This is a genomic window from Acidovorax sp. NPDC077693, assembly GCF_044542805.1.
GTDB lineage: Bacteria > Pseudomonadota > Gammaproteobacteria > Burkholderiales > Burkholderiaceae_C > Acidovorax.
Genome location: NZ_JBITVD010000013.1, coordinates 55803 through 111755 on the forward strand (window position 1 = coordinate 55803; position 55953 = coordinate 111755).

A 55953-nucleotide genomic window follows, 5' to 3' on the forward strand; every position below is an offset into this window, starting at 1 on the left:
TGCACCAGCTGCTGGGTGTGGCCGTAGCGCCGCCCGCCAGCGCATAGCCTGCGGCCCATGCCCGCCATCATTGGCACGATGCAACGGGCCTGTGGCAAGCGAAGAAAAAAGCACAAAATGTCCAAATGACGGATAGGTGCTCGGCACGATGGCGTCTCCAATCCACCAACAGGAGTACCGCACCATGAGCCAGCCACTTCAATCCATCTGGGACACCTACACCGCGTCGTGGAAAACCGACTCGCCCACCGAGCGCGATGCCCTATTTGCGCAGTCACTCGACCCCGCCTGCACCTACGACGACCCACTGGCCGCCACGCAGGGCTGGGGGCAACTGACGGCCTACATGGACGATTTTCACCGCCAGGTGCCCGGCGGCCATTTCGTGACGCACTACTTCGCCAGCCACCACCAACAAAGCATCGCCAAGTGGAACATGCTGGACGGCAACGGCCAGGTCATCGGCGAGGGCGTGAGCTACGGGCGCTACAACGACGGCAACCGCCTGGTCGCCATGACGGGCTTTTTCGAAACGCCCTGATCCGCAGGCCCGCCCGTGCTGCACCTGCGACAACTACAGGAGGGCATCGACTACGTCGAGGCCCATCTCGAATCCGACATCGAGCTGGCCGACGTGGCACGGGCCGCGGGCCTGAGCCAATGGCACTTTCAGCGCATCTTCAAGGCGCTGACCCACGAGACCTTGAAGACCTACATCCGCTCGCGCCGGTTTGCCAAGGCGCTGGAGCAACTGGCCGGCACCCGCCTGAGCGTGCTGGACATCGCGCTGGCCGCGGGCTACGACACCCAGGAGAGCTTCACCCGCGCCTTCAAGGACTGCTTTCGGCTGACCCCGTCGCAGTACCGCAAGATGGGCAATCGCTCGCTCTTCGTGCGCAAGATCATGCTGGACCCGAGCTACCTGGCGCACCTGCAGCACAACGTCTCGCTGGCACCCGCGATGGAAGCCCGGCCCGCGATGCGCATGGTGGGCCTGCCCACCGACTACTACGGCATCGACTCCGAAAAGAACAACCTGGGCCAGAAGCTGCCACCCCTCTGGGGACAGTTCGTTCCGCGGCTGAAAGAAATTACCAACGCGATACCAGGCGTCTGCTACGGCGTGGTGGCACCGGCCGCGCCCGACAGCGAGCAGCTGCGCTACCTGGCCTGCACCGAGGTCCAAGGCCCCGGCGATGTGCCGCCGGGCATGGCTGCGCTGGAGCTTCCAGCTGCGACCTATGCACGGTTCACCCACCGAGGCCCGGCCCAGAACGTCGATGCCACGGTCAACTACATCTACGGCAGCTGGATGATGTCGTCCGGCCAGGCCCACTCCCTGCGGCCGGACCTGGAGATCTACGATGCGCAGTACCACCCGACGTCCGAGCAGTCGGTGATGCACTACGCGATCCCCGTGAGGCCCCCGGGAGCTTGAACAGCCATCACGGCAGCTATCACGGCAGCTATCACGGCGCAACGCCGTGAGCGCCATGATTGCCCTTATCGCGTTATCGCTGGTCAGGTCGGCGCACCATCTCCAAACCACTGCAGTGCACCTGCCGCGTGGAGCGACTGCAGCACGTCCACCGGATCGACGGCCTGCGCCAGGGCCAGCGCGCCGCGGTGCGGGTACGCAGGGCCGAGCAGGCGCTGCGCCACCTCCACCACGATGGGCGCCGTCACCGCATAGATGTCCTGGCCGCGCACCCCTGCCGTGCGGCTTGAGCCGCCCTGCACCACATGGACGGCCAGCTCGAACCGCTGGGCTGAGCGCCCCGCGCCGTCCGTGGCCGTGGGTGGCGGGGTGGCCGCATCGCGGATGTCCTGCAGCGCAGAGCGGTTGAGCAGCGAACGGATCTCGCCCACCGGCAGGTGGTGGGCCAGGGTGATGACTTCGCTGAACGGAATCTCGACCATGGCCTGGCGGCCCAGCGGCTCGGCAAAGGTCCAGTCCGGCACGTCGGCGGACGGCACCAGGGGCGCCAGTCGGCCCTGCCGGACCACCAGCCGGGGCGCGGTGTTGCGCTCGCCGGTGCGGCGCGTGCCCGCCGTGGGCCACCAGTGGTCGAGCGCGACCGCCACGGTGATCACGTCGATGCGGCCCGGTGCGGCCAGCGCGCTGGCCAGCAGGTCGGCCAGCCCGCCGTAAAAGGCAGCGGCTGGCACCACCACGCGGCCCGCCGCGCGGGCCGGAGCATCCAGACCGTCCAGGGTGGCCAGGGTGCTGGCCTGCTCGGCCGTCACGTCCAGGTAGTGGCACCCTGCCCGCAGGGCGGCCTGCCCCACCGGTGCGGCGGTGTCCATGAACGGCCCGGCGCAGTTGATGACGACGGCGCAGCCGGCAAACGCCGGGTCCAGGCTCGATGGGTCGGCCAGGTCGGCGGTACGGCAGGCCACGCCCGGCGGCATGGTGTCGGCCAGCTTGCGTGCGTCGCGGCCCACGGCGACAACGCCCAGGCCGCGCCGCAGCGCCTCTTGCACCACGAACCGGCCGGTGTGGCCGGCGGCACCGAACACGGCGATGGATGGCTGGGTGGAATTCATGGCAGTCCTTGATGGGTTGGGCTTGAAAAGATACAGACCTGTCTGCTCTTAAAATATTACAGACAGGTCTGTATCATTGTCAACATGCCCACTGCAAAAACTTCTGAACCCGTTGCCGACCGGGGTGTCCCGTCGGTGGACGCCAGCGCCAGCGCCACAGCCGCTCCCACCCGCCCAGCGCCCAGGCGCGCTGCCAAAGCCGCCGCCAGCGACGGCGCCGATGTGCGCAGCCGCATCCTGGACACGGCCTCCCGGCTGTTCTACGAACGCGGCGTGCGCGCCGTGGGGGTGGACCTGGTGGTGCTGGAGGCCGAGGTCGCCAAGACCAGCCTGTACCGCTACTTCCCCACCAAGGACGACCTCATCGTGGCGTTTCTGGAGCGGGAGGATGTGGACTTCTGGGCCACGTGGGACGGAGTGGCCGCGCAGTTCGGCGACGACCCGGCGGGCGAGCTGAACGCCCACATGGGCTGGATCGGCGAGCGCCTGGCGCGCTCGAACTACCGGGGCTGCCCGCAAATCAACGTGGCCGCCGAATTTGCCGAGCAGGACCACCCCGCGCGCCTGGTATCGCAGCGGCACATGCAGGCGCTGCGCCAAAGACTGCGTGCCATCGCCGTGCGGCTCGGGGCGACCGACCCGGACCGGCTGGCCGCCCAGTTGGCGGTGCTGGTCAACGGCGCCTTCGTGAGCGCGGGCTTGCTCAGTGCACAGGAAGGCACGGGCGTGCTGCGTGCCGCACTGCAGGCCCTGCTGGCGGGCGCGCAAGCCCAGGGCTGATGCCATCGCGGGGCTGCTGAGTTCCAAGACTGGGCGTGCGTGGGGAGTTCCTTCACCCGCGCCCACACGCCGCCCCCTTTGCCGCCCCGGTCGTAACCGACCGTTTCCGCGTGGCACAATCGCGCCGCTGCCTTCGGGCGGCAATGCTAGGGGTGTCCCGCCGAGCGCGGGGCTGAGATCACACCCTTTGAACCTGTTGCACACCCGCCGTCTGATCGCCTGACGGCTGTGTGCGTGAGATCATCCTCGCGCAGGGAAGCCAAGTCCGACGACGCCACGCCCTGCAACCCTTGCGCTGCCGGGCGCCAGCCACCCGGGCCGCCCCTGCTCTGTACGCCTGTCTGTCTACGGAGCCCTCCATGCCTGTCCACACCGCCGCGCCCGCTGCCACCAACGAAGCGCTGGCCCCCGTCTCCCCCGACCGCCGCGTCTTCCAGTGGCACGACCACGCCTCGCTCTGGTTCAGCCTGGGCGTAGGCCTGCTGGTCATGCAGGTGGGCGCGTATCTGATGCCCGCGCTGGGCACGCAAGAGGCGCTGATCGCCATCGTCTGCGGCTCCATCGTGGGCGCAGGCCTGCTGGGCTGGGTGGCCAAGCTGGGCTGCGACAGCGGCCTGGCCAGCGCCGGGCTGATGCATGCGGTGTACGGCCGCACGTTCGCCAGCCTGCCGATCATCTTGAACATCGTGCAGCTGGTGGGCTGGGGCACCTTCGAGCTGGTGGTCATGCGCGATGCCACGGTGGCCATCGGCCAGCAGTCCGGCACCCTGGCCGGCGCGCACTGGCCCGTGCTGGCCACGCTGCTGTGGGGCGGCGTGGTGATGCTGCTCATCAGCGGATCGATGGTGCAGCTGGTGCGCAAGGTGATTGCCCGCGTGGCGCTGCCGCTGGTGGTGCTGTCGCTGCTGTGGCTGTCGTGGCAGTTCTTGTCGCTGGCGCAGGCCCAGGGTTTTGAAGCGCTGTGGACGCGCAAGGGCGCAGGCGGCATGGGCGTGCTGCCCGCGCTGGACCTGGTGATCGCGATGCCGATCTCGTGGCTGCCGCTGGTGGCCGACTACGCGCGCCACGGCAAGAGCGGCAGCGCTGCGCTGCGCGGCACCTGGCTGGGCTACGCGCTGGCCAACATGTGGTGCTACACCCTGGGCGTGCTGGTGGCGCTGACGCTGCCCAGCAAGGACCTGGTGCAGGCGCTGCTGCTGGCCCAGGGCGGGCTGATCGCGCTGTCGCTGATCCTCATCGACGAGGTGGACAACGCCTATGGCGACACGTACTCGGGCGCGGTGTCGGCCCACAGCCTGCTGCCGCGCTGGAGCGTGCGCCGCTGGGGCCTGGGCGTGGCCGCCGTGTGCACCGCCCTCGCGCTGGTACTGCCCATGCACAGCCTGGAGCCCTTCCTGCTGCTGCTCAGTTCGGTGTTCGTGCCGCTGTTCGGCGTGATCCTGGGGCGCCTGGCATTCGGCGCCAACGCGCCCGCACTGCTGGCCAATGCGCGCCGCGTGAATGCGGCGCCGGTGGCCATCTGGGTGCTGGGTATCGCGGTGTACCACCTGGCCCCGCAAGTGGTGCCCGGGGCCGGGTCGGCACTGCCGGCGTTGGCGTTCAGCTTCGTGCTGGCGCTGGCCACGCGGCCGCGCGCTGCGTGATCTGCACCCCTGGCAAAGCCTGCAACGGCTTCACCCTGGCGTTGCTACCAAATTCATAGCTGCTACCGCTTGATGGACAAGCGGTAGCAGCCTAAAAGCCATACATCAGTCCCGCACCATCCCCATTGCTGCGGCATCTTTTAACTTGAACAAACCGTTCGGGCTGAGCTTGTCGAAGCCTTGCGCGGCGCTTCGACAAGCTCAGCGTGAACGGTTCAAGTTGAAGAACGCCGAATCAATAAACCACGACCTGCGCCACCGGCGCATAGCCGTGGTTCAGCGGCCCGTGGCCACGGCCCGTGTGCACGTCGGCACCGGCGGCGATGGCGCCCAGGATATAGCTGCGGGCGCGCTCCACCGCCTGCTGCAGCGGCAGGCCCAGCGCCAGGTGCGCGGCAATGGCGGACGACAGCGTACAGCCCGTGCCGTGGCCGTTGTGCGTGGCGATGCGCGCTGATTCGAGCCGCTGCGCCACGCCGCCGCGCGTGCCCAGCAGGTCCACCACCCAGTCGCCGGGCAAGTGCCCGCCCTTGAGCAGCGCGGCGGGCGCGCCCAGCGCCAGCAGGTCGTCCACCGCGCCCTGCAACGCATCCACACCCTCGATCGTGCGGCCCAGCAGCCAGCCGGCCTCGTCCAGGTTGGGGGTGATCACCTCGGCGAGCGGGAACAGCTCTTGGACCAGCACGCCCACCGTCTCCTGCGCGATCAGCCGGTCGCCGCTGGTGGCCACCATGACAGGGTCCAGCACCACGTGCGGCAATTGGTAGGTGCGGATGGCATCGGCCACCACGCGCACCACCTCGGGCGAATGCAGCATGCCGATCTTGACCGCATCCACGCCGATGTCCTGCACCACCGCGTCGATCTGGGCCTTGAGCATCTCGGGCGGAATGCCGTGGATGCCGGTGACGCCGCAGGTGTTCTGCGCGGTGATGGCGGTGATCGCCGTCATGCCGTAGCAGCCCAGGGCGCTGAAGGTCTTGAGGTCGGCCTGGATGCCCGCCCCGCCGCCGCTGTCCGAGCCGGCAATGGAAAGCACGCGTGCGTAGCGCCGCGCCGCGGGGGGCGCCTGAGTCGAAGATGTCATGGCAAAAATTATGGCCTATGCGCCACATCAAAAAGGCGCGGCAGAGGGATGTGCTGTAATTGATTTTTCCGGACGAAACAGGGGTGTCCCGCCCGCCCGGTCATGGATGCATGGCCGGCAAGGGGACTGAGAAATACCCTGGGGCCCCGCATCGCCACCGGCATGCAACCGCCCCGCTACCCGATCCAGGTCATGCTGGCGTGGGGAGTTTCCACCAACGGCACAGCCCCGTTTTGTCCTTGCACCCTGGCTCGCACTGTCGTCGCGCCTGGCCTGCAGCCCACGGACACACGAATCGCCTATGCCCCTGTCACCCTCTTCCTTTGCCATCCTGGGCGCAGGCCTCATGGGCCGTCTTCTGGCCGTGGAGCTGGCCCGCCAGGGGCACCGTGTCGACATCTACGACGCCGGTAGCCCGGCTGCCGAAGGCTCGGCCGCCACCGTGGCCGCGGCCATGCTGGCACCCCTTGCCGAATCGGCCATCACCGAGCCCGGCGTGGTGCGCATGGGCCACCACGCCCTCACCCGCTGGCCGCAGCTGCTGGCGCCGCTGGCCGAGTCGGTGTTCTTCCAGCAGGCGGGCACCCTCATCGTCTGGCACCGGCAGGATGCCGCCGAGGCCCAGCGCCTGACCCGCCAGCTGGAGACCAATCAGCGCACCGTGCCGGAGCTGCCCAGCCTGCAAAAGCTCGATGCCACCGGCCTGGCCCAGGCCGAGCCCACGCTGGCCCACCGGTTTGCGCAGGGCCTGTACCTGCCCGGCGAAGGCCAGCTGGACAACCGCCAGCTGCTCGCCGCCCTGGTGGTGGAGATGCAGCGGCTGGCGGTGCGCACCCACTGGCACGCACCCCGCTCGCCCGACGCCTTTGCCCCCGGCCAGCCGGGCCAGCCCGACTGGGTGCTCGACTGCCGCGGCCTGGGCGCCCGGCCCCAGTGGGCCGCGCTGCGCGGCGTGCGCGGCGAAGTGGCGCGCATCCATGCCCCCGACGTGACGCTGCAGCGCCCCACGCGGCTCGTTCACCCGCGCTACCCCATCTACATCGCGCCCAAGGAAGACCACCTGTTCGTCATCGGCGCCACCGAGATCGAGTCCGACGACCTCTCTCCCGCCAGCGTGCGCTCCACGCTGGAGCTGCTGTCTGCCGCCTACGCCGTGCACCCGGGATTTGGCGAAGGCCGCATTCTCGAATTGGCCACGCAGTGCCGCCCCACCCTGCCCGACAACCTGCCCGCCATCCGCCAGCCGCGCCCCGGCGTGCTGGAGATCAACGGCCTGTACCGCCACGGCTTCATGATCGCGCCCGCCATGCTGGATGTGACGCTGGAGGTGCTGAACGCGGGACAATCGCAGCTTTCGCAACGTTTTGACCTGGCGCTGGACCTGGAGCCCACCCTCCAGGGCCCGGCCCGCGCCACCGATTCAGCAGCCCGCGCCATCGCATGAACATCTCCATCAACCAGACCCCGCACGACCTGCCCGAGGGCGCCACCGTGGCCGACGCCGTGGCCGCCATCGCCGCGCGGCCCCCGTTCGCCGTGGCGGTGAACACCACCTTTGTGCCCAACACACGTTATGCCGCCCACACGCTGCAGCCGGGCGACCGGGTGGAGGTCATCTCGCCCGTGACGGGGGGCTGATCCACCCTCAAATTCGAGCAAAATCGGCCCCTACCGCTGATCCAGCAAGCGCTAAAAGCTATCAAATTCATAGTACAGACATGACCACCCCGACGCCCCACGACCCCCTGGTGCTGTACGGCCAGCAGTTTGCCAGCCGGCTGCTGCTGGGCACCTCCCGCTACCCCTCGCCCGCCGTGCTGGAGGCCGCCGTGCAGCGCGCGCAGCCGGCCATGGTCACCGCGTCGCTGCGCCGCCAGGGCAGCAACCCGGCCGAGAGCGGCAACAGCTTCTGGGAGCTGCTGCGCAAGCTCAACGTGCCGGTGCTGCCGAACACCGCGGGCTGCCACAGCGCGCAAGAGGCGATCACCACCGCGCAGATGGCGCGCGAGGTGTTCGACACGCCGTGGATCAAGCTGGAACTGATCGGCGACGACTACACCCTGCAGCCCGACACGCTCAACCTGGTGGGCGTGGCCGAACACCTCATCAAGGAAGGCTTTCAGGTGCTGCCCTATTGCACCGAAGACCTGGTGCTGTGCCAGCGCCTGGTGGACGTGGGCTGCCAGGCCGTCATGCCCTGGGCAGCGCCCATCGGCACCGGGCGCGGCCCCGTCAACCCGTATGCCCTGCAGACGCTGCGCGAGCGGCTGAACGTGCCCATGCTGGTGGACGCCGGGCTGGGCCTGCCGTCGCACGCCTGCCAGGTGATGGAATGGGGCTACGACGGCGTGCTGCTGAACACCGCCGTCGCCCTGGCGCAAGACCCGGTGGCCATGGCCGGCGCGTTTGCCGACGCGGTGAACGCCGGGCGCACCGCGCGCCGGGCCGGCGCCATGTCGGCGCAGGATGCCGCCCAGCCCAGCACGCCCGTGCTGGGCACCCCTTTTTGGCACCATGCTCAAGATGCTTGATACGAAAGCCCTGGCGCAACAGATCGTTGCGCACCACGCCGCCACCTTTGCGGGCTTTGCGCCCCAGGCGGCGCCTGCCCCCACCCGGCAGGACCCGGCCTATCTGGCGGCACTGCAGGCCTGCAGCACGCTGGGTTTCATCGCCCACGACGCCGAATGCGTGGCGCAGGCCTGGCAGGCCCGCACCGAGCGCACCGGCGCCGTGCAGCCCGACCTGTGGCCCGACGCGTCCGAGGATTTCGGCCTGCAGCCCGTGCCGCGCGCGCAGGCATTCGCCCCCTGCCCGCAGCACCTGGGTCTGTACGCCGTGCTGCCCGACGCCGACTGGGTGGGCCGCATGGCCCGTGCGGGCGTGCCGACGGTGCAGTTGCGCTTCAAGTCCGACGACGCGGCGGCCATCGACCGCGAAGTGCGGGCCGCCGTGCAGGCCGTGCTGGGCACGTCCGCGCTGCTGTTCATCAACGACCACTGGCAGGCGGCCATCGCCGCGGGTGCCTACGGCATCCACCTGGGCCAGGAAGACCTGGATGCCCTCAGCGCGGCCGACCTGCAGGCCCTGCGCGCGTCCGGCCTGCGCCTGGGCGTGAGCACCCATGGCTATGCCGAAATGGTGCGCGCCGATGCCGTGGGCCCGAGCTACATCGCCATGGGCGCCGTGTTCCCCACCACGCTCAAGAAGATGGCCACCGCGCCCCAGGGCGTGGGCCGCCTGGGCGTGTACGCGCGGCTGCTGCGCCACTACCCGCAGGTGGCCATCGGCGGCATTGGCGCCGGTCAGTTCGCGGAGGTCCTGGCGACCGGCGTGGGGTCGATCGCGGTGGTGAGAGCGCTGGTCAATGCGCCCGACCCGGAGGCCGAAGCCGGCGCCCTGATGCGGGCCATGCGGGTCGTGGGCACCACCGCCTGAACCCGCGGCGCCCTGCGGGCCGCGGCTCGCGCCAGCCTTGGTCGCGTCGCCTGCCAGAGCGGCAGCCACCACGGACCCGCTGAACGGCGGCGCTGCCCCGCACCGCAAGACGGGCGTGGGCAGAACCCGAAAGAATGGGAACAAACTCGGAAAGGCCGGCAAGCGCTCGGCCCCTCGCCCATCCGCAACCACCGCTGAGCGACTCAGCGGCTCAGGGACGGCCCTTGTTGCTGTTGTCCTTTTGCTCCAGCTCCAGGCGCAGTTCCATCAGGTCGTTGTCCATGCCAAAGCCCACCGCCCCGCCCGATGCCGGAGGCGGCGTGACCGGCACGGGCGGCAGGTCGCTGAGCGTGAGGTGGGGAGGCTCGGACAGGTCCAGGTCCAGCGGCGCGCCCCGCGTGTCCACAGCGACGCCAGGCGGTGCCATGGGGGGCCGCGTGGCCGCAGGCGGCTCGGGCGCCTGCACGGCGCGCGGCGTGCGCAGCGACTCGTCGAAATCGAACTCCAGGCTGGCCGCCAGCGAGTCGAGCGGCAGGTCGTCTTGCGGCGCGGCAGGCCGGGGCGGCGGGGCCGAGGGCTCGGGCATCACCACCGCGTCAATGCGGTCGGGCGCCAGCGGCGTGGTGCGCTTGCGCGGCCCGTCGTCGCCGCGTGCGGAGGCCGGCGTGGTCTGCGCAATGGCCAGCAACAGCAGCAGCTCGTCGTAGGCCGCCATGTCGAACGGCTCGATGGCGCCGACACCATCGCGCCTGAACAGGTACTTCTCAAGCAGTACCAGCACGGACGGCGACGTCCACTCGGCCTCGATCTCGGCCAGCGCATCGGTGTAGTGGTACAGCATGCGTCCCGTGCGGTGAAAGCCGGTGAACTCCGGCACTTGCGCGTTGAACGACTGCATGAACTGCTTGCGCAGCTGGGCGAACTCTTCCACGCGACTCAGCGTGTGGTACAGCCGCAGCAGCTCCAGGTACGCCAGCGGGGACACATCGCCGCGCTCGTCGATGTGCTTCTTGAGCACTTCGATGGCCTGCTGGTGCTCGCCCACCGAGATGAAGAACTCGGCTTGCTGCTGGATGTCGAACAGCTCTTCCGGGCTGACGATGTGCAGCGCTGCCCGGCTGGCGGAGGCCGATGCGGCGGCGGCTGCCGCTGCGGTGGCCGCGGTGCTCGCAGGCGCCGGCGCCGTGGGGCTGGGCGCAGCCTGGGTATCCGCCATGGAGGGCGCCAGCGGCGCGGCCCCCGAGCTGCGGCCGGCCCCCTGGGCCGCCGGGGCTGCGGCGGGCGCGGCCTGCGGCACTGGGGACGGCGTCGTGTCGGGCGGCAGCCAGGTGTCGCCCGGATGGGGCCTGAGGCCCAGCGCCTCGTCGCGGGCCGCGAGCGCGGGGTCGCGCCCACCCAACGCAGCCACGGAGTCGCGCCAGTCGCGGATGGCCTTCTCGGAGCGGGTGCGCATCCGCACCAGCACCCACGCCACCAGCAGCAGCGCGGCGGCCAGCAGGCCACCGAGCACATACACCACCAGGGCGGGGAAACGTTCTTCCTGGACCTGCTCCAGCTGTTGCTGCGCCTGCGCGGCGCTGGCGCGGTCGCGGCTGGCCTGGGCGCGCAGGGTGGCCATGTCGGCCTCCAGCGCCTTCAGGCGGTCTGCGTCCTGGTTGATGTCTTCGGGCTGCGCGTTCAGGGACTTCCACACCGCAGCAGCCTGGGCACGCTGTGCAGACGGCTGGTCCGACGGCGTGACCAGCAGCTCGGGCGACGCACGCAGGGCCACGGGGCGGTCGAGCCACAGGTCCAGCGGCTCCACGACCAGGCGCGAGCGCTCTGCGGGCTTGGGTGCAGCGGCCGCAGCCGCAGCCGCGGGAGGGCGCTGCGCACTGCGCGCTGGCGCCGCATTGTTGGCTGCAGCGCGTGGCACCGGCCGGCTGGCAGCCGCGGCGGGTGGCCGCGCTGGCGCGGCAGGCGTGTCACCGGGCAATGCGGCGGGCGCGGAACCGGCGGGGGCACGCTGAGCGGTAGTGCCCGTGCCCATGCCAGTTGCGGCGCTGGTGCCGGCCGCGCTGCGGGGCACGTCCGCCGAGCCAGGCGTTGCCGACGACAGCCGTGACACATCGACAGGCGCCGTGGAGCGCGCCACCGAGGCAGGCAGTTCGGACAGAAAGGTATAGGTGCGGCTGATCTTGCTGCTGCAGCCCGCCGACAGCGTGACGGTGAGCACGGGCTCGTCGATGGCCACGTTGGCCTGCACGCGCACACCGGGTGGGCGGCCGCGCATGTCGGGCAGCGGCGTGATGCGCACCCGGGCGTCGCCGATGGGGGTATCTCCGGCCCGGACCTGGGCCGAAACGCAGGACGATGCGACATCGGAGCCGGCATCCGGCTGCACCTCGAACGACACATCCAGGGGCGCGCCCAACACCACCGTGCCTCTGCTGCTGCCGAGCGAGAGTGCACCGGCGCCCGCAGCAACCACCCACAGCCCGGCTCCAAGTACGGTGTTACGGATTTTCACAATAGGTTCTATTTATGGTGCGGCCCATTCTTGCACATAAGTCCCGGTCAAGGCCAGAGCCATAATGGCGCTATGAAAATTCAGTTTCACCACATCGGAATCGTAGGCACCGGCGCCATGGGCCGGGGCATTGCCCAGATCGCAGCCCAGGCCGGAAGCCAGGTGTATCTGCTGGACGCCAATCCCGGCGCCGCCCAGGCCGCGCAGGCCGCGCTGCAAGAGCAGTGGGCCAAGCTGGTCGCCAAGGGGCGCATCGAGGCCGACGAGGCCACGGCCCTGGCAGCGCGGCTGCACCCGGTGCAGGCGGTGGCCGACCTGGCGGGCTGCGACCTGGTGGTGGAAGCCATCGTGGAGCGCCTGGATGTGAAGAAAACGCTGTTCGCCGAGCTCGAAGCCGTGGTGCGCAGCGACGCGGTGCTGGCGACCAACACGTCCTCGCTGTCCGTCACCGCGATTGCGGCGGGCCTGCAGCGGCCCGAGCGCCTGGCGGGCTTTCATTTCTTCAACCCCGTGCCACTCATGAAGGTGGTCGAGGTGATCGCCGGGCTCAAGACCGACGCTGCCGTCTGCACTGCGCTGGCTGCATACGCCCGCCAGATGGGCCACACGCCCGTGCAGGCGCAGGACACGCCGGGCTTCATCGTCAACCACGCAGGGCGCGGCTTCGGCACCGAGGCCCTGCGCATCGTGGGCGAAGGCGTGGCCGACTTCGCCACCATCGACCGCATCCTGCGCGACCAGGTGGGTTTCAAGCTCGGGCCCTTCGAGCTGATGGACCTCACGGCGCTGGACGTGTCGCACCCGGTGATGGAATCCATCTACCGCCAGTACTACGACGAGCCGCGTTTTCGGCCCAGCGTGATCACCGCGCAGCGCCTGGCCGGTGGCGTGGTCGGCAAGAAGGTGGGCGAAGGCTTCTACCGCTACGTGGACGGCGCGGCCCAGGTGCCCGCCGAGCCACCCGTGCCCGTGGTGGGCGACATCCCGCCGGTGTGGGTGTCGCCCCGCGCCGCGCGGCGTGCCGAGCTGTACCAGCTGCTCAAGGACCTGGGCGCCACCATCGAGACCGGGCAATCGCCCTCGCCGCAGGCCATCACGCTGGTCGCGCCGCTGGGCTTTGACGTGACCACCGTGGCGGTGGTCGAGCGGCTGGACCCTGCGCGCACCATCGGCATCGACATGCTGGTGGAGGACGCAGCCACCAAGCGCCGCGTGCTGGCCACCAACCCCGCCACGCGCGTGGACATCCGCAACGCGGCGCACGCCCTGTTCGCCCGCGACGGCAAGGCAGTGAGCGTGATCCGCGACAGCGGCGGCTTCGTCACGCAGCGCGTGGTGGCCACCATCGTCAACATCGCCGCCGACATCTGCCAGCAAGGCATCTGCTCGCCCAAGGACCTGGAGACCGCCGTGACCCTGGGCCTGGGCTACCCGCAGGGCCCGCTGGCCATGGGCGACCGCTGGGGCCCGACCAACATCCTCGAGGTGCTATTCAACATGCAGACCGTGTATGGCGACACCCGCTACCGCCCCAGCCCCTGGCTGCGCCGGCGCGGCGCCATCGGCCTGAGCCTCACCCACGTCGAGGAATGAGGCACTCCGGTTCTGACCGGATGCCTCAGCAGTCGTTACAGCCACCGCCCACACTGTCCACCAGGTCACGCACATGCCCGCAGAACTCAAGAGCACCAGCCAGGGCCAGACCCTGATCCTGACCCTCAGCAACCCCGAACGGCGCAACGCGATCGACCCGTCGATGTACGCGGCGGGCATCGAGGCGCTGAGCGTGGCCGAAGGCAGCGCCGACATCCGCAGCGTGATCATCACCGGCTCGGACGGCATGTTCTGCTCGGGCGGCAACCTGCAGCGCCTGCTGGCCAACCGCCAGCAGCCGCCCGAGGTGCAGGCCCAGAGCATCGAAGGCCTGCACAACTGGATCGAAACCATCCGCACCTACCCCAAGCCCGTGATCGCAGCGGTCGAAGGCGCGGCGGCCGGTGCGGGCTTTTCGCTGGCGCTGGCCTGCGACTTCATCGTGTCGGCACGCAATGCGGTGTTCGTGATGGCGTACAGCAACGTGGCGCTGTCGCCCGATGGCGGCGCGAGCTGGAGCCTGTCGCAGGCCCTGCCCCGGCAGGCGGCCACCGAGATCCTGATGGGCGGCGACCGCATCGGCGCCGAACGCCTGCACGCGCTGGGCGTGGTCAACCGCGTGGCCGAGCCCGGGGCGGCGCTCGATGCGGCGCTGGCGCTGGCCGAGCAGCTCAATGGCAAGGCGCCCAACGCGCTCGCCAGCATCAAGGAGCTGCTCAACGACGCGCCCGGTGCCAGCCTGACCCAGCACCTGGGCCACGAGCGCGACCACTTCGTGAAGACCCTGCACCACCTCAACGGCGGCGAGGGCATCACCGCCTTTTTGGAAAAGCGCGCGCCGCGCTACGAGTGACCGCGCGCCTTGCGCCGCGGCAGTGTCCGCGCCGCTTGCAAAGCGCTCCACAAGCCCCTGCGTGCCCCGTCGGCACCCAGGGGTTTTTTTCTGCGCGCACGCGCAGACGCGCAGGTGACAACCCTGACGCAGCGCGAAGGTCCCTCACGCGACAATGGTCCTGTTTCTAGTCACGCAAAAGACAGGCCATGGACGACCCGATTCTTACTATCGAAGAACGTGAAGCGATCAACTCAGGTCGCTGGTTTTCATCCCTTTCACCCTCGCTACGCCACGACATCCTGCGATGTGCATACGTCAAACGCTTCAAGGACGGCGGCCTCATCGCCGCCCGCGGCGACCCGCCCGAGGAGTGGATTGCCTGCGCGCGCGGTGCGGTGCGGGTGAGCTCCACCTCCATCTCGGGCAAGCAGATCACGCTGACCTATGTGGAGCCGGGCATCTGGTTCGGCGACGTGGCGATCTTCGACGGGGACCGGCGCACGCACGATGCCTATGCGCATGGGGACACCACGATCCTGTGCGTGGCCAAGGCCGACTTCAAGAAGATCCTCGCGGCGCACACCGAGCTGTACGAGGCCATGCTGCGCCTGCATGCACGGCGCATACGGCAGCTGTTCGGGCTGGTGGAAGACCTCAACACCCTGCCCTTGCGCTCGCGCCTGGCCAAGCAGCTGGTGCACCTGGTGCGCAGCTATGGCGTGCCCAGCCTGTCGGACGGCAGCGAGATGCGCATCGGCCTGCAGCTGGCGCAGGAAGAACTGGCGCAGCTGCTGGGCGCATCGCGCCAGCGGGTGAACCAGGAGCTCAAGGCCATGGAGCGCGAGGATGCCATCCGCATCGAGCCGGGCGGCCTGGTGGTGCGCGACCGGGAGGCGCTCATGCGCATTGCCGAAACCGACAACTGAAGAACGACAACACACTCCTCGCCCACCCATGAGCAATTTCGACCATTTCGTGGGCACCCGGCCCGTCTCCGACCAGCACGCGTTCGACATCGACACGCTGACGGCCTGGCTGGCACAGCACATGGAGGGCTTTGCCGGCCCCCTGACGGTGGAGATGTTCAAGGGAGGGCAGTCCAACCCCACCTACAAGCTCATCACCCCCGGCACCAGCTACGTGATGCGGGCCAAGCCCGGCCCGGTGGCCAAGCTGCTGCCCTCGGCCCATGCCATCGAGCGTGAGTTCGCGGTGATGAGCGGCCTGTACGGCACCGACGTGCCCGTGCCCCGCATGTTCGTGCTGTGCGAGGACGAATCGGTCATCGGCCGCGCCTTCTACGTCATGGAATGCATGCAGGGCCGTGTGCTGTGGGACCAGTCCCTGCCCGGCATGGAGCCCGCCGAGCGCGCCGCGATCTATGACGAGATGAACCGCGTGATCTCTGCGCTGCACAGCGTGAAGTTCGCCGACCGGGGGCTGGCCGGCTATGGCAAGCCCGGCAATTATTTCGACCGCCAGATCGGCCGCTGGAGCAAGCAGTACGTCGCGTCGGTCACGCAGCCCATCCCCGAGATGGACAAGCTCATGGAATGGCTGCCCGCCCACATGCCCGCCAGCGCGCGGGACGAGGGGCACGTGTCCATCGTGCACGGCGACTACCGGCTCGACAACCTGATGTTCCACCCCACCGAGGCGCGCGTGATCGCGGTGCTCGACTGGGAGCTGTCCACGCTGGGCCATCCGCTGGCGGACTTCAGCTACCACTGCATGAGCTGGCACATCCCCGCCGCCATGGGCCGCGGCATCGCCGGGCAGGACCTGGCGGCGCTGGGCATCCCCGACGAAGACAGCTACATCCGCCGCTACTGCGAACGCACCGGCATCGCCACGCCCGACGCACTGCGTGCCGACTGGAACTTCTACCTGGCCTACAACATGTTCCGCATCGCCGCCATCCTGCAGGGCATTGCCAAGCGGGTGGAGGCCGGCACCGCGTCGAGCGCGCAGGCCAAGGCCTCGGGCGACACGGCACGGCCCATGGCCGAGCTGGCCTGGTCGTTCGCGCAGCGCGGATGAAGACCACACCCCAGCTGCACCGAAACCCACACGATAGAGCGGCACCGACGCCGCCCTGACGATCCTACGATTACCAACGGAGACGACACCCATGGACTTTGACTACTCGCCCAAAACCAAGGAACTGCAGTCCAGGCTGCTCCAGTTCATGGATGACCACATCTATCCGAACGAGGTGGCGTACAAGAACGAGCTGATCGCCAACACCGCGGCCGGCAAGCGGTGGACGGCCCTGTCCACCATCGAGAACTTGAAGCCCAAGGCCCAGGCCGCCGGTCTGTGGAACCTGTTCCTGCCGGTGGACAGCGCCGCAGCCTCGGGCTACGACGGTGCAGGCCTGACCAACCAGGAATACGCGCCCCTGGCCGAGATCATGGGCCGCGTGCCATGGGCCAGCGAGGTGTTCAACTGCTCCGCGCCCGACACCGGCAACATGGAGACCATCGCCCGCTACGGCGACGAGGCCAACAAGGCCCGCTGGCTCAAGCCGCTGCTCGAAGGCAAGATCCGCTCGGCTTTTGCGATGACCGAACCCGACGTGGCATCGAGCGACGCCACCAACATCGAAACCCGCATCGACCGCGACGGCGACGAGTACGTGATCAACGGCCGCAAGTGGTGGATCTCCGGTGCGGCCGACCCGCGCTGCGCGGTGTTCATCACCATGGGCAAGACCGACCCCGAAGCGCCGCGCCACTCGCAGCAGAGCATGGTGCTGGTGCCCGCCGATGCCAAGGGCATCACCATCATCCGGCCGCTGAACGTGTTCGGCTACGACGACGCGCCGCACGGCCACGTGGAGATGACCTTCGAGAACGTGCGCGTGCCGGTCTCCAACATCCTGCTGGGCGAAGGCCGCGGTTTTGAGATCGCCCAAGGGCGCCTGGGCCCCGGGCGTATTCACCACTGCATGCGCCTCATCGGCCTGGCCGAGCGCGCGCTGGAGCTGATGTGCAGGCGCGCCTCGTCGCGCGTGGCCTTCGGCAAGACCGTGGCGCAGCAGACCGTGACGCAGGAACGCATTGCCGAAGCCCGCTGCAAGATCGACATGGCCCGCCTCTTGACCCTGAAGGCCGCCTGGCTGATGGACGTGGCCGGCAACAAGGTCGCCAAGACCGAGATCGCCATGATCAAGGTGGTGGCCCCGAGCATGGCCTGCCAGGTCATCGACTGGGCCATGCAGGTGCATGGCGGCGGCGGCATGAGCGACGACTTCCCGCTGGCGTACGCCTACGCTGGTGCGCGCACGCTGCGCTTTGCCGACGGCCCGGACGAGGTGCACCGCAACGCGATCGCCAAGTGGGAGCTGGGCAAGTACGGCGCCTATGGCCGCGATGCGGGTGTGCCGATCACTCGCGGAAGTTAAGTAAGCACCCCCTGAGCCGCTTCGCGTCTTCCCCCTCTCTCGCGCTGCGCGCGGGAGGGGGACGCACCCGGTGGCCTGGCGAAGCCAGTTCCACGGGTGCACTGGCCTGGGGCGTGCCAGTTTCGCGGCGCAGCGGCGTATCGCACCAAAAACCACGGGGCCATAGGCCCCGTTTCCGTTTCCGTTTCGGTTTTGAAACGCGCGTGTGCGATGTCAGCGGCCGAACCCCGCCTCGTCATCCGGCCCCGCCACCGACATGGGCGGCAGGTTCTGCAGCGCGGCCTGGCCGGCCACTAGTAGCAGTTGCTTGGCGTGCGCGATCTCGGCCAGGCTGCGCTGGGTGTGTTCCAGGCGCAGGTAGACCTTGCCGCGCGCGAGCATCAGCACCATGGGGGATTTGGCGCGTTCGGCGCCGCCCTCGCCTTCCACCGCGTTGAGCAGTTGCGAGACCACGGGCGCGTGGATCCAGCGCTGGGCCTGCTCGATGCGCTCGGCGACCACGGTGAAATGGTCGCGGAACGACGCGGGCAGGCCGGGCCAGGTCACCTCCTCATACATCGACAGCCATCGCATTTCTTCAGGCAGGCTGGTGCTGATGGCCGTCTGCAGGGTGTCGGTGATCTCGTCGTAGGCGGTGCGCTCCAGCACCTCCTGCAGAGGGCGGTTGATCACCATCACAGCGGCATCGGGGTCGGCGCCCACGTCGGCGCGGCCGCGCAGCTCCAGGCCCTGCACGTAGTCGCGCGTGGGCGTGCTGCACTCGAGCCGCCAGGGGTGGCCGTGGATGTCGCCGCCCAGGTCGAAATGCCCGTCGGTGGCGTGGGCGACGATGGGCAGGCGCTGGTCCGCCGCCCAGCGGGACACGTCCCGGTTGGTCACAGGCCGGCCGGGGGCGCCCAAGGAGCCAGTGGCGCTGAATGCTTTGCGGAGACGGTCAAACATGTTGGGCCGAAGCACAAAGCTTCGCAAGAGTCACAGGTGCAGGCATTATTGAGGGCATTGCAGTGGATAGAAAGCCCCCCTGAGTCGCCTGGCGGCGCCTTCCCCCAGAGGGGGACGCACCCGGTGGACTGGCGAAGCCAGATCCACGGGTGCACTGGCCGGGTGCGCGCCAGTTTCGGCGGTTGTGCGTGTGAGCACGCTTTTTGGATGAAGACATGTTTTTTGTGACTGTGAACCGGCGTTTTGCCGTGACGGCTTTGGTTGCTGGTGGTGTGCTGGCAGCCGTGCCCGCGGCCGCTGCGCCATTGCCCCAGGATGCCTCGCCCACGGCGCGCCGGCTGGTGCGCTGGGCCACCGACACGGCCGACCACCAGGGCCTGCCGTTTGCCGTGATCGACAAGCCTGCCGCGCGCATCCATGTGTTTTCGGCACAGGGGCAGTGGCTGGGCAGCTCGCCGGTGCTGCTGGGCGCGGCGCTGGGCGACCGGTCGGCGCCGGACATCGGCCAGCGCCCGCTGTCGCAGATCCGCCCCGAAGAGCGCACCACGCCCGCTGGGCGCTTCGTCACCGAGCCGGGGCGCAATTTGAAGGGCGACGACATCGTCTGGATCGACTACGACGCCGCCGTGTCGCTGCACCGGGTGCGCAGCGTGAGCGCCGCCGAGCGCCGCCACCAGCGCCTGGCCAGCCAGGGTGCGCAGGACAAGCGCATCAGCTACGGCTGCGTGAATGCGCCCGAGGCGTTCTACAACCAGTTCATCGCACCGCTGTTCGGCCAGTCGCGGGGCGTGATCTATGTGCTGCCCGACACGGAGCCGTTTGCTACTATTTTTGTAGCTGCTAGCGCTTACTAGTCAAGCGGTAAAGGCATTTTTCAATCAAATTCCGGCGCGCGCAGCGCAGTGGCCCGCACGACAGCCCCGGCAGAACCACTGCCAAATTCCCGGCTCAGGCGCTGGCGGGCTCCAGCTTGAACACCGCCCGCCGCTCGCCCACCTGCAAGCCCTTGGCGTTGACGATGCGTGCGGACCGGCGCGGGGCCAGTGCCTCGCGCTGACCGGCATCCAGCCAGCCGAGCTGGTCCATCACCTCCACGGCGGCCGCGACCTGCGCCACCATGCTGCCGTCCATGACCTTGAGCGCAAAGGCCTCGCCCCGGCTGCGGCTTCCCACCACCTGCACGCCGTCGGCGCCGGTCTTGGATACCCAGTCACCCTGCCCGGCCCGCATAAAGTCCAGGTCATGCCGCCCGGTGCCCGAACCCAGTTCGGGCCGCGCGACCATCGCGTCGGCCAGCGTGGTCAGGCTGTGGTGCAACGCAGTATCCGGTGCGCCGCCCGCCAGACGCGCATAGCCGCGCGCCAGGTGGGCCAGCGGCATGGCGTAGTTGGGCGCCGAGCAGCCGTCGATGCCCATGGGCATTTGGTCGGGCGCCAGGCCCACGGCCTGCGCCACATGGTCACGAATGGCCACCTGCAGCGGGTGTGCCGGGTCCAGATGCCCCTCCAGCGGCAACCCCTGCTGCACGCAGTGCGCCACAAAACCCGCGTGCTTGCCGCTGCAGTTGTTGTGGCGCTCGTCGGGCACGAAGCCTGCGGGCAGCGTGCCCAGCCCCAGCTCTGCGAACAGCGGCCGGTGGCAGCCGCACTGCAGCGCGTGATAGTCCTGGCCCACGGTGGCCAGCATGCGCTCGGCCTGCGCCACGTGCATCGGTTCGCCGTTGTGGCTGGCGCACAGCAGGGCCAGCTCGCCCTGGCCCCAGCCCAGTGCGGCTGCGCCGCCGGCCTGCATGAACGGCAGCGCCTGGAAGGCCTTGATGGTGGAGCGGGTGAAGGTGACGGTGTACGGGTCGCCAACGCGGGCCAGCACCTTGCCTTCGCGGTTGGACACCGCCACGGCACCCCAGTGCTGACACTCGGGAAAGCCGCCGCGGCTGACGTCGATCAACGGTACGAAACCCATGGTGTATTCCTTGCAGGCCGCGTCACTTCGCAGCGGTGTCGGGGGTCAGCGTGAGCGTATGCACCCAGCGTGCGGGCTCGCGCTGCAGCCCGCGGTAGCCGGTGGCCGCCCAGGTGGTGCTCATGTCGCGGTAACGCGGCGAGAACACCAGGCCGCTCTGGCCCGTCTGGTAGATGAAGCGCGACTGCTCCAGGTCGGCCAGGTCGTACACCGCGCGCAGCGATGCCGCATGGCGGTTGACGAACGGGCCGCTGGCCTCGCCCGCGTTGTACTGGCCCACGTTCACCGTGTAGCCGTCGCCATGCGAGGGCACGCTCACGTCGAAGAAACGGGCCAGGGCGGGCACGTTGCCAAAAGGCCGGTGCACGCTGAGCGCGGGGTGTGCCGCGCCCCAGCGCCACTGGGCCGGGTCAGCGCCATAGGCGGCCTGCAGGCGGTCGAGCGCACGGCCCAGGGCGGCGGCGGACTGCTCGGCGCAGGTCGCGGGCTGGCACCACCAGGTGTCGTTGCGCTCCAGGATGCCCTCCAGCGCCGCACGGTAGTCGCGCTTGCCGTAGGTGGCGGTGAAGCGGTCCTCGCCGATGCGCGGGACGATGAGGCCGCGGGCCAGCTCGTCCGTCCAGGCGGCAAAGATCAACGGGGCCGGCTTGTTCGCATCCATCACGCCATCGAAGCCCTGCAGCTGTTTCTGCGCTGCGGCTGCCAACGCATGGGACGACTGTGCCTGCTGCAAGTACGGCAGCAGGCGGCGCGCCGCGAGCGATGTGATGTCGCGGTGGATGGCCTGCATGCTGGCCGCATCGTGCTTCGGCGTGGCTTCGATCAATTGTGCGATGCGGTCGTAGCGGTAGGGCAAGGCCCAGTCCTGGGTCAGGAAGTGCGGGTAGTCGGGGGCCGTCACGCGCTGGTTGGCGGTGGCGATCCATCCCTTGCTGCCGTCGTCCTGCGGGGTCTGGTCGTACGGTATCCAGCCCTTCCAGTCGTAGCGCGCATCCCATCCCGGCGACGGGGCCACGCCGCGGATGTCGTTGGCGGCATCGCGCAGCGGCGCGCGGCCTGCGGCCTTGAAGCGGATGGTGCCCTGGTCGTCGGCCGCCACCACGCTCTGCATGGGCGAGTGGTAGTGCGCCAAGCCCGCAAACAGCGCGTCCACGCTCTTGGACTGGTTGGTCTTGAAGCCCGCCACCACGGTCTGGTTGTCGTCGTCCAGCGCGCTCCAGCGCAGCGCCAGCACGTACTTGCCCAGGTCGAGCACCTCGGCGTGCGACTTCTGCGCGTCGCTCAGCACCGGGCCGTGCCGCGTGCTGCGCAGCGGGACCTTCACGTCGGCCTCGCCCTTGACGCGGATGGTCTCGTTGCGCACCGTGAAGGGCGCCCAGCCGTCGGGCGTGCGGTACTGCATAGGGTCGGCGGGGTTGATCTGCTCCAGGTACAGGTCCTGCACATCGGGCCCCGTGTTGGTGAAGCCCCAGGCCACCTTGTCGGTGCGGCCCAGCACCACGAAGGGCAGGCCCGGCAAGGTGGCGCCCACCGCGTCGATGGGCGCGATCGGCGTGCCGTCGGCGGCCTTGCCGGCCGGTGCCTGCAGCCCCGCGAAATACCAGATGGCGGGGGCCGACAGGCCCAGGTGCGGGTCGTTGGCCAGCAGCGGCTTGCCGCTCACGGTGCGCGTGCCAGCGATCACCCAGTTGTTGCTGCCCTTGCCCTCGTTGGTGCCCGCGTTGCGCGTGAGCTCGTCGGCCCAGGCCAGCATGCCGGCGCTGATCTGGCGAGACAGCGGGCCTTGGGCCTGCCGCCCGGCCACACCGGCCACGTCTTCTGCTGCGGAGCCCGGCACGGCCGCGGTGGGGCCCGCCCCGGCCGCGCGGTACACGCCTAGCTGGCGGTACAGCGCCGCCAGGTCGGCCGTTGCGGCGGGCTTCTCGCCAGGGTATGGCGGCATCAGCTGCCACAAGCGGTCGGTGTCGAGCGTGCGGGCCACCGACAGGCGCGCAAACTCGGTGCCCCAGTTGCCGCCCAGGTCCAGCGCCATCATCAGCGCCCAGCCCACGCTGTCTTCGGGCTCCCACACGGCACCCCGGTCGCCTCCGGGCTTGGCGCCCAGCAGCAGGAACTCCGGCGGCAGCGCCTGCGGGCGCTGGTTGTGGAAGGCGTGGATGCCCTGGCTGTAGGCCTGCAGCGCCTCTTTGGCGTATGGCGGCAGCCCCGCATACTGGCGGCGCGCCACGCCCATGATGTCCAGCGCGCGCATGAGCTTGTCGGTCTCCAGCGTGGCGGGGCCGAACAGTTCGGACAGCTCGCCGTGCATCACGCGGCGGTTGAACTCGAGCTGCCAGGTGCGCTCCTGCGCATGCACGTAGCCCATCGCAAACCACGCGTCCTGCGGGGTTTGCGCCCGCACGTGCGTCACGTCGGCCGCATCGCGCTGCACCTGCACCGCCTGGGCCAGGCCCGCCACGCTGAGCTTGCCGTCCAGCGCCGCAAAACTGCGCTGCACATACACCCCTGCGCCGGTCCCGGCGAGCAACGCCACCGCCACCAGGCCGACGGCGGTCCGCTTCATCCATGCCATATTGATCTGTCTCCGATACTGTCTTGAAGGGGCCGGCGCGGCGGGTGCGCGCATGCCAAAAGGGGGGCCCGGCCGTCAGCCCAGGTGGACGTTCGCACCTGCGACCTGGAAGTTCATGACCGGTGCGCTGGGCTCGTTGAACGACACGCCCAGCGCAATCTGCCCGGTGCCGTGCAGGATGCAGGCATCGCGGCGCAGCCGCACCGGCGCGTCGCTGCCGTCAAAGCGCACCCAGGTGCCGAAGCTGCTCATGTCGGTCAGCAGGAACCCGCTGTTGCGCCAGTCGATGCGGGCATGCAGGCGCGACACGCGGGGGTCGTTGATGCACAGCTGGGCGTGGTTGGCGCGCCCCACATGCACCGGTGCGTCCGACGAGCTGAAGGACATGTCCACCCCATGCCACGAGAACTGGATCTGTCCCAGGATGGAATCGGCGGGCGCGAAGCTGCTGACCAGGGCGGCCTGCATGGTGAGCGAGTCGGGCGCTTCGTCCTCGCGCCATTCGACCTGGTAGAGCATGAGCGATTCGGCCTTGCCGCGGATCTCCATCATGCCGAGCTTGCGGTACCAGACGTCGGGCGCGGCACCTGCGAGCAGCACCGTGGTCTCGGTGGCCCAGATCTCGGCCGGGCCGGCACGCTCGCACAGGCGGGACGCGACGTTGACGGCGTCGCCATAGCAGTCGCCATCCACGTCGATCACTTCGCCGCTGGCCACGCCCACCCGGATGTCCATGCGCAGGGGCTGGGGCCAGCGTCCTAGCCGCAGCTTGTGCTGGCGCAGCATGGTGGCCATGGCGGACACGCCGCCGGCCGCATCGCCGAACACGCCCAGCACGCCATCACCCAGCGTCTTGACCACCCGCCCGCCGTGGGTCTCGATGGTGCCGCTGATCCACTGCGTGACCTGCGTCACCGCCTCGGCAGCCCGCTCGTTGCCCAAAGCTTCGTACAGCGCCGCACTGCCCGATATGTCCGCGAAGACCATCGTTGAGAGCACACTCATGAACGCTGGCCTATTAGTAACATCATGTGAATCAGTTTAGACCAAGCTCCCTGGCGGCGCACACACAAAACCGTCAAGAATCGTTGCGCCAGGCGGCCAGGCTTCGTACCGGGCAGGTTTGCCGGCCCGCCAGCAGGACGGCGACCCGAACTGCGTAAAAGTTGGCAACAAATCCGCTTGATTTGTTGTCTTTCTGCAAAAACAGGAGCAACACCCTTGCGCCGATGCGAGCTCCCGCTTAATTTGGCCGGCCCTGTTACAAAAACCCTGCCTCACTTTCCCCACCATGCGCTGGAACAAGCCCAATGTCCGCAACAACCTGCACGACCTGCTCGGCCGTGACAAGCCGTCGTCCACGGCGTGGGTGCGCGACCAGGGCCTGGAGGACGTGCGCCGGGCCATGCTGCAAAGCCTGATGGGCACGACCGGGTGCGAAGTCGCCCGGATGAGCATGCGCCTGCGCTATGCCGCGGACATCGAGGCGCTGTGGTACCTGCGCATCGATCTGTTCAAGACCCTGCTGCTGCTGCGCGGCGACGTCAGCGCGCAGCGGACCATCGACGAGCTCACCCTGCTGTTCCAGGGCCAGCTGCCGCGCTCGCCGCGCCCGCCGCAGGCACCCCATCTGCCCCCGATGCACTGAGCGCCGCGCTGGCACCCAGCCCACCATGGGCAGCGTCAGCTCTGGTGCCCCCAGTAGATGAGCGCGTCGCGCTCTTCCACCGACAACGACACCGTGGCGCCCACGGGCAGCAAGACCTTGGTCTCTACATGGCCGAACGGCAGGTTGGTCAGCACCGGCGCCTTGATCTGCGTGCGCAGCCAGTCCACCACCGACTGCAGCTTGTAGCCCTTGTCGTGGGGCGCGAGCTTGAAGTTGGTGAACTGCCCCAGCACCACGGCCTTTTGCTGGGCCAGCACCCCGGCGTGCAGCAACTGGGTGAGCATGCGCTCGATGCGGTAGGGGTGCTCGTGCACGTCTTCAATGAACAGCACGCCGCCCTTGATGGCCGGCAGGTACGGCGTGCCCACCAGCGAGGCCAGCACGGCCAGGTTGCCGCCCCACAGCGTGGCGCTTTTCACGTACACGTTGGGCACTGCGGGCTTGCCGGTGGTGGCGTTGGGCTTTTCGTTGTTCATGCGCCAGCCCGTGCCTTCGCCGTGGCCGGTGAGCAGGTCGTCGAAACAGGCTTCCATGATGTCGTCCGGCTCGCCCGCCACGCCGAAGTCGGCGCCCAGCGACGGGCCCGCCCACGAGGTAGCGCCTGTCTTGGCCAGCAGCGCCATCTGGAACGCCGTGAAGTCGCTGACGCCCACGAAGCGCATGCCGCCCGCGATGGCCTTGGCCACCGCCTTGTAGCGAATGCCCGGCAGGATGCGCGACAGGCCATAGCCGCCGCGCGAGATCAGCGCCACATCGGCGCCGCTGGCCGCCGCGCGGTGGATGGCGGCCAGGCGCGTGTCGTCGTCGCCCGCAAAGCGGGTGTGCGTGGCCAGCGCGTCCACGTCCACCTCCACCTCGTGGCCCAGGGCCTTCAGGCGGGCGATGCCGCGCTTGAACGCGGCCTTGTCGCGCACCGCGCTGGAGGGCGAGTAGATGTAGATGTGCTGGGGGCCGTGGTCGTGGCTGCACTCGGAATGGTCGTGATCGTGGTGGTGATCGTGTGCGTGGTCGTGCAAAGCGCTCAGGCCGTGAAGGGGCCTGCTCCGTCAAAAAGAGGGGTCGTGCGGGGCCAGGTCAGCCGGCAGAGCGGCCGGCCCCGGGAAACGAGAAGTATTCCACAGCCTGCCGGGCGATCGCGCCGCCCTGCTCCTGCACGAAGTGCCCGGCGTCTGGCAGCACCGTCGGCGCGGGGCAGCCGCGAATGTGGCGGTGCAGCCCGTGCATGGTGGCGGGTCCCAGCACCGGGTCCCGCGCGCCGATGACCATGAAGCTCTGGCCCTGCCACTGGTGCTGCCAGAAGTCACGCGCCTGGCGAGACAGCGCCGCACCGGGCGCATCGGTCCGGTCCGGCACGCGCTCGGGGAACGCGCGCAGCGCGGCGCGATAGCCCTTGTCCGGAAACGGCGCGTCGTACGCCGCGCATTCGGCGGCGGTCAGGTGCGGGTTGCCGCGTGCGAGCAGGCGCCCCACGCCGTACAGCGGCTTGTCGCGGCACATAGCGCGCCAGTCGACAAACCCGTCAGGCAGCGGCGCATCGCCCGTGGCCAGCACCGTGTTCATCACCAGCAGGCCCGCAAAACGGTCCGGGCAGGCCATGGGCAAGGTCAGCCCCAGGATGCCGCCCCAGTCCTGCACCACCAGCACCACGTTGCACAGGTCAAGCCTCTCGACCAGCTCCAGCAGCACCTGGCGGTGCCACTCGAACTGGTGCACGGCCTCTTTCTTGGGCTTGTCGCTCTTGCCGAAGCCGATCAGGTCGGGCGCCACCACGCGGTCGCCCGCGGCCACAAACACCGGCAGCATGTGCCGGTACAGGTAGCTCCAGGCCGGATTGCCGTGCAGGCACAGCCAGGTGCGGGGCGCATCCGCCGGGCCTTCGTCCACGTAGTGCATGCGCAGGCCCGCCAGGGTAGGCAGGTCGCTGACGTACCGGGGTGCCCACGGGTAGCCCGGCAGATCGGCAAAGGCGGCATCGGGCGTGCGCAGCGCATCGTCGCGCAAAGGGTGGCGGGCCCGTGCATCGGCGCGCTGCTGGTTGCGCCGGGCGCCGAAGAAGCCGGTGAGCAGCGCGCTGCATTCGGCCGCCAACACCCCGCCGTGCACGCCGGTCTGGTGGTTGATGGCGGTGTGCGCAAACAGGTCCAGCACCGAGCCTGCCGCGCCGGTGCGGGGCTCGGTGGCGCCGTACACCACGCGCGCCAGGCGCGCATGCAGCATGGCACCGCTGCACATGGCGCAGGGCTCCAGCGTGACGTACAGCGTGCAGCCGTCGAGCCGGTAGTTGCCCAGGCGCTGCGCCGCAGCGCGCAGCGCCACGATCTCGGCATGGGCCGTGGGGTCGTGGGACTGCACGGGGGCATTGCGGCCGGTGGCGATCACCTGGCCGTCCTTGACGACCACGGCGCCCACGGGCACCTCGCCCGCGGCCACAGCGGCCCGCGCCTCGGCCAGCGCCAGGCGCATGCCGTCTTCGTCGCTCGACACCACTGCCACTGTCATGTCCGCATCACTTGTCGGCTTCAGGGAGGCTCTGGGCGCGCTGCTTCATGATGTCGTCGAGCTGCTGCTGGACTTGCTGCTGCACCTGCTGGCTTTGCTCGCGCACATTGCCCGTGGGGTTGATCACGGGCACCGATGCGCCCACGCCCGGGCCAGGCGCCTGCTGCACCGCCGCCGCTGGCGCGCGCGTGGCCGACAGCTGCTTCCTGGCCACGATGCCAACGATGGCCAGCACCACGACCAGCCCCACCAAACCGAACAATCCCCGCATGCCTGTGCTCCCTGTGCTGTGCAGGACTGCACTGTAAACCGGGACGGCCCGCTCCTTGCGCGCAGTGCGTGCGCCTGTGGGCCTCTCGGTACGGTTCAGCGCATGTCAGTGTGTCAGGGGCAGCGCCGCGCCCATCAGCCCGAAGAGCCCGCCGCAGGCACGGTTGAACTTTTTGCCGGTGCGCTGCAGCCAGGGGCGGATGCGGTGCGCGAGGCTCGCCAGGCCGAATTCGACCAGGCACTCGACCACCGCGAAGGTGCCCGCCATCACCACGAACTGCAGCCACAGGTCGCGCCCTGGCGCTATGAACTGCGGCAAGAAGGCGCCGTAGAACAGCAGCACCTTGGGGTTGGAAATGGCGGCCAGCAGGCCCTGGCGCCACAGCCTGGCGCCGGTGGCAGAGCGGGTGCCCGCGGCCGGGTCCATGGCCTCCGCCGCGGGCAGGACCTCCTGCAGTTGCATCGCCGGTGCCCGCCACAGCTGGATGCCCAGCCACACCAGGTAGGCACCACCCACCCACTTCATCGCCGTGAGCGCGTGGGCCGACGACTGCAGCAGCGCGCCGATGCCCAGCATGGACAGCCCGATCAGGCCCACGAACCCCACCGCCCCACCCGCGATGGTCCACAGCGTGCGCACGCGCCCGTGCAGCGCGCCATGGGCCAGCACCAGCAGGCTGTTGGGCCCCGGGGTCAACGACAGCCCGACGACCGCCAACAGGTAGACGAGCCAGATCTTCAAGTCCATCGCCGCACCATTCCATTCCTCTGAAACATGTGCGCAGTCTAGGTGGCGGTGGCCACTGCGGCGAATCCAATCTGGCTATTATCAATACTGAATTGGACACCACCATGCTGCCCGCCGACGCCAGCCCCCTTCCCCGCCCCGACGTGCGCCTGCTGCTGATGCCGCTGCCCGACTTCGCGCTGCTGCCCTTCGGCGCGTTTCTGGACAAGCTGCGCTTTTCGGCCGACGACGAGGACCGCAGCCGCCAGCGCTATTGCGCCTGGACGCTGATGGGCATCGACGGCGCGCCCGTGGTGTCCAGCAGCGGTGTGCAGGTGTCGGTGGACACCGCGGCCGACGCGGTGGACCTGGCGGCCTACGACTACCTGGTGGTGTTTGGCAGCCGCACGGTCCAAGCGTCGCTCGCGCATGTGCACACCCATGGGGCGGTGCTGCGCCGGGCCGCCGCGCGGGGCGTGCCGCTCGTGGCCATCGACAACGCCAGCTTTCTGCTGGCCGGGGCAGGTTTGCTCACAGGCCGCCGGGTGGCGCTGCACTGGCGCCATGTGGCCGAGTTTCGCCATGCCTTTCCGCGCATCGCGGTGGCCAGCGAGCAGATCTATTGCTTTGACCGCGACCGCATCACCTGTGCGGGCGGCACGGCGGCCATCGACATGGCGGCGGAACTGCTGTCACGCCACTGCGGCCGGGAGCGCGCCTTCAAGGGACTGGCCGACATGCTGGTGGACGGGCCCCGCCACCAGGGGCATGCTTTGCAATCGATGGAAGGCGGCGGGCCGGACCTGGGCCGCCACGTGGCGCGCGCGGTGGCGCTGATGCGCAGCTCCATGGCCGACGGCCTGACCGTGGCCGGGATCGCCGAGCGCATCGGCATCGGCCGCCGGCAGCTGGACCGGCTGTTCACGGAGCGTTTCGGCCACAGCGCGCACGACCACTGGACCACGATGCGCATGGAGCATGCCCACTGGCGCGTGACCCATTCGCACCACAGCCTCTCGGCCATCGCCGACGAGGTGGGTTTGGGCAACGCGAGCAGCCTGGCGCGCCTGTTCCGCCGCCACTACGGCACCAGCCCCGGCGCAGTGCGCGCTGGAGCGGGCAGGGAACTGATGCCGAAGGATCAGTTCAGCGCTACGCGGTTGCCGTCCTTGTAGGTGTACAGCGTCACGGCAGGCGTGGTCAGCTCGCCCTTGGCGGTGAAAGCGATGTTGGCGGTCACGCCCTTGTACTCGGTCTTGCCGATGAAGGGGATGTACACCTTGGGGTCCACCGAATTGGCGCGCTTCATCGCGTCGGCCAGCACCATCGCGGCGTCATAGGCGTAGGGGCTGTAGATCTGGAACTGGCCAGGGAACTTGGCGTCGTAGCGCTTCTTCCAGTCGGCGCCACCCTGCATCTTGTCGACGGACGCGCCGCCCGTGGCGCAGGTCACGTTCTTGAGCGCGGGGCTCTTGCCCGACAGCTCGGGCAGCTTTTCGGTGCACAGCGCGTCGCCGCCGAAGAACTTGACCTGCCCCAAGCCCAGTTGCTCCATCTGGCGCAGCATGGGGCCGGCCTGCGCATCCAGGCCGCCGTAGAAGATCGCGTCGGGCTTCTTGTTCTTGATGGAGGTGAGGATGGCCATGAAGTCGGTGGACTTGTCATTGGTGAACTCCTCGCCCACCACCTTCAGGCCCTTTTGCAGCGCCGTGGCCTTGAACACCGAGGCCACGCCCTGGCCGTACGCGGTGCGGTCGTCGATGATGGCCACGCTCTTGAGCTTCAAGTGGTCGGCCGAAAAGATCGCCAGCGCTGCGCCCAGCGCGCTGTCATTGGCGATCAGGCGGTAGGTGGTCTTGTAGCCGGGCTTGGTCAGGTCCGGGTTGGTGGCGGCCGCCGTGATGTGCGGCACGCCGCACTTGTCGTAGATGGCGGCTGCAGGGATGGAGGTGCCCGACTGCAGGTGGCCCACCACGCCCGCCACCTTCTGGTCGCACAGCTTTTGCGCCACGGCGGTGGCCTGGCGCGGGTCGCCCGCGTCGTCTTCGGCCGCCAGCTCGAACTTGATCTTCTTGCCGCCGATGACCAGGTTCTGCGCGTTCAGGTCGTCGATGGCCAGGCGCACGCCGTTTTCGGTGTCCTTGCCGATGTGGGCGATGCCGCCCGACACGGGGCCTGCGTGGGCGATCTTGACGGTCTGGACGTCCTGGGCGAAAGCCGCCTGGGCAGCGGCAGCGCAGACTGCGGCGATGGTCAGTGGCACGAAGAGGCGGGAAGCACGGCGAAACACGTTGGAAGTCTCCGGATACAGATCAGTGGCAAAGGGTCTGGCCCAACGCCATGCACCACCTTGGGGCACAGCGCGGCCCCGCATCCTAGCCACCTGAGCCCCTGTTGACGCGTAAATGCTATGTAAACATAGCAACTTGGCGGGTCATTAAGCGGGCTAATAGTGGCAATACCGCACTCGGACCTGCGCATCCGGATGCCCCACACCGCTGCATGGCTGGGATAATCACGCCCCATGTCCCTCCTGCCCCACCAGCTTGAACTGCTCTCGCCCGCGCGAGACGCCGACATCGGCATCGAAGCCGTCAACCACGGCGCCGACGCCGTCTACATCGGCGGCCCCGCCTTCGGCGCACGGGCCGGTGCGGGCAACGACATCCGGGACATCGAGCGCTTGGTCCAGCACGCGCACCGGTTCAACAGCCGCATCTTCATCACCCTGAACACCATCCTGCGCGACGACGAACTCGAAGCCGCGCGCCGCATGGCCTGGCAGGTGTACGAGGCCGGCGCCGATGCGCTCATCATCCAGGACATGGCCCTGCTCGCAATGGACGACATGCCGCCCATCCAGCTGCACGCCAGCACCCAGACGGACATCCGCACGCCCGAGAAGGCGCGCTTCCTGCAGGACGCGGGCCTGTCGCAGATCGTGCTGGCGCGCGAGCTCACGGTGCAGCAGATCGCCGCAGTGCACAAGGCGCTGGGGCCGGTGGATGCACCGGGGCGCGCCAACATCGAGTTCTTCATCCACGGCGCGCTCTGCGTGGCCTACAGCGGCCAGTGCAACATCAGCCATGCGCAGACCGGCCGCAGCGCCAACCGGGGCGACTGCAGCCAGGCCTGCCGCCTGCCCTACCAGGTGACCGACGCGCAAGGCCGCTTCATCGCGCACGACAAGCACGTGCTCTCCATGAAGGACAACAACCAGAGCGACAACCTGCGCGCGCTCATCGACGCCGGGGTGCGCAGCTTCAAGATCGAGGGGCGCTACAAGGACATGGGCTACGTGAAGAACATCACCGCCCACTACCGCACGCTGATCGACGAGATCCTGCAAGAGCGCGAGAGTGCCGGCCGGCCGCTGTCGCGCTCTTCCAGCGGCGCCACCGCCTTCACCTTCACGCCCGACCCGCTGCAGAACTTCAACCGCGAGTTCACCGACTACTTCGTGACCGGCCGCAAGGAAGACATCGGCGCATTCGACACCCCCAAGAACCCGGGCCAGGCCATCGGCTGGGTGACCAAGGTGGGTCCGGACTTCGTCGAGCTGGAGGTGAGCGACCCCGCCACCGTGCTGCACAACGGCGACGGCCTGTGCTACTACGACCTGCACAAGGAGCTGGTGGGCATGGCCATCAACGTGGCCGAGCCCGTGTCCGCGCGCAGCGTGGGCCAGTGGCGGGTGTACCCCAAGGACCCCATGGACGGCTTCAAGGATCTGCGCAAGGGCACCGAAGTCAACCGCAACCGCGACATGGACTGGGTGCGCACGCTGGAGAAAAAGTCCAGCGACCGCCGCATCGGCCTGTGGGCGCACCTGAGCGAAACGCCGGCCGGCTTCAGCCTGATGCTGACCGACGAAGACGGCAACGTGGGCTGCGCCGATGTAGAGCAGCCCCACCAGAGCGCCACGGACCCCGCCAAAGCCGAAGCCAGCCTGCGCGAGCAACTGGGCCGCTTCGGCGCCACCATCTTCGCGGTGCACGACATCGCGCTGCAGCTGTCCGAGCCCTGGTTCGTGCCCGCCTCCGTGCTCAACGCGCTGCGCCGCGATGCGCTGGCCGACCTGGAAGACTGCCGCGCGCGCAACTTTGCGCGCCTGCAGCGCGCTGTGCCGGTCGATCCACCCGTGCCCTACCCCGAAGACACGCTCTCGTTCCTGGGCAACGTGTTCAACCAGAAGGCGCACGACTTTTACGTGCGCCACGGCGTGAAGGTGATCGATGCGGCCTACGAGGCGCACGAGGAGGAAGGCGAAGTCAGCCTGATGATCACCAAGCACTGCGTGCGCTTTTCGATGAGCCTGTGCCCCAAGCAGGCCAAGGGCGTGACGGGCGTGCAGGGCACCATCAAGGCCGAGCCGCTGATGCTGATCAACGGCAAGGAAAAACTCACCCTGCGCTTTGACTGCAAGCCGTGCGAGATGCACGTGGTGGGCAAGATGAAGAAGTCGGTACTCAACCAGCACGCCAAGGAGACCGAGGCGCTGGCGGTGCCGTTGCAGTTCTACCGCGCGCGGCCCACAGGCAATTCGCTATCAAAATAGTAGCTACTGGCGCTTGTCCATCAAGCGGTGAAGGCACTTTTCATTCAATAGTCGCAGGCCGTAACGCGCCTGCGGTCAGCCTGTGTTCAGCCTGCATCGAGCCTGAATGCAGCTTGAATACAGCCTGCGCCGAGCGCATAAGCTCATAGCCAACGATTCGACCCATGCGCACCGTCCCGGTGCAAGAATGGCCGCTGCCGCCTGCGCACACACCGTGCCGCAGGCGCCCGTGTCAGCGTTTTCATTCCATCCAACGGGAGAACCCTCCGCATGAAGATCGAAACCCTTGCCGTCCACGCAGGCTACTCGCCCGACCCCACCACCAAGGCCGTGGCCGTGCCCATCTACCAGACGGTGGCCTACGCCTTCGACAGCGCGCAGCACGGCGCGGACCTGTTCGATCTGAAGGTGCCGGGCAACATCTACACCCGCATCATGAACCCGACGACCGACGTGCTGGAAAAGCGCGTCGCGGCGCTCGAAGGCGGCATCGCGGCGCTGGCCGTGGCCTCGGGCATGGCGGCCATCACCTACGCGATCCAGACCATTGCCGAGGCGGGCGACAACATCGTGTCGGCCAGCACGCTCTACGGCGGCACTTACAACCTGTTTGCGCACACGCTGCCCCAGCAGGGCATCACCACGCGCTTTGCCGACCCGCGCGACCCGGCCAGCTTTGCGCAGCACATCGACGCACGCACCAAGGCGATCTTCATCGAGTCCATCGGCAACCCGCTGGGCAACGTGACCGACATCCGCGCGCTGGCCGATGTGGCCCATGCGCACGGCATTCCGCTGATCGTGGACAACACGGTGCCCAGCCCCTACCTGCTGCGCCCCATCGAGCATGGCGCCGACATCGTGGTGCACTCGCTCACCAAGTACCTGGGCGGCCACGGCAACAGCGTGGGCGGCGCCATCGTGGACAGCGGCAAGTTCCCATGGGCCGAACACAAGGCGCGCTTTCCGCGCCTGAACGAGCCCGACGTGAGCTACCACGGCGTGGTCTACACCGAGGCGCTGGGCCCCGCCGCCTTCATCGGCCGCGCGCGCGTGGTGCCGCTGCGCAATACCGGCGCGGCGCTGGCACCGCTCAATGCCTTCTTGATCCTGCAAGGCATCGAGACCCTGGCCCTGCGCATGGACCGCATCTGCGACAACACGCTGGCGCTGGCGAAGTACCTGCAAAGCCACCCCAAGGTGGAATGGGTGCGCTACGCCGGCCTGCCGGACCACCCGGACCACGCACTGGTGCAACGGCAGTCGGGCGGCAAGGCGTCGGGCATCCTGAGCTTCGGGCTCAAGAGCGCCGACGCCGACCCGCGGGCGGCCGGTGCGCGCTTCCTGGATGCGCTGCAGCTCTTTACGCGCCTGGTGAACATCGGCGACGCGAAATCGCTGGCCACGCACCCCGCATCGACCACCCACCGCCAGCTCAACCCCGAAGAGCTGGCCAAGGCGGGTGTGAGCGAGAGCATGGTGCGGCTGTCGGTGGGCATCGAGCACATCGACGACCTGCAGGCAGACCTGGTGCAGGCACTCGACGCCGTCTGACCGTTCGACCGTTCGACCGCAGCCGACGCCAGTTGCGGGATACTGGCGGGATGGCCCCGCAGATCGCGGGGCGCCCTGCCCCTCTCATCGCCATGTTCCGCCTATTTTCTCTTGCACCGCTCACCCTCGGCCTGCTGACTCTGGCCGGCTGCAGTTCCTCACTGTTCACGCCGCCGCGCGGCGCGGATGTCACCGAGTCCCACGTCTCCAGTTTCCGCCAGCGCGAGGACGAACAACTGCTGCGGCAGCAGGTGTCGCCACCGCTCGACACGCCCTTGACGCTGCTGGAGGCGCCGCTGCCGCGCTACCCGTCTTTCCTGCTGAATGACACCTCGCCCCAAGCGCGCGGCGCTGTGACGGTATCGTTCGAGATCATGCCCAGCGGGCTGGTCGGCACCGTGCGCGTAGTGTCGAAAACGGGCGAAGATGCCCTGCACAAACCGGCGATCGATGCGGTGCGCCGCTGGAAGTTTGCGCCGCTGGTGCGCAACGGCGAGCCCGCCCGGCTGGTGCTGCAGCACACCTTCCGCATGGAACCCTGAGCGGGCCAGATGCCCCGGTAAAGCGACTCAAGCGTCACGCGCCAAGCGCAGTCCCGTGTACTGCCAGCGCGCCGTGGCCGGGAAGAAGTTGCGGTAGGTGCTGCGCGCATGCCCGGCAGGCGTGGCGCACGAGCTGCCGCGCAGCACGTACTGGTTGACCATGAACTTGCCGTTGTACTCGCCCACCGCGCCGTCGGCGGTGCGAAAGCCCGGGTAGGCGGCGTAGCTCGACTGCGTCCATTGCCAGGCGCTGCCGAAGAGTTGTTCCAGCGCTTGGCCGTCGTGGCCTCCGTGGCCGTGATCGCCGTGCCCGTCAGCCACCGCGGCTTGCGCCGCATGCTCCCACTCGGCTTCGGTCGGCAGGCGTGCGCCCACCCAGCGGGCGTAGGCATCGGCTTCGTAGTACGACAGGTGCACCACAGGCAGGTCGCCCCGCAGCGGCTGCAGTCCTGCCAACGTGAACGCATGCCAGACGCCGCTGCCCAGTTGCTGCCAGTACAGGGGGTGGTCAAGCCCCTGGGCCACGCGCCAATCCCAGCCTTCGGCGAGCCAGTGGGCGGGGTTGTCGTAGCCGCCGCCTTCCACAAAGGCCAGCCATTCCGCGTTGGTCACCAGCCGCGAGGCCAGCGCATAGGGCGCCAGATAGGTGCGGTGGCGCGGGCATTCGTTGTCGAACGCAAAACCGTCGCTCCGGTGGCCGATGTCCACCAGTCCGCCGTCCAGCGTCAGCCACCCGAAGGGCTCGATGGCGGGCACCAGGGCCAGGTCGCCCGCCGAATCTGAAGTTGTGCCGTACGCCGGCCACGTAGAGTTGCACGACAGCAGGTGCTTGACGTCCGTCACCAGGAGCTCCTGGTGCTGCTGCTCGTGCTGCAGGCCCAACTCGATCAGCGCGCACAGCGCCGCGTGGTTCAAAACGGTGGGCAACAGGCGCGCCATGCGCTGGTCCACGTTGGCACGGTAGGCCCGCACGGCATCGAGCGACGGGCGGGTCAGCAGCCCGCGCTGCGCACGCGGGTGCTTGGCGCCCACGCCGTTGTAGTAGGAATTGAACAGCACGCGAAACGCGGGGTCGAAGGGCGTAAAGCCCGGCTCGTTCGGCTCCAGCACGAAGGTTTCGAAAAACCAGGTGGTGTGCGCCAGGTGCCATTTGGCCGGGCTGGCGTCGGGCATGGACTGCGCGCCGCAGTCCTCGGCCGACAGGGGCGCGACCAGGGCCACGCTGTGGTCTCTTACGGCGGCATAGCGCGAGAGCAGCGCGGTCAACGGGGGGCACACATCCATGTTGGTCATAGTCCATCCATCCTCAGGGGCGCGCGTGCAGCACGGCAAACCAGCCGCGGTCATCCGTCCACGCCTGGGCCTGCGAGAACCCCGCGCGCGCCAGCATGTCGGTGAACACGGGCAGGGGGTATTTGTAGCTGTTTTCGGTGTGGATGCGTTCACCCTGGTCAAACCGGCGGCCACCACCAGGCCAGCGTACCTCGGCGTCGGCCACGGCCTCCAGGTGCATTTCGATGCGGGACTCTTCCTGGTTGAAGAACGCGCGGTGCTGCCACTGCTGCACGTCGAAGTCGCTGCCGATCAGCCGGTTCACATGCGTGAGCACGTTGCGGTTGAACGCCGCCGTCACGCCCGCAGCGTCGTCGTAGGCGGCTTCCAGCACCTGCACGTCCTTGGGCAGGTCGATGCCGATCAAGAGGCCGCCGTCGTCGTCGACCAGCTCCCGCATGTGGGCCAGCAGCTCCAGGGCGTGCGGCGGGTCGAAGTTGCCGATGGACGAGCCCGGATAGAACACCAGCCGCCCCTTGCGCGGAATGTCTGCGGGCAGCACCACGCCCTGGGTCATGTCGCCGCCCACGGCGCGCGCATCCAGCCCGGGGAAGTCGTCGCGCAGGCCCTGCACCGCGGCCTGCAGGAAGTCGGCCGAAATATCCACCCCCACGAAGCAGGCGGGCTGCACCAGGCGGCACAGCGTGCGCGCCTTCTGGCAATTGCCCGCACCCAGCTCGATCAGCGTACGGCCCGGGCCCACAGCACGCCCAATGCTGTCTGCGTGCTGCTGCATGAGCGAGGTTTCGGTGCGGGTGGGGTAGTACTCGGGCAGGCGGGTGATCTCCTCGAACAGCTCTGAGCCGTGCTGGTCGTAGAAGTACTTGGGGGAGATGCTGGCGGGGCGCTGGTTCAGGCCGCGCGTGATGTCGTCGGTGGGGCTGGGCAAAGGCATGGATCTTGAAGCGTCTGGCGCGGCATGGCTTGCCACTGCTGGTAATAGAGCGGAATCGCCGTGGAGCCCACAGGCTCCGAGCTGGCCATCCCGCCCGCAGGCTGGACCGTGGAAGGCAATATAACCCCACGGCCATCGGGACATTCTGCGGCGGCGGGATGATGCGGTGTGTAGGTCATTTCCCCGTTGCCTGCGGCGCACAGGCCGCCTACACCGGCCGGCGCGGCACGGCTGCGGCACTTTTTGCGCGCCGGGTGGCTCCTACCGCCGTGCGTCCGACACGGAGCCGATCACCCACCCGCAGCCGCCCCAGGCAGGAGCCCGCCATGCCCGACAACATTGCCAACGCCCACCTTCCGCCACGGCACACCGCCCCCACACGCCGCCAGTGGCTGCAGCAGGGCCTGCGGGGTGCTGCGCTGGTTGCCGCACCGGCGCTGCTGGTGCAGCCGGCGGCAGCCCAGGCCCGCGCCATGCCCACACCGCGCCAGACCGAGGGGCCCTACTACCCTATGGACATCCCGGCGGACAGCGACGGCGACCTGCTGCGCAACGGGATGCTGCGCTACACCCAGGGCGAGGCCGTCTGGGTGGAAGGCCGGGTCACCGACACACAGGGCGTGCCGCTGTCGGGCGGCACGGTCGAGATCTGGCAGTGCGATGCCGACGGCCACTACCACCACCCGGGGGACGGCGGCAAGGCGGCACCGGCCTTCCAGGGCTTTGGCCGCGTGGTGCTGGGGCGCGACGGACAGTACCGGTTTCGCACCATCCGGCCGGCGCCGTACACCGGCCGAACCCCGCACATCCACTTCAAGGTGCGGCTGCCGGGGCGCGAGTTGCTGACCACGCAGATGTATGTGGCCGGCGACTCCGGCAATGCGCGCGACTACCTCTGGAGCCGGCTGAGCGAAAAGGACCGTACGGCGCTCACGGTCCGCTTCGCCCCCTCGGCCGACGGCGTGCGGGGAGAATTCCCGATCGTCGTGCAGACCTGATAGGGTCGCAAGGGCAACGGCACCAGCCTGCGCCCCCGTCCATCCACCTGCCCCGCACCCGCACCACACGCCCGCATGGATTCCGTCACCCAAATCGTTCTGGGCTCCTCCGTTGCCATCGCCACCCTGGGCCGCCGCACCGCCGTGTGGAAGGCGGCGCTGTGGGGCGGCATTGCCGGCACGCTGCCGGACCTGGATGCCTTCGTCAACCACGGCGATGCCATCCTGAACATGGTGCTGCACCGCGCAGAAAGCCATGCCCTGTTCTACCTGACCGTGCTGTCGGTGCCGATGGCGTGGCTGGTATCGCGCCTGCACCGCGAAGCGGACCGGTTCACGCGCTGGTGGCTGGCCCTGTGGCTCGCCCTCATCACCCACCCGCTGCTGGACTGGATGACGGTGTACGGCACCCAGCTGCTGCGGCCCTTCACCGACACGCCGTATGCCGTGGGCAGCGTCTTCATCATCGACCCGCTGTACACCCTGCCGCTGCTGCTGGGCGTGCTGCTGGCGCTGGCGATGCGCCAGGGGCGCGGCATAGCCTGGGCACGCGCCGCGCTGGTGGTGAGCACGGCGTACCTGGCCTGGGGCGTGGCCGCACAGCAGATCGCCACCCGCCAGATGCTGGCGTCCGCGCCGGTGCCGCACCTCACGCCGGAGCAGCTGCTGGTCACTCCGGCCCCCTTCAACACCGTGCTGTGGCGCGCCGTGGCCGTCACACCCACGCACTACTACGAGGGCTACTACTCGCTGCTGGACGGCGACCGCCCCGTGCGGTGGACCACCCACTTGCGGGGCGCCGATCTGTATGCACGCTACCGTGACCACCCCCTGGTGGACCGCGTGGCCCGGTTCAGCCACGGCTTCTTCAAGATGAGCGAAGCGGCCGGGGGCGACGTCTTCATCACCGACCTGCGCATGGGCAACGAGCCCACGTACAGCTTTCACTTCAACCTGGGCACGCCCGCAGAGATGGCCGCCGGCCAGCGCGCCGCCACGCTGCAGATGCAGCGCCCCGACTTGGCCACCGCCCTGCCCTGGCTGTGGAAGCGCATGTGGGGTGCCGATGTGGTGCTGGCAGCGCCAGCGCCGCCGCAAGGCCGCACGCCGTAGCTGCGTTGCTGCGTTGCTGCGTTGCTGCGTTGCTGCGTTGCTGCGGTGTGGAGCCACTGACAAAGGATAGAGCCGCGCGCCGGCGCGCCGGCCCAGTGGGCTGTACTGCGTGTGCGCGCCCCACCGGCACCTTGCCCTGCAGCGACGGCTTGGCATACGCTTGGCAACGCCAGTGCCCCCATCTTCCTCTTCACAACCACCCAAGGACACCCATGCTCGAGCTGCGCCCCAACTGCGAATGCTGCAACAAAGATTTGCCGCCCGACTCCACCGACGCCCGCATCTGCACCTTCGAATGCACGTTCTGCAGTGACTGCGCGAGCACACGGCTTGACCACATCTGCCCCAACTGCGGCGGCGACCTGGTGCAACGCCCGCGCAGGCCCGCGTCCAAGCTGGCCAAGTACCCGGCATCCACCGAACGCGTGCTCAAGCCGGTGGGCTGCGGACTGCTGGCATGACACTCGCGCGTTCGTGACGCTGGTGGAGATAGCCAGATCGGAACGCACGGTTTGCTGATCAAGGCAGGCAAGCCCGCTGTCTCCCGCCGCGCCGAATCCATAGCGGCGCTGCCCAGGCCAGCACCACCGTGGATCCGGCTTTGCCGGTCCGCAGGAGGCACTGCCACGCAGGCGCGCAGCGCCTCAGGGGGAGCCCTCTAGAACCTCCAGCCCAGGCCCACGCCCACCAGCACGGGGTCTGCCTTGAAGGTGCCCAGCTTGGCGCCGCCCGCCGACACATCGGTCTTGATGAACACCTTCTTCACGTCGAAGTTCAGATACAGGTTCTTGGCCAGCGGAATGTCCACACCCACCTGCAGCGCGGGGCCGAAGCTGTTGCGGTCGATGTCCACGCCCGCCGGCAAGCGCACGCCGGAGAAGCGCGTGTAGTTCACGCCCGCGCCCACATAGGGCTTGAAGCCGGGCGCGGTGAAGTGGTACTGCACCAGCAGCGTAGGCGGCAGGTGCTTGAGCGAGCCGATGGCGGTGCCACCGGCGCTGAGCGTGTGTTTCTGCGGCACGGTCAGGATCAGCTCGGCCGCGATGTTCGGGTTGAAGAAGTAGGTGACGTCGACTTCAGGAATCGTCTTGTCGTTGATGGCAAGGCCCAGGGGCGTGCTGTCCTTGTTGGCGCTGTCCAGGTGCACGGCACGGGCACGCACCATCCACGGCCCTTCGGCCTGTTGCGCCATGGCAGCGCCAGAGGACAGGACACACAGGGCAACGACAGCCAGCAGGTTCTTTTTCATGTTCAGTTCACATCGGTTGGACGGGGACGACCCCCGTGCATGCATTGAACTGCTGCGGCCGCCCACCGGCCTTGCCCTATCTCAAGGCCCGCTCACCCGCCGTTAGACATACATCAAGAAAGAACAAAGGCCTGCACCTGCAAGCCTTGCCACACTGCCAGGGGCTGCCCTGCTCGCACTCAATGCGCAGCCGACTTGCCCCGCACGCGCTTGACCAGCGTCACCGCGGCCAGCACCAGCCCCCCGGCGATGATGCCGACCACCGCGTTCAGCAGGTTGGGCACCAGCACGGCCCACAGGCCGCCCACCGGCCACTGCGCCGCTGCCGCGCCCGTGCCATCGACGGCATGGTGCAGCGCAGGCACGCCGTGCACCAGGATGCCACCGCCCACGAGGAACATGGCCGCCGTGCCCGCGATGGACAGGCCCTTCATCAGCCACGGCGCGGCGCGCAAAATGCCGTTGCCCACGGCCTGCGCCGCGCTGCTGGCCTTGCGGCTGAGCCACAGGCCCAGGTCGTCGAGCTTGACGATGCCGGCCACCAGCCCGTACACCCCGATGGTCATGATGACGGCGATGCCGGACAGCACGGCCACCTGCTGCGAGAACGGCGCGTTCGCCACGGTGCCCAGCGTGATGGCGATGATTTCTGCCGACAGGATGAAGTCGGTGCGCACCGCGCCCTTGACCTTGTCCTTCTCGAAAGCCACCAGGTCGACCGCCGGGTTGGCATTGGCCTGGGCGTGGCTCTCGCGTTCGGCCGCGTCTTCATGGGGTGCGTGCAGCAGCTTGTGCGCCACTTTCTCGAAACCCTCGAAGCACAGGAAGGCGCCGCCCACCATCAAGAGCGGCGTCACCGCCCAGGGCGCAAAGGCGCTGATCAGCAGTGCGGCGGGCACCAGGATGACCTTGTTGATCATCGACCCCTTGGCCACTGCCCAGACCACGGGGATCTCGCGCTCGGCACGCACGCCGGTGACCTGCTGGGCGTTGAGCGCCAGGTCATCCCCCAGCACACCGGCCGTCTTCTGCGCGGCCACCTTGGTCATGACCGACACGTCGTCGGCCATGGCCGCGCTCTTCTTGGCTGCGACCTTGGTCATCAGTGCCACATCGTCGAGGATGGTGGCGATATCGTCGAGCAGGGCCAGCAAGCTGCCAGAAGCCATGGGGAATCCTTGAAGAAAATGGTTGTGGGTGGGGCTGTCCGGCGGATCGCGCGGCACCACGGTGGCCGCATGCGCGGCCCCGGGCACGGGTGTGCGGCCCCACCGCTGTGGGCTGCACTATAGCAACGCGGTGCAGGCCATCGCGATGTTGCAGGGCTGGCAGGGCTGGCGGACATGGGCAGGCGCCTGCACGCGCAAAGCCCGCCCGGCAAAGCGGCGGGGGGCTGTGCTGCCAGGCACTTCGCGGCAAGGCGCATACTCGCGGCTTCACCCACCACCTCTGGGGGTCCCTGCAAGCCCGTGCTTGGACGGGCTTCGCACCCCGCCATGCCAGGCTATCTCACCAAGCAGGAGGACATCGCCATCGCCGGCGCTGCCGACCTGGTCATCCGTTCACTGCTGGACAAGCAGCAATTCAGCGACCCCGAGGGCGCCGCCGAGGCCCTGGGCATCTCATCGGCCGCCTGGCCGCTGTTCGGCCTGCTGTGGCCTTCGGGCGCGCAGCTGGCGCAACGCATGGCCACCCGGCCTCTGCGGGCCGGAGAGCGCGTGCTGGAGATCGGCTGCGGCCTGGGCCTGGCCAGCCTGGTGTGCCACCGCCGCGGGGTGGACGTCACCGCCAGCGACTGCCATCCGATGGCCCAGCAGTTCCTGCAGGAGAACACGCGCCTGAATGGCCTGCCGCCCCTGCAGTACCGCACCGGCCAATGGGGTTCGGACGCGCCCGCCCCGGCCGGTGCCGTGCAGGGCCGCTTCGACCTGATCATGGGCAGCGACGTGCTGTACGAGCGCGATGCGCGCGCATCGCTTGCGGCCTTTCTGGACCGCCATGCCGGCAACGGCGCCCAGATCTGGATCGTGGACCCCAACCGGGGCAACCGATCCACCTTCCACAAGCAGATGGCCGTGCACCGGTTCGAAGTGGTCGAAGAGCGGCTGGACCACCCTGCGCTGGATACCGCGCCCGCCTACAAGGGGCGGCTGCTGATGTACCAGCGTCCGGTGGTGGACTGAAGACGGCTGAAGCTACCCGCAGGCCGCTTCTAGCGGCGCGATGCTGTGGGCCCGGACTCTGCCCGATCAGCAGGCCAAGGGCCCGGCGTCAAGTCAGGTGAACCAGGCTCCTGCCGGCTGGAATGCACCAGCCAGCGTCGCCAGCACCCGCCAGGCCTGAGCCCTCACCCAGCCCTTATCCCACCCACTTGCGCGCATTGCGCCAGATGCGCATCCAGGGGCTCAGTTCGCTGCGGTCGCCGCTGGTCCAGCTCATCTGCACGTTGCGGAACACGCGCTCGGGGTGCGGCATGATGGCCGTGAAGCGGCCGTCCTGCGTGGTCACGCCGGTCAGGCCGCCGGTGCTGCCGTTCGGGTTGAACGGGTACTGCTCGGTGGCGGCGCCGTGGTTGTCCACGAAGCGCATCGCGGCCACTGCCTGCGCCGCGTTGCCGCGGAACTTGAAGTTGGCATAGCCCTCGCCATGCGCCACGGCAATCGGCAGGCGGCTGCCCGCCATGCCGGCAAAGAACAGGCTGGGCGACTCCAGCACTTCCACCATCGACAGGCGGGCCTCGAAGCGCTCGCTTTGGTTGGTGGTGAAGCGCGGCCAGTCCTGCGCACCAGGGATGATGTCGGCCAGCTCCGCAAACATCTGGCAGCCGTTGCACACGCCCAGGCCGAAGGTGTCCGTGCGGCCGAAGAAGCCCTGGAACTGCTCGGACAGCACCGGGTTGAAGGTGATCGAGCGCGCCCAGCCGATGCCGGCGCCCAGCGTGTCGCCGTAGCTGAAGCCGCCGCAGGCGACCACGCCCTTGAAGTCTTCGAGCTTGACGCGGCCTGTCTGCAGGTCGGTCATGTGCACGTCGTAGGCCTCGAAGCCCGCCTCGGTGAAGGTGTAGGCCATCTCGATGTGCGAGTTCACGCCCTGCTCGCGCAGGATGGCCACCCGGGGTTTGGCCAGGTTCAGGAACGGCGCCGCCACGTTGTCGGCCGCGTCGAACGTGAGGTGCACGTGCATGCCGGGGTCGGTGGCCTCGCCCGCGGTGGCGTGCTCGGCATCGGCGTTGGCGGGGTTGTCGCGCTGCTGGCAGATCTTCCAGCTCACGGCGTCCCACACCTGGTGCAGGTCGGTGAGCTTGGCGCTGAACACGGCCTTGGCGTCACGCCAGACCTGCAACTCACCCTTGCCGGCGTCGATGCTCGACGACTGCGGACGCGTCTTGCCCACGAAGTGGCTGAATCTGGACAGGCCGTGCTCGCGCAGCACCTGCATCACATCGTTGCGCTCTGCGGTGCGCACCTGCAGCACCACGCCCAGCTCTTCGTTGAACAGGGCCTTGAGCGTGAGTTCCTCGCGGCGTGCGCTGACCTGCTGCGCCCAGTTCTTGGCGTCGCCGGTTTCCATGCGGCTGTCGCTGATGCCGTCGCCTTCGGTGACCAGCAGGTCCACGTTGAGCGACACGCCCACATGGCCGGCAAAGGCCATTTCGGCCGCGGCCGCAAGCAGGCCGCCGTCGCTGCGGTCGTGGTAGGCCAGGATGCGGCCCTGGGCGCGCAGCGCGTTCACGGCGTTGACGGTGTTGACCAGGTCCTTCGGGTCGTCCAGATCGGGTACCACGTCGCCGCTTTGCTCCAGCGTCTGGCCCAGGATGCTGCCGCCCATGCGGTTCTGGCCCTTGCCCAGATCGATGAGCACCAGGGTGGTGTCGTCTTCCTGCGCATCGAGCTGGGGCGTGAGCGTGCCGCGCACATCGGACAGCGACGCGAACGCGCTCACGATCAGGCTGACGGGGGAGGTGACCTTTTTCTTGTCATTGCCGTCAGACCATTGCGTGCGCATGGACAGCGAATCCTTGCCCACTGGGATGCTGATGCCCAGGGCGGGGCACAGTTCCATGCCCACGGCCTTCACGGTTTCGTACAGCGCAGCGTCTTCGCCGGGCTCGCCACACGCGGCCATCCAGTTGGCCGACAGCTTCACGCGCGGCAGCTCGATGGGCGCGGCCAGCAGGTTGGTGATGGCCTCGGCCACCGCCATGCGGCCCGATGCGGGTGCGTTGATGGCGGCCAGCGGCGTGCGCTCGCCCATGCTCATCGCTTCGCCGGCAAAGCCCTTGTAATCGGCCAGCGTCACCGCGCAGTCCGCCACCGGAACTTGCCAGGGGCCGACCATCTGATCGCGGTGCGACAGGCCGCCCACCGTGCGGTCGCCGATGGTGATGAGAAAGCGCTTGGACGCCACCGTGGGATGGGCCAGCACGTCGATCACGGCCTTTTGCAGCGGCACGCCGGTCAGGTCCATGGGCGCGAACTGGCGCTGCACGGTGGCCACGTCGCGGTGCATCTTGGGCGGCTTGCCCAGCAGCACGTCCATGGGCATGTCCACCGGCAGCTTCTGGTCGCCCGCCACCACGGCGGTGTCTTCCAGCACCAGCTGGCGCTCTTCGGTGGCCGTGCCGATCACGGCGAAGGGGCAGCGCTCGCGCTCGCAGAACGCCTTGAACAGCGGCAGCGACTCGGGCGCGATGGCCAGCACGTAGCGCTCCTGGCTTTCGTTGCTCCAGATTTCCTTGGGCGCCATGCCCGATTCTTCGAGCGGCACGGCACGCAGGTCGAAGCGCGCACCACGGCCGGCGTCGTTGGTCAGCTCAGGAAAAGCGTTGGACAGGCCGCCCGCGCCCACGTCGTGGATGGCGAGGATGGGGTTGGCAGCGCCTTGCGCCCAGCAGTGGTTGATGACCTCCTGCGCGCGGCGCTCGATCTCGGGGTTGCCGCGCTGCACGGAGTCGAAGTCGAGCTCGGCCGCATTGGTGCCGCTGGCCATGGAGCTGGCAGCGCTGCCGCCCATGCCGATGCGCATGCCGGGGCCACCCAGCTGGATGAGCAGCGAGCCGGCGGGGAATTCGATTTTCTTCGTGAGGCCTGCGTCGATCACGCCCACGCCGCCGGCGATCATGATGGGCTTGTGGTAGCCGCGCTGCACGCCGCCGACTTCCTGCTCGTACTCGCGGAAGTAGCCTGCCAGGTTGGGGCGGCCGAATTCGTTGTTGAACGCCGCGCCGCCCAGGGGCCCTTCGACCATGATCTGCAGCGGGCTGGCGATGTGCTCGGGCTTGCCCACGGTGCTGCCCCAGAGCTTGGACACGGTGAAGCCCGTGAGGCCGGCCTTGGGCTTGGAGCCCCGGCCGGTGGCGCCTTCGTCGCGGATCTCGCCGCCCGCGCCCGTCGATGCGCCCGGGAAGGGCGAGATGGCGGTGGGGTGGTTGTGGGTTTCCACCTTCATCAGCACGTGCTGGGTGGCGCTACTCTTTTGATAGCTGGTAGCGCCCGCTGAATCAGCGGTAGAGGCCATTTTGGCCACAAACCGCTCGACCTCGCCGCCTTCCATGACCGAGGCGTTGTCCGAATACGCGATCACCGTGTGCTGGGGCGCCAGCTGGTGGGTGTTGCGGATCATGCCGAACAGCGATTTTTCCTGCGCCACGCCGTCGATGGTGAACTGGGCGTTGAAGATCTTGTGGCGGCAGTGCTCGCTGTTGGCCTGCGCGAACATCATCAGCTCCACGTCGGTGGGGTTGCGCGCGAGGCCGGTGAAGGCGTTGACCAGGTAGTCGATCTCGTCCTCGGCCAAGGCCAGGCCGAAACGGGTGTTGGCGGCCTCCAGCGCACCGCGGCCACCGCCGAGCACGTTGACATGCTCCATGGCGGCGGGCTGCAGCTCGGTGAACAGCGCTGCGGCGGCGGCGCGGTCGGCCACCACGGACTCGGTCATGCGGTCGTGCAGCAGGGCCGCCACCTCGGCCAGTTGCTCGGCGGTCAGCTCGGGCGTGCGGCCCAGCAGGCCGGACTTGAGGCTGATGCGGTATTCGGTGATGCGCTCCACGCGGCGGATGGCGATGCCGCAGTTGCGCGCGATATCGGTGGCCTTGGAGGCCCAAGGCGACAGCGTGCCCAGGCGCGGCGTGACGACGATGGCAGCGCCGTCTTCGGGCCCGGCGTAGGGGTCGCCGTAGGTGAGCAGGGCCGACAGGCGCTCTTGCTCGGCAGGGGTGGGGGCCGCATCCGTGGCGACCAGGTGCACGAAGCGCGCTGCAATGCCGTCGATTTTGGGGTGGATGGCTTGCAGGGCCGGTTGGAGTTGCTGGGCGCGGAAGGTGCTGAGGGCGTTGCCGCCCGCCAGCGTGGTCATGTGCAAGGTCACTGTAGCGGCCTGTTGGGTGTGAGGGTACGTGGTGGCGCTGACGCGAAGCCCCCGGCCGGTGGGCGGGAGCCAAGTGGTCAGCCCGGTATTTTACCGGGCTCACCGGGCGCCGCTGCAGCCGGCGGGGTGCGATGGGATAATTGCGGCATGAGCATCACCATCAAAAGCGCCGCGGACATCGAAGGCATGCGCCTGGCGTGCCGCCTGGCCTCCGAAGTGCTGGACTACATCGCCCCGCACATCAAACCCGGCATCACCACCAAAGAGATCGACCGCCTGGGCGCCGAATGCATGGCGCAGCAAGGCACCATCTCAGCCACCGTGGGCTACCAGCCCCCCGGCTACCCGCCCTACCCGGCCTCGCTGTGCACCTCGGTCAACCACGTGGTGTGCCACGGCATCCCCAACGACAAGCCTTTGAAGAAGGGCGACATCGTCAACGTGGACGTGACCGTGATCACCAAGGACGGCTGGTACGGCGACAACAGCCGCATGTACATCATCGGCGAAGGCTCCATCGCGGCCAAGCGCCTGTGTGCCATCACCTTCGACGCCATGTGGCACGGCATCGTGCAGGTCAAGCCGGGTGCCCACCTGGGCGACATCGGCCACGCCATCCAGAAGTTCGCCGAGGCGCAGGGTTTCTCGATCGTGCGCGAGTTCTGCGGCCACGGCATCGGGCAGAAGTTCCACGAAGAGCCCCAGGTGCTGCACTACGGCCGTCCCGGCACGCTGGACGAGCTGGTGCCCGGCATGGTCTTCACCATCGAGCCCATGATCAACGCCGGCCGCCGCGAGGTGAAGGAATTCGGCAACGACGGCTGGACCATCGTGACCAAGGACCACAGCCTGTCCGCCCAGTGGGAGCACACGGTGCTGGTCACCGAAACGGGGTACGAAGTGATGACGCTGTCGGCCGGCTCACCGCCGCTGCCGTCCTTCGTGACCGCGACCAGGACCTGACCCCACGCCGGCCCCTGCCCGTCGGCGCGCACAACTCTTGCATGGCTTTTTGCATGGCCCTTCTTCATCGCGACGCCCGACGACCATGACCGACATCCAAGCCCTGCCCGAGGTGCGCCCCCTGGCCGACGTGCATGCCCTGCGGGATGCCTACCGCCGCGACAAGACCGCCCTGCTGACCGACCTGCAGGCCACGGGCGCCTCCACGCGCGGCATCCGCGTGCTGCTGCGCAGGCTCTCCACCCTGGCGGGCAACCTGCTGCAGACGCTGTGGCAGCGCGCCGAACTGCCGGCCGACATGGCGCTGGTGGCGGTGGGCGGGTTCGGGCGCGACCAGCTTTTTCCGTATTCGGACGTCGATGTGCTGCTGCTGCTGCCCGAGGGCGCGGCGCCCGAGGCCGGCAGCGTGCTGCGCACCCAGCTCGAAGGCTTCATCGGCAGCTGCTGGGATGCGGGCCTGGAGATCGGCTCGAGCGTGCGCACCGTGGCCGAATGCCTGGCCGAGAGCGCAGGCGATGTCACCGTGCAGACCTCGCTGCTCGAATCGCGCCTGGTGTGCGGCAACGCGGCGCTGTTCGCCGAGTTCCAGCGCCAGTACCGGCTGCAGATGGACCCGCAGGCATTTTTGGTGGCCAAGACGCTGGAGATGCGCCAGCGCCACAACAAGTACGAGAACACGCCCTACTCGCTGGAGCCCAACTGCAAGGAGTCGCCCGGCGGGCTGCGCGACCTGCAGATGATCCTGTGGGTGTCCCAGGCCGCGGGCCTGGGCCGCAACTGGAAGGAACTGGCCGCCAGCGGCATGGCCACGGCTTTCGAGGTCCGCCAGATCGAGCGCAACGAGGCGGTGCTGTGCCTCATCCGCGCACGCCTGCACGCCGCCGCCGGACGGCATGAAGACCGCCTGGTGTTCGACCTGCAGACCGCCGTGGCCGAATCGTTCGGCTACCGCTCGCAGGCGCCCGACGGATCGCGCCTGCCGATGCGCGCCAGCGAAAGCCTGATGCGGCGCTATTACTGGGCAGCCAAGGCGGTGTCCCAGCTCAGCCAGATCCTGCTGCTGAACATCGAGGAGCGTCTGAACCCCTCCACGCACGAGCCGCGGCCCATCAACGAGCGCTTCTTCGAGAAAGCCGGCCTCATCGAGGTGGCCAGCGACGACCTGTACCAGCGCGACCCGCACGCCATTCTGGAGACCTTCCTGCTCTACCAGACGACGGTGGGCCTGAAGGACCTGTCGGCCCGCACCCTGCGCGCGCTGTACAACGCCCGGGGCGTGATGGACGCGGCCTTCCGGCGCGACCCGGTCAACCGGGCCAACTTCATGCGCATCCTGCAGCAGCCCTCGGGCATCACGCATGCGATGCGGCTCATGAACCAGACCTCGGTGCTGGGGCGCTATCTGTGGGCGTTTCGCGGCATCGTGGGGCAGATGCAGCACGACCTGTTTCACGTCTACACGGTGGACCAGCACATCCTGATGGTGCTGCGCAACGTGCGCCGGTTCTTCATGGCTGAGCATGCGCACGAATACCCCTTCTGCTCGCAACTGGCGGGCGGCTGGGACAAGCCCTGGCTGCTGTACCTGGCGGCGCTGTTCCACGACATCGGCAAGGGCCGCGGCGGCGACCATTCGGTGATCGGCGCGCAGGAGGTGCGCAATTTCTGCCGCCAGCACAGCGTGGACCGCGAGGACGCCAGGCTGGTCGAGTTCCTGGTCAGCGAGCACCTGTCGATGAGCCGCATCGCCCAGAAAGAAGACCTGTCGGACCCCGACGTGATCGCCGCCTTTGCGCGGCGCGTGGGCAACGAGCGCTACCTCACGGCGCTGTATCTGCTGACGGTGGCCGACATCCGCGGCACCAGCCCCAAGGTCTGGAATGCCTGGAAGGGCAAGCTGCTGGAGGACCTGTACCGCTCCACCCTGCGCACCCTGGGCGGCCGCGCGCCGGACGCCGCCGCCGAGATCGAGGCGCGCAAGCGCGAGGCGCTGGTGCTGCTGGCGCTCAGTGCCCTGCCCTTCGAGGCGCACAAGGCCCTGTGGGCCACTCTGGATGTGAGCTATTTCATGCGCCACGAGGCGGCCGACATTGCCTGGCACACGCGGCACCTGTCGCGGCATGTGGGCACCGCCAAGCCGGTGGTGCGCGCGCGCCAGTCGCTGGCCGGCGACGGCCTGCAGGTCATGGTGTATGCGGCCGACCAGGCCGACCTGTTCGCGCGCATCTGCGGCTACTTCGACCGTGCGGGCTTTTCCATTCTGGATGCGCGCGTGCACACGGCCAACAACGGCTATGCGCTCGATACGTTCCAGGTGGTGGCCTCTTCCGCCGCCGCGCAGCCGGGACACTACCGCGAGCTCACGCACATGGTCGAGAGCGATCTGGTGCGGGTGATCGAAACCGGTGGCCCGCTGCCGGAGCCCGCGCGCCGGCGGGTGTCGCGCCGCGTCAAGAGCTTTCCGGTGGCGCCGCGCGTCACCTTGCGGCCGGACGAAAAAGCGCAGCGCTGGCTGCTGGCCATCTCGGCCAGCGACCGCGCAGGCCTGCTGTACCTGGTGGCGCGCATCCTGGCGCACCACCACCTGAGCGTGCAGCTCGCCAAGGTGAGCACGCTGGGCGAGCGGGTGGAAGACACCTTCCTGGTGCAAGGGCCCGAGCTGCAGAACAACGCGCGGCAGATTCAGATCGAGACGGAGCTGCTGCGCGAGCTTTCGGACTGACAACGAAAGCGCGCGCGGCGATGCGGCTCTGTTGCGCTACTCAGTCGTCTTCGTCCGCGCTGATCTCGGGGAACAGCACTTCGGTGAAGCCGAACTGCGTGAAGTCGCGCACCCGCATCGGGTAGAGCTTGCCAACCAGATGGTCGCATTCATGCTGCACCACGCGTGCATGAAAGCCATCGACCGTGCGGTCGATGGGGTCGCCGTACCGGTCGAACCCGGTGTAGCGGATGCGCGCCCACCGCGGCACCTTGCCGCGCAGGCCGGGCACCGAAAGGCAACCTTCCCAATCCTCTTCCTCCTCATCGCCCAGCGGCGTGATCACCGGGTTGAGCAGCACAGTGGGCGGCACCACGGGGCGGTCCGGATAGCGGGGGTTGCGGTCGTTGGAGCCGAAGATCACCAGCTGCAGGTCCACCCCGATCTGCGGTGCGGCCAGGCCCGCGCCGTTGACGGCGCGCATGGTGTCGAACATGTCGCGCACCAGCAGGTGCAGTGCGTCGGTGTCGAACTCGGTGACAGGCTGGGCAATGCGCAGCAGGCGCGGGTCGCCCATCTTGAGGATGGTGTGAACGGTCATCGTGGGGGTGGTGAAGACATGGTGGAGCGGCTGCCCGGTGGGGCGCAGCATAGCGCGGCCGGCCTGGCGCTGCACACAGCGTGCCAAAAGAGCCGCTCCACCCCGACACAGGCCGACACAAGCCGGCACCGGGCGACAATAAGCACCATGGCCAACAAGCCTCCACACCCAGACATCGCCAGCGCCGCCCCTGACAGCGGCCCGCCGCTGCGCCCGCTGCCGTGGCCCGTGCGGTGGTTGCTGCTGGCGTTTGCCGTGCTGTGCCTGGTGATGGGCATCATCGGCGTGATCGTGCCGGGCCTGCCGACCACCGTGTTCATCCTGATGGCCGCGTGGGCGGCAGCGCGCAGCTCTCCGCGGCTGTACCAATGGCTGTGGAACCACCGGCTCTTCGGGCCGCTGCTGCGCAACTGGGCCCAGGGCGGCAAGGTCAGCCGCCGCGCCAAATGGAGTGCGGCCATCTTCATGGCAGCCAGCGCCGCCGTGCTGTGGGTGGGCGGCGCACGCACCTGGGTGGCGGCGGTGGCGTCCGCCTGCATGGCGTGCGTGCTGGTGTGGCTGTGGCTGCGCCCCGAACCCTGACATGGCGAAGGAGTGCAGCGCTGCCATGGCCACCCGGCCCCACGCACCCATGCAGGCCACACGTCGATTGCGTGACGCGAGTTTTCAGAGCGCTATTTTTGTGTATATAATCTAAGTCTTGTTCCTCGATAGCTCAGTCGGTAGAGCGCCGGACTGTTAATCCGTAGGTCCCTGGTTCGAGCCCAGGTCGAGGAGCCAAGAATTTTGCAGGCCCTGCATGTGTACGCGGGGCCTTTCAATTAGTCAGTTGCAAGTCGTACCGATATTCCTCGATAGCTCAGTCGGTAGAGCGCCGGACTGTTAATCCGTAGGTCCCTGGTTCGAGCCCAGGTCGAGGAGCCACACGGCAAAAAGCCCACCATGCACGCCATGGTGGGCTTTTTTATTGCCAGGCCACCGCGCCTGCATGCGCTGGCACCCGAGCAGCGCAACATGCCGGACAATGGCCCATCATCCTGCCACTGCCTGCCTGACCCATGCCCCCGCAACTGCCCTGGCTGGAGCCCCAAGATCCCCTGCCCCACCCCGACCAGGCCTGGGGCCAAGACGACCCCGCCCCCGGGCTGCTGGCCGCGGGCGGCGTGCTGGATGTCGCACACCTGCAGGCAGCGTACGGCCAGGGGACCTTTCCCTGGTACGGCCCCGGGCAGCCCATCCTCTGGTGGGCGCCCGACCCGCGCATGGTGCTGCACGTGGCCGAATTCAAGCTGCACCGGTCCCTGCGCAGAACCCTGCAGGCGTTTCGCGCCAATCCGCGTGCCGAGATCCGCATCGACCACGCATTTGACGCCGTGATCACGGCCTGCGCGACCAAGGAGCGCGACGGCCAGGCAGGCACCTGGATCGTGCCGGAAATGATGGATGCCTACACCCGCCTGCACGAGGCCGGCCACGCGCACAGCGTGGAGACCTGGATCGATGGCCGGCTGGTGGGCGGGCTCTATTGCGTGGCCCTGGGGCAGGCCGTGTTCGGCGAATCCATGTTCGCGCACGCCACCGATGCCTCCAAGATCGCGCTGTCGGCCCTGGTGGCACTGTGCCGCCACCATGGCGTGCAGCTCATCGACTGCCAGCAGAACACCCGCCACCTGGCATCCCTGGGTGGCCGCGAGATCGACCGGCGCACCTTCGTCGCGCATGTGCAGCAGGCCCAGCGTTTGCCCGCACCCGCATGGAGATTCAACCCCGTATACTGGACCGAGCTGCTGCCCTCCACAGTCTTTACGGCATGACGCAACTCAACGACCTTCCGCTGCAGACCCTGCAGTTCTACGCGACGGCCCCGTATCCCTGCAGCTATCTGCCGGACCGGCAGGCGCGCTCGCAGGTCGCCACGCCCAGCCATTTGATCCAGAGCGACGTCTACTCGGACCTGGTCGCGAAGGGCTTCCGCCGCAGCGGCATGTTCACCTACCGCCCCTACTGCGACGGCTGCCACGCCTGCACACCGCTGCGCGTGCTGGTCAATGAATTCAAGCCCGACCGCAGCCAGCGGCGGTCCGTAGCCCGCCACGGCAACCTGCAGGCGCGCGTGCTGCGCCTGTGCTTCGTGCCGGAACACTACCAGCTGTACCTGCGCTACCAGAACGGCCGCCACGCAGGCGGCGGCATGGACCACGACAGCATCGACCAGTACACGCAGTTCCTGCTGCAAAGCCGGGTGAATTCGCGGCTGGTGGAATTCCGCGAGCTGGATGCGGACGGCGAGCCGGGTGCGCTCAAGATGGTGTCCATCCTGGATGTGCTGGACGACGGCCTGTCGGCGGTGTACACCTTCTACGAGCCCGAGCCCCACTGCAGCTACGGCACCTACAACGTGATGTGGCAGATCGCACAGGCCCGCTCGCTGGACCTGCCCCACGTGTATCTGGGCTACTGGATCGAAGCCAGCCCCAAGATGAACTACAAGGCGCGCTTTCACCCCCACGAACTGCGCACCGACGGGCAGTGGCTGCGCACAACCGACACCGCCCCGCCCAACCCCTGACAGCGCGTTTGCATTTCACAAGATAAAATGCGGAGGTCGCCACAGCACCGCCGCCATGAAAAAAAACGATCCGAGCATTCCTGTCAAACCCAGCGTTCAGGTCCTTGAGCGCATGTTCACGCTGATCGATGTGCTGGCTTCGCGCGAGGAAGCCATCTCCCTCAAGGAAATCAGCGAGAAGACAGGCCTGCACCCGTCCACCACCCACCGGATCCTGAACGACCTCACGATCGGGCGGTTTGTGGACCGGCCGGAATCGGGCAGCTACCGCCTGGGCATGCGTCTGCTGGAGCTGGGCAACCTGGTCAAGGCACGCCTGAGCGTGCGCGACGCGGCACTCACACCCATGCGCAACCTGCACAAGCTGATTCAGCAGCCGGTGAACCTGAGCATGCGCCAGGGCGACGAGATCGTGTACGTGGAGCGCGCCTACAGCGAGCGCTCCGGCATGCAGGTGGTGCGCGCCATCGGCGGCCGGGCACCCTTGCACCTGACATCCACCGGCAAGCTCTTTCTGGCGCTGGACGACCCGCAGCGCGTGCGCGCCTACGCCACGCGCACTGGCCTGGCAGGCCATACGCGCAACAGCATCACCCAGCTCCCCCTGCTGGAGCGCGAGCTGGCCAAGGCGCGGCAATACGGCATGGCACGCGACAACGAGGAGCTGGAGCTGGGCGTGCGCTGCATGGCAGCCGGCGTCTACGACGACCAGGGCAAGCTGGTGGCAGGCCTGTCCATCTCGGCCCCGGCGGACAGGCTGGACGAAGGCTGGCTGCCCAAGCTGCAGGCCACAGCCAACGAGATATCCCACGCACTGGGCCACACCGCCAGCGCGGAGCTGACGGCCGACGCCGCGGCACGCGGTACCGGACTGGGCTGACGGACCGACGGACCCTGCGCCAGGCAGGGCCGCTCACGCGCCCGGCTTGCAGCGCGGCCGCGCGGCGTCGATGGCTGTGCCGTGCAATGCCTTGCCCCCCGGTGTACCGCCTTCGCGGATTGGCCCAGCAAAAAGGCCGGCCTGTGTTGCCACAGCCGGCCTTTTTTCATGGGCCCCCTTGCCGGGGTTCAGCCCATCCGGCAGTCAGATCGCACGTGGCGCCGCCTGCCCATCTGCCTCTACTTCACCAAATTACTTCACCGCGGGGATCGCGGCACGGGCCTGCAGCGGTGCAGCCAGCGAGGATGGCAGCGTCTCGACCCAATGGCGCACGCGCTCTGCGTCTCCCAGGCGGCTGAATTTGCCTGCGGAGTCCAGGAACACCATGATCAGCTTGCGGCCGGAGATCTGGGTCTGCATCACGAGGCAGCGACCTGCCTCGGAGATATAGCCGGTCTTCTGCAAGCCGATGTCCCACGTGGGGTTCTTCACCAGGCCGTTGGTGTTGTTGTATTGCAACGTGCGCTGGCCCACTGCCACCTCGTATCCGGGCGAAGTGGAGAGCTCACGCAACAGCGGGTCGCCATGTGCGACGTTGACCAGGGTGGCCAGATCGCGGGCGCTGGACTGGTTGCGGCTCGACAGGCCGGTAGGCTCCACATAGCGCGTGTCGGTCATGCCCAGCAGCTTGGCCTTGGCATTCATCTGCGCCACGAAGACTTCCAGACCGCCGGGGTAGGTGCGGCCCAGGGCGTGGGCTGCGCGGTTCTCGCTGGACATGAGCGCCAGGTGCAGCATCTCGCCGCGCGTGAGCGTGGCACCGACCACCAGGCGCGAACGGCTGCCCTTTTCAGTGTCCACATCGTCCTGCGTGATGGTGATGGGCTCTTCCATGGGCAGCTTGGCCTGGGAAATGATCATGCCCGTCATCAGCTTGGTCAGCGAGGCGATGGGCAGCACGGCGTGGTCGTTCTTGGACAACAGCACTTCGTGCGTGTCCTGGTCGATGACGAGTGCGACGCTGGACTTCAGGTCCAGGGGGTCATTGACCTCGTGCAGGCCGGCGATCTGCCCGAAGGAAGGCTTGGCAGGCACAAAAGCGACCCGGGTGGCCGCCTTGGAGGTCTTGGCAGATACGCGCACGGGCTTGGTC

Annotated in this window: 49 protein-coding genes, 2 tRNA genes and 1 riboswitch (2 of these 52 running past the window's edge); of the genes, 32 read left to right on the forward strand and 19 right to left on the reverse strand. The window is 68.5% G+C overall.

The features are described from left to right. From ACIGHN_RS18805 to ACIGHN_RS18815, 3 genes are all read left to right on the forward strand, one after another. Window positions 1-47, forward strand: the 3' end of a protein-coding gene (locus ACIGHN_RS18805; protein ID WP_396505549.1) for an NAD(P)/FAD-dependent oxidoreductase. The gene continues 1003 nt to the left of window position 1, outside the view; only the last 47 of its 1050 coding nucleotides appear in the window; the start codon falls outside the window, past its left edge; its stop codon occupies window positions 45-47. A 137-nt stretch (window positions 48-184) separates the two neighbouring features. Continuing rightward, window positions 185-541: a nuclear transport factor 2 family protein gene (locus tag ACIGHN_RS18810; RefSeq protein ID WP_218381719.1), complete on the forward strand. Its 357-nt coding sequence runs from the start codon at window positions 185-187 to the stop codon at window positions 539-541. Window positions 542-556: 15 nt separating this feature from the next. Further along, window positions 557-1438 (forward strand): helix-turn-helix domain-containing protein, encoded by an 882-nt coding sequence (locus tag ACIGHN_RS18815; RefSeq protein ID WP_396505550.1) that lies wholly within the window; start codon window positions 557-559, stop codon window positions 1436-1438. A gap of 83 nt (window positions 1439-1521) precedes the next feature. Here ACIGHN_RS18815 and ACIGHN_RS18820 read toward each other — a convergent pair whose 3' ends face one another. Continuing rightward, on the reverse strand, window positions 1522-2547 hold the full coding sequence (locus ACIGHN_RS18820) for an NAD(P)H-binding protein (RefSeq protein WP_396505551.1): 1026 nt from the start codon (window positions 2545-2547) through the stop codon (window positions 1522-1524). Window positions 2548-2631: 84 nt separating this feature from the next. Between ACIGHN_RS18820 and ACIGHN_RS18825 the strand changes: the two genes are divergently transcribed. Both ACIGHN_RS18825 and ACIGHN_RS18830 read left to right on the forward strand, forming a co-directional pair. Next, complete coding sequence (locus ACIGHN_RS18825) at window positions 2632-3327, forward strand: TetR/AcrR family transcriptional regulator (protein ID WP_396505552.1); 696 nt, start codon at window positions 2632-2634, stop codon at window positions 3325-3327. Window positions 3328-3686: 359 nt separating this feature from the next. Further along, entirely contained in the window at window positions 3687-4970 is a 1284-nt protein-coding gene (locus ACIGHN_RS18830) for a purine-cytosine permease family protein (RefSeq protein WP_396505553.1), read from the forward strand. A gap of 235 nt (window positions 4971-5205) precedes the next feature. On the opposite strand, the gene thiD is transcribed toward ACIGHN_RS18830, so the two are convergent. Next, window positions 5206-6057: a bifunctional hydroxymethylpyrimidine kinase/phosphomethylpyrimidine kinase gene (gene thiD / locus ACIGHN_RS18835; RefSeq protein ID WP_396505554.1), complete on the reverse strand. Its 852-nt coding sequence runs from the start codon at window positions 6055-6057 to the stop codon at window positions 5206-5208. Window positions 6058-6126: 69 nt separating this feature from the next. Then, window positions 6127-6281, forward strand: a riboswitch (TPP riboswitch). Between the two features lie 77 nt (window positions 6282-6358). On the opposite strand from thiD, the gene ACIGHN_RS18840 reads away from it, so the two are divergent. The 4 genes from ACIGHN_RS18840 (at window position 6359) to ACIGHN_RS18855 (ending at window position 9495) form a co-directional block, all read left to right on the forward strand. Continuing rightward, window positions 6359-7501: an FAD-dependent oxidoreductase gene (locus tag ACIGHN_RS18840; RefSeq protein WP_396505555.1), complete on the forward strand. Its 1143-nt coding sequence runs from the start codon at window positions 6359-6361 to the stop codon at window positions 7499-7501. Further along, complete coding sequence (gene thiS / locus ACIGHN_RS18845) at window positions 7498-7695, forward strand: sulfur carrier protein ThiS (RefSeq protein WP_056168117.1); 198 nt, start codon at window positions 7498-7500, stop codon at window positions 7693-7695. Before ACIGHN_RS18840 ends, thiS begins: the two co-directional genes overlap by 4 nt. 80 nt (window positions 7696-7775) lie before the next feature. Continuing rightward, window positions 7776-8588, forward strand: a complete 813-nt coding sequence (locus tag ACIGHN_RS18850; protein WP_056168114.1) for a thiazole synthase — start codon at window positions 7776-7778, stop codon at window positions 8586-8588. Beyond that, window positions 8581-9495 carry a thiamine phosphate synthase gene (locus tag ACIGHN_RS18855; protein WP_396505626.1) on the forward strand — a complete coding sequence of 305 codons (915 nt, stop codon included), beginning with the start codon at window positions 8581-8583 and terminating at the stop codon, window positions 9493-9495. The genes ACIGHN_RS18850 and ACIGHN_RS18855 overlap by 8 nt, the downstream gene beginning before the upstream one ends. Window positions 9496-9706: 211 nt before the next feature. Here ACIGHN_RS18855 and ACIGHN_RS18860 read toward each other — a convergent pair whose 3' ends face one another. After that, window positions 9707-12004 (reverse strand): FimV family protein, encoded by a 2298-nt coding sequence (locus ACIGHN_RS18860; RefSeq protein ID WP_396505556.1) that lies wholly within the window; start codon window positions 12002-12004, stop codon window positions 9707-9709. Between the two features lie 72 nt (window positions 12005-12076). On the opposite strand from ACIGHN_RS18860, the gene ACIGHN_RS18865 reads away from it, so the two are divergent. The 5 genes from ACIGHN_RS18865 to ACIGHN_RS18885 all read left to right on the forward strand — a co-directional run bounded on the left by ACIGHN_RS18865 (window position 12077) and on the right by ACIGHN_RS18885 (window position 17838). Continuing rightward, a complete protein-coding gene (locus tag ACIGHN_RS18865; RefSeq protein WP_056423223.1) occupies window positions 12077-13597 on the forward strand; it encodes a 3-hydroxyacyl-CoA dehydrogenase in 1521 nt (506 codons plus the stop codon). Between the two features lie 73 nt (window positions 13598-13670). Then, window positions 13671-14450 carry an oxepin-CoA hydrolase, alternative type gene (locus ACIGHN_RS18870; protein ID WP_396505557.1) on the forward strand — a complete coding sequence of 260 codons (780 nt, stop codon included), beginning with the start codon at window positions 13671-13673 and terminating at the stop codon, window positions 14448-14450. A 188-nt stretch (window positions 14451-14638) separates the two neighbouring features. Further along, a complete protein-coding gene (locus ACIGHN_RS18875) occupies window positions 14639-15358 on the forward strand; it encodes a Crp/Fnr family transcriptional regulator (protein WP_056421251.1) in 720 nt (239 codons plus the stop codon). Between the two features lie 28 nt (window positions 15359-15386). After that, window positions 15387-16472, forward strand: a complete 1086-nt coding sequence (locus ACIGHN_RS18880) for a phosphotransferase (protein WP_056168100.1) — start codon at window positions 15387-15389, stop codon at window positions 16470-16472. A 91-nt stretch (window positions 16473-16563) separates the two neighbouring features. Further along, a complete protein-coding gene (locus ACIGHN_RS18885) occupies window positions 16564-17838 on the forward strand; it encodes an acyl-CoA dehydrogenase family protein (RefSeq protein WP_056168097.1) in 1275 nt (424 codons plus the stop codon). 213 nt (window positions 17839-18051) lie between these two features. Here the strand turns inward: ACIGHN_RS18885 and ACIGHN_RS18890 are convergent, their stop codons facing one another. Further along, a complete protein-coding gene (locus ACIGHN_RS18890; RefSeq protein WP_396505558.1) occupies window positions 18052-18780 on the reverse strand; it encodes a hypothetical protein in 729 nt (242 codons plus the stop codon). A 215-nt stretch (window positions 18781-18995) separates the two neighbouring features. Between ACIGHN_RS18890 and ACIGHN_RS18895 the strand changes: the two genes are divergently transcribed. Then, entirely contained in the window at window positions 18996-19634 is a 639-nt protein-coding gene (locus ACIGHN_RS18895; RefSeq protein ID WP_056421247.1) for a hypothetical protein, read from the forward strand. A 94-nt stretch (window positions 19635-19728) separates the two neighbouring features. On the opposite strand, the gene ACIGHN_RS18900 is transcribed toward ACIGHN_RS18895, so the two are convergent. The 3 genes from ACIGHN_RS18900 to ACIGHN_RS18910 all read right to left on the reverse strand — a co-directional run bounded on the left by ACIGHN_RS18900 (window position 19729) and on the right by ACIGHN_RS18910 (window position 24319). Then, the gene (locus ACIGHN_RS18900; RefSeq protein ID WP_396505559.1) at window positions 19729-20742 is read right to left on the reverse strand and encodes an asparaginase; all 1014 of its coding nucleotides are present in this window, start codon (window positions 20740-20742) and stop codon (window positions 19729-19731) included. Window positions 20743-20764: 22 nt separating this feature from the next. After that, window positions 20765-23314, reverse strand: a complete 2550-nt coding sequence (locus ACIGHN_RS18905) for a penicillin acylase family protein (protein WP_396505560.1) — start codon at window positions 23312-23314, stop codon at window positions 20765-20767. Window positions 23315-23389: 75 nt separating this feature from the next. After that, entirely contained in the window at window positions 23390-24319 is a 930-nt protein-coding gene (locus tag ACIGHN_RS18910; RefSeq protein ID WP_200912474.1) for an adenylate/guanylate cyclase domain-containing protein, read from the reverse strand. 286 nt (window positions 24320-24605) lie between these two features. On the opposite strand from ACIGHN_RS18910, the gene ACIGHN_RS18915 reads away from it, so the two are divergent. Then, window positions 24606-24962 carry a hypothetical protein gene (locus ACIGHN_RS18915; RefSeq protein WP_396505561.1) on the forward strand — a complete coding sequence of 119 codons (357 nt, stop codon included), beginning with the start codon at window positions 24606-24608 and terminating at the stop codon, window positions 24960-24962. A gap of 35 nt (window positions 24963-24997) precedes the next feature. On the opposite strand, the gene ACIGHN_RS18920 is transcribed toward ACIGHN_RS18915, so the two are convergent. The 4 genes from ACIGHN_RS18920 to ACIGHN_RS18935 all read right to left on the reverse strand — a co-directional run bounded on the left by ACIGHN_RS18920 (window position 24998) and on the right by ACIGHN_RS18935 (window position 28500). After that, window positions 24998-25999 (reverse strand): LD-carboxypeptidase, encoded by a 1002-nt coding sequence (locus ACIGHN_RS18920; RefSeq protein WP_396505562.1) that lies wholly within the window; start codon window positions 25997-25999, stop codon window positions 24998-25000. Between the two features lie 58 nt (window positions 26000-26057). After that, the gene (gene tadA / locus ACIGHN_RS18925) at window positions 26058-27482 is read right to left on the reverse strand and encodes a tRNA adenosine(34) deaminase TadA (RefSeq protein ID WP_396505563.1); all 1425 of its coding nucleotides are present in this window, start codon (window positions 27480-27482) and stop codon (window positions 26058-26060) included. Between the two features lie 7 nt (window positions 27483-27489). Beyond that, window positions 27490-27753 (reverse strand): hypothetical protein, encoded by a 264-nt coding sequence (locus ACIGHN_RS18930; RefSeq protein ID WP_056421240.1) that lies wholly within the window; start codon window positions 27751-27753, stop codon window positions 27490-27492. 105 nt (window positions 27754-27858) lie between these two features. Further along, window positions 27859-28500, reverse strand: coding sequence for a LysE family translocator (locus tag ACIGHN_RS18935; protein WP_396505564.1), 642 nt, complete (start codon window positions 28498-28500; stop codon window positions 27859-27861). 104 nt (window positions 28501-28604) lie between these two features. On the opposite strand from ACIGHN_RS18935, the gene ACIGHN_RS18940 reads away from it, so the two are divergent. Further along, window positions 28605-29654, forward strand: a complete 1050-nt coding sequence (locus ACIGHN_RS18940) for a GlxA family transcriptional regulator (RefSeq protein ID WP_396505565.1) — start codon at window positions 28605-28607, stop codon at window positions 29652-29654. Here ACIGHN_RS18940 and ACIGHN_RS18945 read toward each other — a convergent pair. Next, the gene (locus ACIGHN_RS18945; protein ID WP_396505627.1) at window positions 29621-30736 is read right to left on the reverse strand and encodes a branched-chain amino acid ABC transporter substrate-binding protein; all 1116 of its coding nucleotides are present in this window, start codon (window positions 30734-30736) and stop codon (window positions 29621-29623) included. The genes ACIGHN_RS18940 and ACIGHN_RS18945 overlap by 34 nt on opposite strands. 267 nt (window positions 30737-31003) lie before the next feature. Between ACIGHN_RS18945 and ACIGHN_RS18950 the strand changes: the two genes are divergently transcribed. From ACIGHN_RS18950 to ACIGHN_RS18960, 3 genes are all read left to right on the forward strand, one after another. Then, window positions 31004-33037: a U32 family peptidase gene (locus ACIGHN_RS18950; RefSeq protein ID WP_396505566.1), complete on the forward strand. Its 2034-nt coding sequence runs from the start codon at window positions 31004-31006 to the stop codon at window positions 33035-33037. Window positions 33038-33307: 270 nt separating this feature from the next. Then, window positions 33308-34591, forward strand: coding sequence for an O-acetylhomoserine aminocarboxypropyltransferase/cysteine synthase family protein (locus tag ACIGHN_RS18955; protein WP_056421236.1), 1284 nt, complete (start codon window positions 33308-33310; stop codon window positions 34589-34591). A gap of 92 nt (window positions 34592-34683) precedes the next feature. Beyond that, the gene (locus ACIGHN_RS18960; protein WP_396505567.1) at window positions 34684-35133 is read left to right on the forward strand and encodes an energy transducer TonB; all 450 of its coding nucleotides are present in this window, start codon (window positions 34684-34686) and stop codon (window positions 35131-35133) included. Between the two features lie 27 nt (window positions 35134-35160). On the opposite strand, the gene egtB is transcribed toward ACIGHN_RS18960, so the two are convergent. Together egtB and egtD are read right to left on the reverse strand one after the other, a co-directional pair. Beyond that, window positions 35161-36426 carry an ergothioneine biosynthesis protein EgtB gene (gene egtB / locus ACIGHN_RS18965; RefSeq protein WP_396505568.1) on the reverse strand — a complete coding sequence of 422 codons (1266 nt, stop codon included), beginning with the start codon at window positions 36424-36426 and terminating at the stop codon, window positions 35161-35163. A 13-nt stretch (window positions 36427-36439) separates the two neighbouring features. Further along, the gene (gene egtD / locus ACIGHN_RS18970) at window positions 36440-37360 is read right to left on the reverse strand and encodes an L-histidine N(alpha)-methyltransferase (protein ID WP_396505569.1); all 921 of its coding nucleotides are present in this window, start codon (window positions 37358-37360) and stop codon (window positions 36440-36442) included. Window positions 37361-37686: 326 nt separating this feature from the next. Between egtD and ACIGHN_RS18975 the strand changes: the two genes are divergently transcribed. The 3 genes from ACIGHN_RS18975 to ACIGHN_RS18985 all read left to right on the forward strand — a co-directional run bounded on the left by ACIGHN_RS18975 (window position 37687) and on the right by ACIGHN_RS18985 (window position 39932). Then, window positions 37687-38358 carry an intradiol ring-cleavage dioxygenase gene (locus ACIGHN_RS18975; protein ID WP_396505570.1) on the forward strand — a complete coding sequence of 224 codons (672 nt, stop codon included), beginning with the start codon at window positions 37687-37689 and terminating at the stop codon, window positions 38356-38358. A gap of 75 nt (window positions 38359-38433) precedes the next feature. Beyond that, entirely contained in the window at window positions 38434-39471 is a 1038-nt protein-coding gene (locus ACIGHN_RS18980; RefSeq protein WP_396505571.1) for a metal-dependent hydrolase, read from the forward strand. Window positions 39472-39683: 212 nt separating this feature from the next. Continuing rightward, window positions 39684-39932: a DUF1272 domain-containing protein gene (locus tag ACIGHN_RS18985; protein ID WP_056421231.1), complete on the forward strand. Its 249-nt coding sequence runs from the start codon at window positions 39684-39686 to the stop codon at window positions 39930-39932. A 197-nt stretch (window positions 39933-40129) separates the two neighbouring features. Here the strand turns inward: ACIGHN_RS18985 and ACIGHN_RS18990 are convergent, their stop codons facing one another. Next, a complete protein-coding gene (locus ACIGHN_RS18990; RefSeq protein ID WP_396505572.1) occupies window positions 40130-40720 on the reverse strand; it encodes an OmpW family protein in 591 nt (196 codons plus the stop codon). 179 nt (window positions 40721-40899) lie between these two features. Next, complete coding sequence (locus ACIGHN_RS18995; RefSeq protein ID WP_056421229.1) at window positions 40900-41889, reverse strand: DUF808 domain-containing protein; 990 nt, start codon at window positions 41887-41889, stop codon at window positions 40900-40902. Between the two features lie 327 nt (window positions 41890-42216). Here ACIGHN_RS18995 and ACIGHN_RS19000 point away from each other — a divergent pair, with 327 nt between their 5' ends. Beyond that, window positions 42217-42903 (forward strand): class I SAM-dependent methyltransferase, encoded by a 687-nt coding sequence (locus tag ACIGHN_RS19000; protein ID WP_396505573.1) that lies wholly within the window; start codon window positions 42217-42219, stop codon window positions 42901-42903. A 175-nt stretch (window positions 42904-43078) separates the two neighbouring features. Here ACIGHN_RS19000 and purL read toward each other — a convergent pair whose 3' ends face one another. After that, complete coding sequence (gene purL / locus ACIGHN_RS19005) at window positions 43079-47086, reverse strand: phosphoribosylformylglycinamidine synthase (RefSeq protein WP_396505574.1); 4008 nt, start codon at window positions 47084-47086, stop codon at window positions 43079-43081. A gap of 147 nt (window positions 47087-47233) precedes the next feature. Between purL and map the strand changes: the two genes are divergently transcribed. Further along, the gene (gene map, locus ACIGHN_RS19010) at window positions 47234-48049 is read left to right on the forward strand and encodes a type I methionyl aminopeptidase (protein ID WP_056168032.1); all 816 of its coding nucleotides are present in this window, start codon (window positions 47234-47236) and stop codon (window positions 48047-48049) included. Window positions 48050-48134: 85 nt separating this feature from the next. Then, entirely contained in the window at window positions 48135-50771 is a 2637-nt protein-coding gene (locus tag ACIGHN_RS19015) for a [protein-PII] uridylyltransferase (protein ID WP_056421226.1), read from the forward strand. Window positions 50772-50811: 40 nt separating this feature from the next. On the opposite strand, the gene def is transcribed toward ACIGHN_RS19015, so the two are convergent. After that, entirely contained in the window at window positions 50812-51351 is a 540-nt protein-coding gene (gene def, locus ACIGHN_RS19020) for a peptide deformylase (RefSeq protein WP_396505575.1), read from the reverse strand. Between the two features lie 147 nt (window positions 51352-51498). Here def and ACIGHN_RS19025 point away from each other — a divergent pair, with 147 nt between their 5' ends. The 6 genes from ACIGHN_RS19025 (at window position 51499) to ACIGHN_RS19050 (ending at window position 54800) form a co-directional block, all read left to right on the forward strand. Then, the gene (locus ACIGHN_RS19025) at window positions 51499-51933 is read left to right on the forward strand and encodes a YbaN family protein (RefSeq protein ID WP_396505576.1); all 435 of its coding nucleotides are present in this window, start codon (window positions 51499-51501) and stop codon (window positions 51931-51933) included. Window positions 51934-52055: 122 nt separating this feature from the next. Continuing rightward, window positions 52056-52131: transfer RNA gene (locus ACIGHN_RS19030), tRNA-Asn, on the forward strand. 68 nt (window positions 52132-52199) lie between these two features. Then, window positions 52200-52275, forward strand: a tRNA-Asn gene (locus ACIGHN_RS19035). Between the two features lie 134 nt (window positions 52276-52409). Continuing rightward, window positions 52410-53165, forward strand: a complete 756-nt coding sequence (gene aat / locus ACIGHN_RS19040) for a leucyl/phenylalanyl-tRNA--protein transferase (RefSeq protein ID WP_056421225.1) — start codon at window positions 52410-52412, stop codon at window positions 53163-53165. After that, window positions 53162-53920: an arginyltransferase gene (locus ACIGHN_RS19045; RefSeq protein WP_396505577.1), complete on the forward strand. Its 759-nt coding sequence runs from the start codon at window positions 53162-53164 to the stop codon at window positions 53918-53920. The genes aat and ACIGHN_RS19045 overlap by 4 nt, the downstream gene beginning before the upstream one ends. Before the next feature lie 55 nt (window positions 53921-53975). Further along, window positions 53976-54800 carry an IclR family transcriptional regulator gene (locus tag ACIGHN_RS19050; protein WP_056421223.1) on the forward strand — a complete coding sequence of 275 codons (825 nt, stop codon included), beginning with the start codon at window positions 53976-53978 and terminating at the stop codon, window positions 54798-54800. Between the two features lie 252 nt (window positions 54801-55052). Here ACIGHN_RS19050 and pbpG read toward each other — a convergent pair whose 3' ends face one another. After that, window positions 55053-55953, reverse strand: partial view of a D-alanyl-D-alanine endopeptidase gene (gene pbpG / locus ACIGHN_RS19055; protein ID WP_396505578.1) — the 3' portion only. It continues 191 nt past the right edge of the window; 901 of the gene's 1092 nt are visible here — the last part of the coding sequence; its start codon lies off the right edge, out of view; its stop codon occupies window positions 55053-55055.

Excerpts from the sequence above, each read along its gene's own strand:
- ACIGHN_RS18810 (WP_218381719.1), top strand. The coding sequence starts at position 185 with ATGAGCCAGCCACTTCAATCCATCTGGGACACCTACACCGCGTCGTGG.
- ACIGHN_RS18820 (WP_396505551.1), bottom strand. The coding sequence starts at position 2,547 with ATGAATTCCACCCAGCCATCCATCGCCGTGTTCGGTGCCGCCGGCCAC.
- ACIGHN_RS18825 (WP_396505552.1), top strand. The coding sequence starts at position 2,632 with ATGCCCACTGCAAAAACTTCTGAACCCGTTGCCGACCGGGGTGTCCCG.
- ACIGHN_RS18830 (WP_396505553.1), top strand. The coding sequence starts at position 3,687 with ATGCCTGTCCACACCGCCGCGCCCGCTGCCACCAACGAAGCGCTGGCC.
- thiD (WP_396505554.1), bottom strand. The coding sequence starts at position 6,057 with ATGACATCTTCGACTCAGGCGCCCCCCGCGGCGCGGCGCTACGCACGC.
- ACIGHN_RS18840 (WP_396505555.1), top strand. The coding sequence starts at position 6,359 with ATGCCCCTGTCACCCTCTTCCTTTGCCATCCTGGGCGCAGGCCTCATG.
- thiS (WP_056168117.1), top strand. The coding sequence starts at position 7,498 with ATGAACATCTCCATCAACCAGACCCCGCACGACCTGCCCGAGGGCGCC.
- ACIGHN_RS18850 (WP_056168114.1), top strand. The coding sequence starts at position 7,776 with ATGACCACCCCGACGCCCCACGACCCCCTGGTGCTGTACGGCCAGCAG.
- ACIGHN_RS18855 (WP_396505626.1), top strand. The coding sequence starts at position 8,581 with ATGCTTGATACGAAAGCCCTGGCGCAACAGATCGTTGCGCACCACGCC.
- ACIGHN_RS18865 (WP_056423223.1), top strand. The coding sequence starts at position 12,077 with ATGAAAATTCAGTTTCACCACATCGGAATCGTAGGCACCGGCGCCATG.
- ACIGHN_RS18870 (WP_396505557.1), top strand. The coding sequence starts at position 13,671 with ATGCCCGCAGAACTCAAGAGCACCAGCCAGGGCCAGACCCTGATCCTG.
- ACIGHN_RS18875 (WP_056421251.1), top strand. The coding sequence starts at position 14,639 with ATGGACGACCCGATTCTTACTATCGAAGAACGTGAAGCGATCAACTCA.
- ACIGHN_RS18880 (WP_056168100.1), top strand. The coding sequence starts at position 15,387 with ATGAGCAATTTCGACCATTTCGTGGGCACCCGGCCCGTCTCCGACCAG.
- ACIGHN_RS18885 (WP_056168097.1), top strand. The coding sequence starts at position 16,564 with ATGGACTTTGACTACTCGCCCAAAACCAAGGAACTGCAGTCCAGGCTG.
- ACIGHN_RS18890 (WP_396505558.1), bottom strand. The coding sequence starts at position 18,780 with ATGTTTGACCGTCTCCGCAAAGCATTCAGCGCCACTGGCTCCTTGGGC.
- ACIGHN_RS18895 (WP_056421247.1), top strand. The coding sequence starts at position 18,996 with ATGTTTTTTGTGACTGTGAACCGGCGTTTTGCCGTGACGGCTTTGGTT.
- ACIGHN_RS18900 (WP_396505559.1), bottom strand. The coding sequence starts at position 20,742 with ATGGGTTTCGTACCGTTGATCGACGTCAGCCGCGGCGGCTTTCCCGAG.
- ACIGHN_RS18905 (WP_396505560.1), bottom strand. The coding sequence starts at position 23,314 with ATGGCATGGATGAAGCGGACCGCCGTCGGCCTGGTGGCGGTGGCGTTG.
- ACIGHN_RS18910 (WP_200912474.1), bottom strand. The coding sequence starts at position 24,319 with ATGAGTGTGCTCTCAACGATGGTCTTCGCGGACATATCGGGCAGTGCG.
- ACIGHN_RS18915 (WP_396505561.1), top strand. The coding sequence starts at position 24,606 with ATGCGCTGGAACAAGCCCAATGTCCGCAACAACCTGCACGACCTGCTC.
- tadA (WP_396505563.1), bottom strand. The coding sequence starts at position 27,482 with ATGACAGTGGCAGTGGTGTCGAGCGACGAAGACGGCATGCGCCTGGCG.
- ACIGHN_RS18930 (WP_056421240.1), bottom strand. The coding sequence starts at position 27,753 with ATGCGGGGATTGTTCGGTTTGGTGGGGCTGGTCGTGGTGCTGGCCATC.
- ACIGHN_RS18935 (WP_396505564.1), bottom strand. The coding sequence starts at position 28,500 with ATGGACTTGAAGATCTGGCTCGTCTACCTGTTGGCGGTCGTCGGGCTG.
- ACIGHN_RS18940 (WP_396505565.1), top strand. The coding sequence starts at position 28,605 with ATGCTGCCCGCCGACGCCAGCCCCCTTCCCCGCCCCGACGTGCGCCTG.
- ACIGHN_RS18950 (WP_396505566.1), top strand. The coding sequence starts at position 31,004 with ATGTCCCTCCTGCCCCACCAGCTTGAACTGCTCTCGCCCGCGCGAGAC.
- ACIGHN_RS18955 (WP_056421236.1), top strand. The coding sequence starts at position 33,308 with ATGAAGATCGAAACCCTTGCCGTCCACGCAGGCTACTCGCCCGACCCC.
- ACIGHN_RS18960 (WP_396505567.1), top strand. The coding sequence starts at position 34,684 with ATGTTCCGCCTATTTTCTCTTGCACCGCTCACCCTCGGCCTGCTGACT.
- egtB (WP_396505568.1), bottom strand. The coding sequence starts at position 36,426 with ATGACCAACATGGATGTGTGCCCCCCGTTGACCGCGCTGCTCTCGCGC.
- egtD (WP_396505569.1), bottom strand. The coding sequence starts at position 37,360 with ATGCCTTTGCCCAGCCCCACCGACGACATCACGCGCGGCCTGAACCAG.
- ACIGHN_RS18975 (WP_396505570.1), top strand. The coding sequence starts at position 37,687 with ATGCCCGACAACATTGCCAACGCCCACCTTCCGCCACGGCACACCGCC.
- ACIGHN_RS18980 (WP_396505571.1), top strand. The coding sequence starts at position 38,434 with ATGGATTCCGTCACCCAAATCGTTCTGGGCTCCTCCGTTGCCATCGCC.
- ACIGHN_RS18985 (WP_056421231.1), top strand. The coding sequence starts at position 39,684 with ATGCTCGAGCTGCGCCCCAACTGCGAATGCTGCAACAAAGATTTGCCG.
- ACIGHN_RS18990 (WP_396505572.1), bottom strand. The coding sequence starts at position 40,720 with ATGAAAAAGAACCTGCTGGCTGTCGTTGCCCTGTGTGTCCTGTCCTCT.
- ACIGHN_RS18995 (WP_056421229.1), bottom strand. The coding sequence starts at position 41,889 with ATGGCTTCTGGCAGCTTGCTGGCCCTGCTCGACGATATCGCCACCATC.
- ACIGHN_RS19000 (WP_396505573.1), top strand. The coding sequence starts at position 42,217 with ATGCCAGGCTATCTCACCAAGCAGGAGGACATCGCCATCGCCGGCGCT.
- map (WP_056168032.1), top strand. The coding sequence starts at position 47,234 with ATGAGCATCACCATCAAAAGCGCCGCGGACATCGAAGGCATGCGCCTG.
- ACIGHN_RS19015 (WP_056421226.1), top strand. The coding sequence starts at position 48,135 with ATGACCGACATCCAAGCCCTGCCCGAGGTGCGCCCCCTGGCCGACGTG.
- def (WP_396505575.1), bottom strand. The coding sequence starts at position 51,351 with ATGACCGTTCACACCATCCTCAAGATGGGCGACCCGCGCCTGCTGCGC.
- ACIGHN_RS19025 (WP_396505576.1), top strand. The coding sequence starts at position 51,499 with ATGGCCAACAAGCCTCCACACCCAGACATCGCCAGCGCCGCCCCTGAC.
- aat (WP_056421225.1), top strand. The coding sequence starts at position 52,410 with ATGCCCCCGCAACTGCCCTGGCTGGAGCCCCAAGATCCCCTGCCCCAC.
- ACIGHN_RS19045 (WP_396505577.1), top strand. The coding sequence starts at position 53,162 with ATGACGCAACTCAACGACCTTCCGCTGCAGACCCTGCAGTTCTACGCG.
- ACIGHN_RS19050 (WP_056421223.1), top strand. The coding sequence starts at position 53,976 with ATGAAAAAAAACGATCCGAGCATTCCTGTCAAACCCAGCGTTCAGGTC.